The following is a 57,671-nucleotide window of genomic DNA, read 5'->3' on the forward strand; positions in this document are numbered from 1 at the left end:
TCGATTATTAATTTCTCAAATTCTGGATTTTGGGTATTTTCTTTTTTTCCGCTACAAGAACAGAATAAAATTAAAATCAGAATGATAGATGTTATTACTGTTCTCATTTCTCAAATGCACTACAACGTTAGTATATGTAAACTTAGCATTTTTTGTAACTATATACAACTGAATTAAATAGGTTATCTACACTTTTTTTTAACTTGCACTATAACCTCTCAATAAAGAGTTATGTCACACTTAAGTACTTTTAAAACCATTTTAGAGTTAAAAAGATATAGCAAAAATACTATTGCTATTTATCTTTCTGCTGTTAAATCAATAACCGACTTTTTAAATATTGACTCTAGTAAACTTAGAGATTTACATGACAAAGACATTATTTTAACGATTATTAATATTACCAAAAGCAAGCAATATGCTGCGTCTTCACAAAAACAACTTATTGGTGCAATTGCTTTGTACTATAAAGAGTTATATAAACGAGACATTGATTTTTCAGTTATTTACCCAGTGAACAAAGAAGAATTTTTGCCAACTATTTTGTCTAAAACAGAAGTAAAAAATATTTTAAAAAACACTACCAATATTAAACATAAAGCTGTTTTGGCTACTATTTATGGCTTGGGTCTTAGAATAAGTGAGTTAATAAATATAAAAATAATAGATATAGATAGTAATAGGATGTTGGTGCATATACATAATGCTAAAGGTAAAAAAGACAGAATGGTAATGTTGCCCGAAAATTTATTGATAACACTAAGAGCATATTTTAAAATATATAAACCAAAAACTTATTTATTTGAGGGGAGAGATGGTAAAGTTTATAGTGCTAGTAGTATAAGAAAGATCTTTAAAAATGCTTTAGTAAGTACCAAAATTAATAAACCTGCAACCATTCATACTTTAAGGCATAGTTTTGCAACACATTTACTTGAAAACGGAACAGATATAAGGATTATTCAAAAATTATTAGGACATAAAAATATTAAAACTACATTACAATATACTCAAGTGGCAGAATCTACAATTCAAAACGTAAAAAGTCCTTTAGATACATTATAGCACAAAAAAAGAGGGTTTTAAACCCTCTTTTAAAAATTATATTGGTAAAATAGTTACTCGGCTATTTCTTCCATAGTATGGTAAACGTTCTGTACGTCATCGTCTTCTTCAAGCTTTTCTAAAAGTTTTTCAACATCTTCTGCTTGTTCTGGTGTAAGTGCTTTTGTTACCTGCGGAATACGCTCAAAACCAGAGGATATAATTTCAATATTATTAGTTTCTAAATACGATTGTATATTACCAAAACTTTCAAATGGTGCGTAAATCATTACACTTGTTTGTTCGTTGCCATCTTCGTCTTCGTCTGTATCTTCAAAAATTTCTTCTACACCAAAATCTATAAGTTCTAGCTCTAATTCTTCCAAGTCTAAATCATCACCTTTTATTTTAAAATTACAGGTATGATCAAACATAAAAACCACTGAGCCAGAGGTACCTAAGCTGCCATCACATTTATTAAAATAACTACGTACATTGGCTACAGTACGCGTATTGTTATCTGTGGCAGTTTCTATAAGTACAGCAATACCGTGTTGTGCGTAACCTTCAAAAACAACTTCCTTGTAATCTCCCTGGTTTTTGTCGCTAGCACGTTTTATGGCACGCTCAATATTGTCTTTTGGCATGTTTACAGACTTAGCATTCTGTATAACTGCTCTTAATCTTGAGTTACTATCTGGATCTGGACCGCCTTCCTTTACAGCCATAACGATGTCTTTACCTATACGTGTAAAGGCTTTACTCATAGCAGACCATCGTTTCATCTTTCTTGCTTTTCTAAACTCAAAAGCTCTTCCCATAATGTGTGTATTTTAATTGGGTAAATTTAAATAAATAAGTGTTTTTACAAAAGCCTATTCTTCAACTTCTACAATGGCTTCTATGGCTTCTGCTAATTTAAAATCTTTTTCAGTAACACCACCTGCGCTATGTGTTGATAGTGCTATTTTTAGCACGTTGTAAGTATTGCTCCAGTTTGGATGATGGTTTTGAGCTTCGCACTCAAAGGCAATTCTGCTCATAGCGCTAAAACAGTCCTTAAAATTATCGAATTCAAATTCGGCATGAATGGCATTGTCGTAATAATCCCAGTCTGGGAAATGAAGTAATTTTTTTTCAATGGTACCTTCGTCTAGTTTCATATATAATGTTTAGTGGAAAATTAAGAAATAATAAGAATTATGCCAAGCTTATTTTTGAAGTTCTTCTAAAACATTTCTACTTGTTATTTGAAGATGTTTTGGAAGTTTATTGTATTTGGGCAAAACAGCTAAATACCGATCTTCATTTGTAGTAAATACATGTTTTAGTAATACGTTTCCTTCTGTAATTAAACTTATAATATCTTTAATAAATTCATCATGATGCACAAGATCTGTACTACCAAGATGAAATATACCATGTTTATTACGGTTGATAATGTAATGAATTTGCTGGGTTACTTTCTTATCTAACGTAACATTCATTATTAAATTTGGAAAAATCTCAACGGATTCCTTTTCTGAAATAAGATGTTTTATCTCTTGTATTCTAGGACAATTGGCACCAAATACCATTGGTAACCTTATAATTGTAACTTGCTTTTTTGGTAAACGCAAAAGCATGTTTTCTATCTTTATCTTAAAATGCCCATAAATGCTATGGCTCAAGGTTTTGTCTAACTCGTAACTTGGGTATTTACTATAAGCATCAAATGCATTAGCAGAAGACAGGAATATAATTTTTGAACCATACTCTAAAGCATATTCTGCAATGTGCTGATGTGCAATGGTCTGTGCATTAAAATCACCACGAAGCGCAGAGATGATAACCGAAGGTTTACAAGCTTCCAGAATTTCGTACACATCATCTTCCTCAACATTATACTGAAAGAATTGTTTGTTGGTTTCGTACTCTTTTTTTGGAGTTCTATACGTACCGTATGTTCTAAAATAGGGGCCTAATTCTTTATAGATGGCATTGCCAATATAGCCACTAGCTCCAAGTATTAAAACACGATGTTTTTGTACGTCCTTCTTCATTAATCAATCTGTCTTCAATACAGTGTTTACCCTTTGTAGAATGGCAGTTTTATAACTGTAGCAGGAATGGCTTTTTTTCGCACCTGAATATTGATTTTGCTATCGACTTTAGAGAATACTTTTGGCACATAGCCTAAGCCAATACCAATACCCAAACTAGGACTCATAGTGCCAGAGGTGACATTACCTATAGTTTTTCCGCTGCCATCTACAATATCATAGCCTTGTCGTGGAATGCCACGCTCATCGAGCTTAAAGGCTACTAATTTGCGTTCTGGTGTACGCTCTTTTTCTGCTTGTAAAGCTTCGCTGTTAGTAAACTCCTTATTAAATTTGCAAACCCAGCTTAAACCAGCTTCAATAGGTGAGGTGGTATCATCAATGTCATTACCATATAGACAGTAACCCATTTCTAAACGCAATGTATCTCTTGCTGCTAACCCAATAGGTTTTATACCATAATCCGCACCAGCTTCTAGTACTTTATCCCAAATTTGTTTTACTTCAGAATTTTTGCAATAAATTTCAAATCCACCACTACCAGTGTAACCCGTTGCTGAAATGATAACGTGCTCTATGCCTGCAAAATCACCAACTACAAAATTGTAAAAGTTAATTGCTGATAAATCATGACTAGATAAGGACTGCATAGCTTCAACCGCTTTTGGACCTTGAATAGCAAGTAGCGAATAATCTTCACTTAAATCGCGCATTGTGGCACCAACATCATTTTTGGAAGAGATCCAGTTCCAATCCTTTTCAATATTACTGGCATTAACAACGAGTAGGTAAGTTTCGTCTTTTATTTTATAGATGATTAGGTCATCAACAATACCACCATCGTCATTTGGCAAGCAGCTGTATTGGGCTTTTCCTATTTCTAATTTAGAAGCATCATTACTCGATACTTTTTGTATTAAGTCTAAGGCTTTTGGGCCTTCTATTAAAAATTCACCCATATGAGAGACATCAAAAACACCTACAGCTTTTCTAACCGTTTCGTGCTCAATGTTAACGCCTTCGTATTGCACAGGCATATTGTAGCCTGCAAAAGGAACCATTTTGGCACCTAAAGCTATATGTGTTGATGATAGTGCTGTGTCTTTCATGATACGTATTTTTTTTTGATTGAATTTATAAAATTAGCTGTGCAAAACTACATAATTTTTATTGCTAATTTTTAAAAATGCAACAACCAATTATCAACTTCTTTATGATGTGTTTTGCGAATTATAGAAATATATCCAATAGACTTAATTACAACAGCTTTTTATCAATGCGATTGGTTTATTATAGGTCTTATTTAAGATTTATCAACATTTGAAAAACGCTATATGTGTTAGAATATTATGAACACAATTCTAACTACTAAGAACAACAAAACAGGATTATTCTTTTAGCTTTTTTATATAGCCTTTTGCCCAATCTTCTATTCGTTTACCAAAACATTCTGAAATAGCATCTACTCCAAGTACACTGCCTTTGGCTAAGCGTCCTAATACAGCAATAGGAACATTATGGTTTTTAATATTAGATATTACATAGCCATCTTCCGATGTTTCTATGCCTAGCTCAGAATGAACAGGCTGTATAAGGTCGTCCTTTAATAAGTTTTTAATTATAGGGGAATTTATTTTGAGTAATTGAGGTGAATCCAGGACGCTGTTAATCATGCAATGGCATACTATAGTGTTGTTTGACGCATTCTTAAGTTCCCAGCCTTCTTCAATTAAACTTATCTCAGGATCATTGGTGTAACTTAAATCTAGAATTTTAGCATCGACCAAAGCTAATATTTGTTGCATACTTTCAATAGGAGGACCATACGTAAAGCGTTTGCTGTGTTCATCTAAGGCAATAATTTTTTTTATTGTATTAGTATTTAATTGCGCATGAGATATAGTGCTATGGAGTAATGGCTGGCAATGCCTCCAAACTTGCCATATACAATAATCGAGGCTTATTTTGGTGTTTCCTAAAGCCATATCTATATAAGATTGGATGAGTTGATATGTGCTTATGGTAGAATCTTGGATTAACTTGTGGGTATAATCTGAATCGTGTAAATACTTTACCAATATGCTTTCAATGGTTTTTGTGGTTGAGCTATTGGTTATAACTTTGTCTTTTAGGGTTTTAAAAATCCTGGCACCAACTTTTGCTATTGGTGTAGTTAAAAAATGAATATCGTGAGTGTCTTTGTTTGTATTGGTAAAAGATTCTATTGCATCTCTAATAAACTCTATTTCAGATGTTGTTGGTTTGTACCAATCATCAATGGATTTATTTAAAGGTTTTGGTGCTAATGGTAAACCATCTAAAGAGAAGGGAATAAGTTTTAAATGTTGGGTTTCTATCTTATAATAATCAGATTTATAAGTGTTATAATCCGTAATTTTAAAATTACCATATTTGTTTATCACTAAAAACCGCATAACATCAATCATAGCTAGTCCAAATCCTCTAATGCCAACGGTTAAGTTTTCTTTGTTTTTTATGCCTGTTAGTTGAGAAATAGGATAGGGTTCATTAAACAGACGTAATTTGTTATGTTTATTTACATGTTTCTCCCATGCTTTTAATTGATCTGAAAGTTCTGTGGGTTGATGACCTATAGTTAATAATGCGTCGTTGCAAGTCCAAGTATTTTCAGTTGTTTCGACTTTTATTTTGTCTTTATCTAATTTTAAGGAAATTACATCAGATTTAATTAGTTGGAAAAAATCCGTCTTTTTTAATACCTCTGTTATAGAATTAAAGCGTTCGTTTAAGTACACTCCTAATTTTTTTCTTGGAGGAAATGTGTCTGGATCGGTATCTGATTGTGAAAAATTACTCCAATTATGGTAAGACGGAAAGGCATCAATTGTAACGTCGTTAAGTATTATTTTGGGTCTTGAAGAAATCCCTTTTAATCCGCGTTCTGTAATATTTATCCAATTAGAATCTGGCTGACTTATATGCCACACATTACCAGCACCTGGAATTTCCGTAGACTCAAAAACTAAAATCGCGACATTCTGATTGGTATATGATAATTCAACCAACAAGTTTTCTAATGCGTATAGCCCTCTTGGACCCATACCAATAATTGCGAGTTTTTTCATAGATTATAAATTTAACTAAAAAAACCACCTAAAAAGGTGGTTTTTGTTTTATTATAAACGCTAAGGAGATTAAAACTGATATCTAATACCTAAAGCAATATCAAAATCTAAATCATCTCTAAAATCACCAAAGCCTAGTTCTGGTCTAAAATCTAAAGATAGCATTAGTGGAATATTAAAATTATATTCAATACCTATGTCACCAGCAGCAAAGAAAAACGTTTCATTGTCGTCGTTATCAAAGCCAATAGATCCAATACCTCCACCAGCACCTGCATACCAGTTAAAATTGCCATCAAGTTGCCATACCCATTGGTATAGACCAGTTAGTTTAAAAGCATCATAACCTTTTCCGCTTCTCCAGCCTAAATCTAATTCCAACCTGTTATTACCACCTAATGCACGTTGGTAAGATACTTCAGTACCTAAACCATCACTGTCTCCAATTCTTAAACCAATAGCATTTTTAGATATTTCTTGTGCATTAATAAATACTAATCCTGCAAAAATTGCTAAAGTTGTTAAAATTAATTTTTTCATATTGTTACTTTTTTTATTGAATGAATATTCTGTACAAAAATAACGACAAAACTTAAATTATATTAGATTTGTTTATATGTTTATAAACATATTTATTCAATTTAATGAATCTTCAAAAAGCATTAGAACATTTAAAAAACAAACTCAAAGGTGAGCTGTATTTTGATGATTTAATGCTAAAACTCTATGCTACAGATGCTTCTGTGTATAGAATGTTACCACTTGCCGTTGCATTACCAAAAAATAAAAGAGATTTAAGACTACTCATTGATTTTGCAAATACAAATAATACATCTTTAATACCAAGAACTGCTGGTACTTCTTTGGCAGGACAAGTTGTGGGAAAAGGTATTGTTGTTGATGTTTCAAAGTATTTTACACGAATTTTAAATGTTAATGAAGCTCAGCGAACAGTAACGGTTCAACCAGGTGTTGTAAGGGATGAACTCAATAATTATCTTAAGCCATATGGCTTGTTTTTTGGGCCTAATACATCTACCTCAAATCGTTGTATGATTGGCGGAATGGTTGGCAACAACTCATCTGGTTCAACTTCTATTCGTTATGGTGTTACAAGAGATAAGGTTATAAGTCTTAAAACATTATTAAGTGATGGAAGCGAAGTTGAGTTTTCAAATATTTCGAAGGAAGAATTTCTTAAAAAATTAAATCTAGAAACTCTTGAAGGCACTATTTATAAAACTATTTATAAAGAATTAGAGCCTAAAAATGTTCAGAAGCAAATCCGTGATAATTTTCCCAAACCAGAAATTCATCGTAGAAACACAGGCTATGCAATAGACGCACTATTAGATTCTGAAGTGTTTTCGGATTCAAATAATGAATTTAACATGTGTAAGCTGTTGGCTGGTAGTGAAGGTACATTAGCATTTACTACAGAGATTACGCTGCAGTTAGATGAATTGCCTCCTAACGAATGTATAATGGTTGTTGCTCATTTTGGCACCATTAATGCTTGTTTAGAATCGGTTTTAAAAGTAATGACACATAGCTTGCATTCTTGCGAAATGTTGGATAGTACAATTTTAAACCTTACCAAACATAATAAAGAACAGCAAGAGAATAGGCAATTTATAGAGGGTGATCCTGCGGCAATTTTAATGTGCGAAGTAAGAGCTGACTCTATTGATGAAGCAAAACTACAAACCGAAAAACTGGTGCATACCTTAAATAATTCGCAATTGAGCTATGCCAATGTAATTCTACAAAATGCAGACATTTATAAGGCTGTTGAGCTACGAAAAGCTGGACTTGGTTTATTGGGTAACATGATTGGAGACAAAAAAGCTGTGGCATGTATAGAAGATACTGCAGTAGCTTTAACAGATTTAGCACAATACATTACTGAGTTCACGACACTTATGAAATCCTACAGTCAAAATGCTGTGTATTATGCGCATGCTGGTGCTGGTGAGTTGCATTTAAGACCAATTCTAAATCTCAAAGCGTCTGAAGACGTTAAGCTATTTAGAGCAATTGCAACCGATGTTGCCAAACTGGTGAAAAAATATAAAGGGTCTATGTCTGGTGAACATGGTGATGGTATTGTGAGGGCAGAGTTTATTCCGATAATGATAGGCGAAGAAAATTACGGTATTTTAAAGCGTATAAAATATGCTTTTGATGCAAATAACATCTTTAATCCTGGGAAAATTGTGGATGCGTACCCAATGGACAAAGCATTGCGATATGAAGTTGACAGAACCGAGCCAGAAATAGAAACTATTCTAGATTTTTCAAATTCTGAAGGGATTCTTCGAGAAGCTGAAAAATGTAATGGCTCTGGTGATTGTAGAAAGTTACCAGAATTTGGTGGCACCATGTGTCCAAGTTATAGAGCTACGCGAAATGAAAAGGATACTACCAGAGCGCGTGCCAATGCATTACGAGATTATTTAACCAATTCTGAGAAAGCTAATAAGTTTAATCACGACGAGCTTAAAGATGTATTTGATTTGTGTTTAAGCTGCAAGGCATGTTCTAGTGAATGTCCGAGTAGTGTAGATGTGGCGAGTTTAAAGGCTGAATTTCAATACCAGTACCAAAAATCCAACGGCTATAAGTTTAAGGATAAGTTTTTTGCTAACGCCACGAAATATAATACAATGGCTTCACGCGCTCCAGGATTTTATAATGCACTTTTCCAAACCAAATTTGTGTCTGGTTTTATGAAGCTGATTTTAGGGATACATCCAAAACGTAGCTTCCCAGAAATCTCTAAATCTTTTTCTAGCACATTGTTTTATGAAGATAAAGTGATTGATGAAAATACGTTCAAAAAACCCATTAAAAAGGTCTATATTTTTGTAGATGAATTCACTAATTATCTTGAACCTAGTATTGCGGAAGATGCTAAAGTCATACTTGAGAAGTTTAATTATAGAGTAGTTATAATCACTGAATTAGAAAGTGGAAGAAGTTTTATATCTAAAGGCTTTTTAGAAGAAGCTAAAGCTATAGCTAATAAAAATGTAGCGTATTTTAAAGATGCAGTAAATGAGGACTGTTGTTTAATAGGTATTGAGCCTTCTTCTATATTAACTTTTAAAGATGAATACCTAAAATTAGCAGATGATAAAGTAACTGCAAAATCCATTGCAAAACACACCTATTTAATTGAAGAATTCATTCAGAAAGAAATTGAATTGGGTAATATTAAGCAAGAGCAATTCACTAAGGAGGCAAAGACAATTAAGTTTCATGGCCATTGCTATCAAAAAGCATTGTCTAATCAAAAATCAAGTTTCGATGTTTTAAATTTTCCTGAAAATTATAAAGTTACTATAATTCCAAGTGGTTGTTGTGGTATGGCAGGTAGTTTTGGTTATGAAAAGGAGCATTACGACGTGAGTATGCAAATAGGAGAGCAGACCTTATTTCCTGCGGTTAGAAAAGCATCAAACGACACTATAATAGCAGCAAATGGTACCAGTTGCAGACATCAAATAAAGGATGGTACAGGTAAAGTTGCTAAACACCCAATTACCATTTTAAAAGAAGCTTTAATTTGATTTCTTTTTCTTTGGCTGTTCAACAATAGTAATGGCAGCAATTAAATCTTTTACGTCCATTTCCTTTATGTCTTCATCTGCAAAAAAAGGGGAGAGCTTGTCTTTGTTGTAGTTGTAGATTTTCCAGCGTTTAAATTGATATTCTAATGCTGTGAAATTTTCAACCCAATCGCCAGAGTTTAAGTACATTGTTTTTCCATACTTATTTTCCTTAATAAGCATTTTTGGTTGATGGATGTGACCACAAACCACATAATCATAACCATTTTCTATGGCTAAATCTGTGGCAACTTTTTCGAAATCATTTATATATTTAACAGCACCTTTAACACTATTCTTTATCTTTTTTGACAACGAATAACGTTCCTTGCCTAACTTATCTAAGCACCAGTTTACAAAGCGATTGAGTAGAATTAATAAGTCGTAGCCCCAACCACCAAGCTTAGCTAACCATTTTGCATTTTGTATGGATATATCAAAAACATCACCATGAAAAAACCAAGCCTTCTTTCCATCAAGATTTAAAACCACTTTGTTTACAATAGAAATATTACCAATTTCAGTATCGGTAAATTTTCTAAGCATTTCATCATGATTGCCAGTTATGTAAATAACTTCAGTGCCATTAGCAGCAAAATCCATGATTTTTTTTATAACACTTAAGTGTGACTTTGGAAAATAACGCTTCTTAAACTGCCATATATCAACAATGTCACCATTAAGTATAAGTTTCTTCGGTTCTATACTGTTTAAATACGTTAAAAGCTGTTTTGCATGGCAACCAAAGGTTCCTAAGTGAACATCAGATATTACAGCTATTTCTACTTTACGTTTTAAGTTCAAGGTGATTTTTTCAGTACTACAAATAACATGTTTTGTTGTAAACTAAGTGTAAAGAGATAATTAACTAATAATGAGTAAACCGTTATTAAATTGTTATCAGAATATACCCAAATCCATTACTCTAACATAGCAAAAACTCGAATTCCATTTTTGTTTCTGTGATAATACATTTACATTAGCGTAAAATAAATTTTAATGGCAGGAAATACCTTCGGAAAATTATTTAAGCTTACCACTTTTGGAGAATCTCATGGTGCAGCTATAGGTGGTGTAATAGATGGTTGTCCATCTGGTATAAAATTAGATTTTGAAGCAATTCAAAATGAATTAGACCGAAGAAAACCAGGGCAATCCAAAATTGTTACACAACGTAAAGAGCCTGATACCGTAGAATTTTATTCAGGTATTTTTGAAGGTGTCACCACAGGAACACCAATTGGTTTTGTAATTCATAATACCAACCAAAAATCTAAAGACTATTCGCATATAAAAGATGTCTATCGTCCAAGTCATGCCGATTATACTTACGACAAAAAGTATGGTGTAAGAGATTATAGAGGTGGAGGACGTAGTTCTGCACGCGAAACTGCAAGTAGAGTTGTAGCTGGTGCTATTGCTAAGCAATTTCTAAGTGCCATAAAAATCAATGCATTCACCTCTTCGGTAGGTGAAATATTTGTAGAAAAACCATACCAAGAACTCGACTTTAGTAAAATTGAATCGAATGTAATTCGGTGTCCTGATGAAGCTTCAGCAAACAAAATGATTGCGAAAGTACAGGAGATAAAAAAGCAAGGAGATACTATTGGTGGAACAATAACCTGTGTGTTGCAGAATGTAGCTGTTGGACTTGGTGAGCCTGTGTTTGATAAACTACACGCAGAACTCGGTAAAGCTATGTTATCTATAAACGCTGTTAAAGGGTTTGAGTATGGTAGCGGATTTTGCGGAGCTAAAATGAAAGGTAGTGAGCATAACGATTTGTTCAATGAAGATGGTAGCACAAAAACTAATTTATCTGGTGGAGTACAAGGTGGTATTAGCAATGGTATGGATATTTATTTTAGAGTAGCCTTTAAACCTGTGGCAACAGTAATCCAAAAACAAGATGCTTTAAATAGCTCTGGTGAAATCGTAGAAATGCAAGGTAAAGGCAGACACGATCCATGTGTGGTGCCAAGAGCAGTGCCAATTGTTGAGGCTATGGCTGCGTTAGTTTTGGCGGATTATACACTCTTGCGCAGGCAGGAGTCTCAAAATTGGGATTAGAATTGAGATATTGAACCTAGAAGAAGAAAATAAAGAAAAAAGAAAGCATACTCCATTAACTGTTGAAGAATGGTTGACGTTTTTCTTTTTTCCATTTGAATCTAAAAAAGGTCTTGATACTAATACCTTCAACAAGGTAGAAGAACAAAGATTTCAGGACTATGGGTTTGATGAAAAAGCAAAGCAATCAAGTGAAGCTCGCATTTATGGATATGCTTTTTATGCACTTCTATTTGCAATTATTTTTTTAATAGTAATTTGGTAACAGAATAGAATATCAATAAAAAATTACGCCTTCGCGGCAAATAATATGAAAAAACTAGCACTACACTGGAAGATTATAATAGGAATGGTTCTCGGAATCATATGGGCTTTGCTTTCAAGTACCATGGGTTGGAGTGAATTCACAATAAATTGGATAGACCCTTTCGGAACAATATTCATCAATTTATTAAAACTTATAGCAGTTCCTTTAGTGTTGTTTTCCATAATTAGTGGTGTTGCTAATATTGGTGATCCTTCAAGTTTAGGCAGAATGGGAGGAAAGACTCTTGGTATTTACCTTCTAACAACTGTTATGGCCATTTCCTTAGGATTATTGTTGGTTAATGTTGTAAAACCTGGAAAACTAATTGATGAACAAAGTAGAATCGATAACAGAATTAGCTATGAAATCTGGGCAGATGCCGAAGGCTATGAAATTAAGGATGGTATAAACTACCTAAAAGACCCAGCGTTTTTTGAGCGTGCTCAGGAAATTTCAGAATTATCTAAAAGCGAGCTTCAAGAAGCTGCCGTAGCAGATAAGATGCAAACTGTAAAAAGCCGAAAAGAAACTACGCCTTTACAGCCATTAGTGGATATAGTTCCAAGTAATTTCTTTCATTCATTATCCAATAACGGCTTAATGCTTCAGATTATCTTTTTTGCTATCTTTTTTGGTGTTTGTTTGTTGTTTATTCCTTCAGATAAATCAAAACCAGTTCTCAATCTTGTGGATGGTATTAATGAAGTGTTTCTTAAAATGGTAGATATTGTAATGCAAGCTGCACCGTTTTTTGTATTCGCTTTATTGGCAGGAGTGGTGAGCAAAATGGCAGGTGACGATATTGGTAAGGTGGTAGAAATATTTAAAGGATTAAGCTGGTATTCTTTAACAGTTTTAATTGGTTTACTATTGATGATTTTTGTAGTGTACCCAATGATTTTAAAGCTATTCGTTAAAAAAATACCTTATAAAGGCTTTTTTAAAGCGATGAGTCCAGCGCAAACTTTGGCGTTTTCTACATCGAGTAGTGCTGCTACGCTTCCTGTAACGATGGAATGTGTGGAACAAAACTTAGGAGTCAATAAGAAGATTAGCAGTTTTGTATTGCCTATTGGTGCTACGGTAAACATGGATGGTACAAGTCTATACCAAGCCGTTGCCGTTATTTTTTTAGCACAAATGCATATGATTGATTTAACCATAGGACAACAAGTAACGGTAGTATTAACAGCAACTTTGGCTTCTATTGGGTCTGCAGCTGTACCAAGTGCAGGACTGGTAATGTTAATAATTGTATTAAGTTCTGTTGGTTTAAATCCAGCTTGGATAGCAATCATTTTTCCTGTAGATCGTATTTTGGATATGTTTAGAACCGTTGTTAATGTTACAGGTGATGCTACAGTTTGTTCCATTATTGCTGATGGTGAAAATATGTTAGATTATAAGGAAGTGGAGAGTCCAACAGAAACATTCGATTTAGATTCATAATTTTTTACCTTCAATAAAAGTTGCTAACTTTATTGATTAAGATAAACCAATCAAACAAAACAAAACCAGAATGAATATTTGCTTTATAATGTATCCTTGGGAACAAATTGATCCTGAAAACGATACAAGCTTAGCCTTAATAAAAGAATGTGTAAAACGTGATCATGGTGTGGCAACCTGCACTCCTGCAAATCTTACTATAAGAGACAGTGTAACCAATGCGTTTTGTACTGTTGTTGGTAGGATGGATAAGGTGCCATCTAGTTTAAAAGCGTTTTACAACAAAGTAAAACTTAGAGAAGAAATGTTACCTCTAGCTGGTTTTGATGCTATTTTCTTTAGAGCAAATCCACCTTTAGACCCAATAATGCTTAATTTTTTAGATTCTGTAAAAGATGATGTGTTTATAGTCAACTCATTGCAAGGCATGCGAGAAGCTAATAACAAGTTGTACACAGCGGCTTTTGGTGATGCGCATAGTAATATTATTCCTAATACTCATGTGTCTAAGAATAAAAAATATTTAATCAAGCAAATTAAAGAGTCTAAAGCAGATAAAATGATATTAAAACCACTCAATGGTTTTGGTGGTTCTGGTGTTATACTTATTGAAAAATCTGCTATGAGTAATATCAATTCGTTGTTAGATTTTTATATCAGTGCAGGAGAAGGAGAATCTAACTATGTTATTCTTCAGGATTATATAGAAGGTGCAGACCAAGGCGATGTTAGAATTTTGTTGCTGAATGGTGAGCCAGTAGGTGCTATGAAACGTGTACCAGGTTCTGATGACCATCGCTCTAATGTTTCGGCTGGTGGAAGTGTACAAAGGCATTCTTTAACCAAAGTTGAAAAAGCACTTTGTAAACAAATAGGACCTAAACTAGTTAAGGACGGTTTGTACTTTGTTGGTATAGATGTTATTGGTGGCAAACTGGTTGAAGTTAATGTAATGTCTCCAGGTGGTATTACCTACATTAATAAAGTGTATAAAAACAAGACCAAAGTAGAGGAGAAGGTCATTGACTTTTTAGAAAGCAAGGTGTTAGATAAACTTCAAGCTTTTGATAGACGCACGCGTTTGCGAAAAACAGTTGATGAAGCTTAATCAGTATGCAGTGTCTAGTAGCAGTTTACAATAATTACCAAATCAGGCTAAGTGTTTTATAAATGAAACCTATTTCATTATATAATTCATTGGTTTCAGTTGAATGGCTCAATGCACATATAGATACTTCAAGTATAATAGTTTTAGATGCGACTATTAATAAGACTATAGATACTTCAGCCTTAAGAATATCAAAAGCACGTTTTTTCGATATTAAGAAAAAATTCAGTGATATATATGCACCATTCCCAAGCACACTTCCAAGCGTAGAGCAATTTCAGAAAGAAGCTCAAAACCTTGGCATTAACAATGATTCTATTATTATAGTTTACGATGATAAAGGCATTTACTCTAGTGCTAGAGCATGGTGGCTGTTTAAAACCTTTGGATTTAAAAATGTATCTGTATTAGATGGTGGATTGCCAGAATGGTTAGCTAACGATTTTCCGGTGGAAAATTATACAGATGAGACATATCCATTAGGGAATTTTGAGGCAATATTTAACTCAAAATTAATGACAGATTTTGAAGGTGTAAATCAATTTTCAGAAGATAAAAAAACACTTATTATTGATGCACGCTCCAAAGATCGTTTTTTGTGTAAAGTGGATGAGCCAAGAGTAGGATTAAGACGTGGAACGATTCCAAATTCAAAAAACATACCTTACACAGACTTGTTAGATGGCAATAAATTAAAATCTAAAGCGGAACTTTTAATAATCTTTAATAACTTAGTAGAACACAAAGCGCAATTAGTCTTTAGTTGTGGTTCGGGTATTACGGCTTGTATATTGGCTTTGGCGGCAACTATTTGTAATTATAAAAACTTAATAGTCTATGATGGATCATGGACTGAATATGGAACTCTAACAAATTAAAAATGAAAACAATCGATTGGACAAAAGACGAACTCGTCGCCTACATTTTGTTATTTGCAGCTAATGCCGATTTTAAAGAATCTAAGAAAGAACGCGATTTAATTATCTCTAAAGTAGATTTAAAAACCTTCAAAGAAATCCATGAAGAATTTGAAAATGACAACGATTATCAAGGGATAAAAAAGATAATGACGAGTTTAGAACAGCACAATTACAACAGTGAGGATATTGATTTGTTGATGGAAGACATTAAATCACTTTTCTTTGTTGATGACGATTTTGACATTACAGAACGGAATATGCTAAAATGTCTCAACCGCTTATTTAAAACTGTGTAAATGGAAAAACTTTCTGTAGAAGCCATTATTTCTAAAATTGAAGCTGAAGAAACATTTCATGCAGTTTCTAATGACTATTCATTCACATTAAATATAGATAAATACGTGCCTTACGCGTGTGCTGCAGTGCATGATGGTCATCAATTTAGAAAGGATCTTTGGGATAATTGCCTGCATACCGAATACGACAGATGGTACGAAGAAGATCCTGAAACTAAAAACATGGTTATTTCTCATCCTATTTTAATTGCAGGTTGCGACTCGCGTTTTGAATATGACCTAAACCGTACTCCTGAAGAAGCCGTTTTTGAAACTGCTTGGGGAAAACAACTTTGGAAACAACCTTTACCAGAACCAGAAAAAGCAAAAAGCCTAGAAAAACATACCAATTTTTACAAAGTAGTACATGCTTTAATCGCTAAACTCGAAGAAAAGTTTGGCGTATGCATCGTTTACGATATGCACAGCTATAATTGGCAACGTTGGGATAGGGAAGTGCCAACATGGAATTTGGGTACGTCTAATATAGATAATAACCGTTTTGGAGAGCAAGTAGAGTCTTGGAGACAAGCATTGGCTAGCATAGAGTTACCTCATGGTATAAAGCAAACGGCTAAAATTAATGACACGTTTCAAGGCAATGGTTATTTTTTAAAATTTATTACCAATAATTTTAATAATACATTAGTTTTGGCAACCGAAATAGCAAAAGTATATTGCGATGAGTATCAGCAGATTAATTATCCTGAAGTTGTAGCTGCTGTTGAGCAACAACTACGAGTACTTTTACCAAAACATGCTAGTGAATTTTATAACACGTTTAAAAACTAATGTCCCAAATAAAAACTACAAAAGAGTTTCAAGATTTATTTGATATAGATGCTAATCTTAACCGATTGGTAAGAAATATTGAATTGCTTAATTATATCAATCCCTTAAATATAGCTTCAGAAAAGAAGAAGTTTTACGCTGCAAAGTACAATTACGAGCCAGAGTTTAAATATCCAAAAATGAAATTTGATGGGTATAAATTGCATCGTTTGTTTTTTTCGCAACGTTTAGAACGTATTGAAGATACCGACATTCGTCAGTTGTATGAAGATATTATCTATGAATATTCTGGATTAATAGAATGTATAGAAACCATTGGTCAAGGTCGAAAATTCTACTTTAATAGTTTGAAGAGTTTTGGAACACCAACTGAAAAAGATATTGAAAACGCAAAATTCATTCTTCGTTTTGATGATTCGGAATTTGATGAAGAAATGCTTCCATTATATAATGTAGAAGAAGCAAAACAATATTTTGAAGCGTATTCTAAACGTTACGATTTTAGTTACAATATTAAAATCTCCAATAACCTTTCTGCTGCTGCAATGGTGTTGAACAATACACAAACATTAGTATTGCGAAAAAGCCATAAATACAGCTTAAATCAGCTTAAAGTTTTAAGCAATCACGAAGTTGGAGTACACATGGTCACCACCTTTAATGGTCTATCACATCCGTTGAAAGTGTTTTCTAACGGTTTTCCTAATAATGTTGAAACTCAAGAAGGTTTAGCCGTGTATTCTGAGTTTATGAGTGGCTGTTTAACTATTGAGCGTTTAAAAGAACTAGCCTTTAGAGTTATTGCTGTAGATAGTTTAAATAAAGGTTATAGCTTTTCTGACACGTTTCACCTATTGCACAACCAGCATAAATTAAATAGAGATAAAGCTTTTGTAATTACCTTGCGTGTGCATAGAGGTGGAGGTTTCACCAAAGATCATTTGTATTTATCTGGTTTAAGAAACGTTTATAAATATGCTAAAAAAGGTAAGGATTTAGGTGTGTTGTTAACAGGGAAAGTAAGTCAGGATTATATTCCTACAATTAAAAAAATGCAAAAACTTGGTTTAGCATTGTCTCCAAAATACATTACAGATGCTTATGCTACCAATGATAATAAGAACGCTAACTTAGATTTTATTTTACGAAGTTTAAAGTAAAAACCTCAAAGCTAAATAGTTTTGTCTATCCATTTTATGGATACCATAATGAAGTTAGACATGCTTCATTATAGAATTCAACTCGTTCCTAACTAACAGAAGCTAGGGTTAAACCAACATTATTTTACTTTGAGGTTTCATTATCAACTTGAGCTAAAACCATTAACATAAAAAGCTCAGACCTAAGTTAGTGTAGATCTATAAACTAAAAAACCAATACTGAGCGTATTGGTTTTTTTGATGCGTAAAACAGCTGTTTAGATAAGTTAAAGGTTAACACGTTTCCCTTTAGGATACTTTATGGAATAAGAATGTTCTACTTTTTCCATCTCACCTGGCTTTAGGTTGAAATTCCATTTTATGATACCTTTTTCGTCATCGTAGGTTGAAGTACCGGTTTCAATATCATCTAATTTAATCTCTTTATTTTGGGTAATCGGTATTCTATCCACAAGTGTTAATTGAGCGTTGGTTTGTTTATTGTTCTTAACTTCAATTTCAAAACCTTTATAAACGATTTTGTTGCTGCCTATAAACGTTGTTTTCTTAAAATCATTTCGTTGCGTTCTTTTAACTACAATATTAGGGTCAACACCAAGCGAAATGGTTAGGCTATCTGTTGTAGCACCAGGATTAATATTGGTTTTACCAGAATAACTCCCTTCAAAATAAACATTTGCTTCTGCAGGAAGTAGGTTGTATTGTTCCCAATTTCCAATTTTAGCTGTTAAAAAGACATTTTCGTTTAAAACTGGTGCCGCAAAGTAGTTGTATTTGGCTGGCACACTGAAATTATCAATTTCAACAACTGTAACATCACCATCAGATGGTATGGAATACACTTTATCAATTTCGAAGCGTGTGTTTGTTATTCCAGTTTCAATAACAACTCCAAGGTTGTTTACTTTTCTTTGGGAAGTATTTCGAGTATTGATAACAATTACTCCACCTGCAGCTCTATTGCCATAAATTGCGGTTGCTGCATTATCTTTTAGTACTTCAATAGATTCTATACTATTTGGGTCAATTTTACTTGCTGCATTATGTTTTACAGGGACACCATCAACTACATATAATACATTATTCTTGCTTTCAAGAGAACTAGCACCTCTTATAGTTATCCCTGAAGCTTTTCCATATAAACTATTAACTATTTCTTCAGATTTTACGCTACTTGTAGCACCAGTAAATGAATTTCTAGTTGTAGTGCCATAGCCAACCACCACAACTTCATCTAACGAAACATCTGAATCTAAAGTCACATTCATAATACTGGAATGTATAGGTAGCTCTTCAGTTTTCATGCCTACATAGGAATATTGAAGTGTATTACCTGATGTGGTTTTTAATGAATAACGACCATCAAAATCGGTCTGTGCACCATTATTTGTTCCTTTTTCTATAACTGAAGCTCCAGGCAATGGTAAGCCATCATCTGCAGTAGTAACAACACCAGTTACGGTTTTTACCAAAGGGTTGTATTTGTAATTATAACTTCTTGTGGCACGTTGCGATTGGTAATTGCTGTAAGGGTTTATAAAATTTAAGTACTTAGGGTTTAATATAGGTTTTTGATTATTTGTATTTGTATCACTTGTGGACAGCACAAGTTTTACATTATCCCAATTACAACCAGAATTTTGAAATATATGTGCTTTATATTCTAGATTTATAGGACTGTTGATTTCATCTGCTTTAAGATCGTAAATAGGAAACCAGCCTGCGTTTTTAATGTTATATGTTATTTTTAAATCCAATGCTGCAGTGCTTTTGCTGTTGAGTTTTAGCTTTATTTCGCCAGTTTGCACTTTTTCATCAGCATTAAACTCAGTTAATTGATTTTTTACATCGTTTTGTAGCTCTCTATAATCATCAATTTTTTTATTTGATTTATGAATAGCCATTTTTAATTCCGTAATGCGCTTTCTATAATATTCAGCAAAGTTTTTTAGCTGTTCTAGGCTTACAACTTCAGTTTCATTGCCAAGACGTTTATTACTTTGAATGAGGCTTATTTCTTCATTATACCCAGAAATTAAATCATATTCATTTTGAATTTTTTCATCAAAGGTTTTTAGTTCAGTTTTTAGATTGGTAATAGAATCTGTCTGCTTTTGTTTTGATAAATAATTAATACCATAGTTTACAGAAAGAATGGAAGTGCTTTTTAAACCAGAAACTTGAATGCTACTTTCTTCAATATATGGTGATAAGTCGTTGAATATAAATTCTGTAGTACCAGGTTTGAGATTGATTTTTGCTGTTCGGTTTATTTCTGCTCCGTCAAGATAGACTACAACATCTGTTATTTTACTTGATTCTTGAGCACCAATAATTGATACGCAGAATATAAAAATTAAAAATTGAGATAAGGTTTTCATAATAGTTGTGTTTTGTTTCATTCAAAACTATTGCTGATTAATCTCATAGTAAACTAAGAATGAGTAAAGCAAAGTTTAGGGAGAGTATAACACCTATTTGGGTTAGTTGCACGCTAATTATTGTAACGTATCTTATGGAGGTTATTTGCACTTTTGGCTTTTTAAACAAATATAACAGGTCTTATATCGAGTTTTTTATTTGGAGTTTAGATAATGGAATATCTTTACAGTAACAAAATAATGTGCTATTAACTCAATTCATTATTTACCCTCAAATAAAAAGAATTGAAATTAAATTTTTTGTTACATTAAATTAGTTTTAAGTAAGTTGTTAATTTAAAAAAGCCTTTTAGGATGGATACTAAAAGGCTTTTTTTATTCTATAAACTTCGCTTTGAGTTCTGGAGTTGGTATCATGCAAGCATCCTTTTTTCCATACCATTTGTATCTGTTTTTTGCGACATAGTCATAAACCAAATTTCTAATAAATGTTGGTATAATAAAGAATATTACCATAAGATGAGATGGAAACCCAAGATGTTTCGCAATATGAATAGCTGCAGACGATTTGTATTTCATGGAATTAGACTCAGGATTGTAAAGCAATATTGAATCCGTTTTATCAGTATCTATTTTAAATTTTTTAATAAGCGCTTCTCCAATTTCACTCTGCAAAGGAGCAAACAAGAATTTATCCTTTTTATCTCTCTTAATAACATACAGCACACTACTGTTGCAAAGGTTGCAAACACCATCGAATAGTATAAGTTGTTTGTTTTTTGGAATCTGAGCTATCACAATACAAAGATAAAGCCTAAATAATTAATATGGTACTTGTAATTATCTCTTTTTAGCCTCAACCAATTCTAATAAATCTAAGCTAACGTTGGTTGTAAACATACCATAGTTAACGTTAGCTTTTCCTTTTTCAATAGAATCTATACTACCAACGGCTCTACCATCATGCATGCGTACACGATCACCAACTTTTAAAACAGGCTTTGGCTTTTCTACTTTAACTTCTTTCTGTTTAGCTGCTTTTTTCTTTTTTCGGATAACTTCAACTTTCTTTTCAGCTTCCTGTTTAATCTGCTTTTCTTTTGCTTTTTTAGCACGTTTTTGTTTGGCAGATACTTTTTTGCGCTTAGAGTTTTCTATTTGGACGAGTCTGAACAATTCAGCCATTAACTCACGTTTTTTCTTGTCCTCAAAATATTTCTCTGAAATATCATTGACTTTTTGACCTAAGTAAATTAAACGTTGATTAGAATCGTATAATTCTTGGAAGCTTTCTAATTTCTTTTGAACCTTGGCGTTGATTTCTTCCAACTTATCTGCTTCAGATAGTTTCTTTTTTTCGTTCTCTTTTAGTGAGCGTTCCGTGCGTTCTAGTTTACTTCGCTCTTTTTGAAGTTTAGCAATGGTCGCATCAAACCGAACTTTACCACGTTCAATCTTTTTCTTCGATTTATTTATTAAACTGTATGGAATACCATTTTTCTGAGCAACTTCAAAGGTGAACGAACTTCCTGCCTGACCAATAGCTAACTTATACATTGGCTCAAGAGTTTTTTCATTGAAAAGCATATTAGCATTTTCCATATAGGGCAGTTCGTTGGCTAATAACTTTAAGTTGGAGTAGTGGGTCGTAATAATTCCGAAAGCTTCACGCTCATAGAAAACTTCGAGAAACGTTTCAGCCAATGCTCCACCTAATTCTGGATCGCTACCAGTGCCAAACTCATCTATTAAAAACAAGGTTTTATGATTTACTTTACGTAAAAAATAATTCATTTGCTTTAAACGATAACTGTAGGTACTTAAATGATTTTCAATAGATTGATTATCTCCAATGTCGCTCAAAATTCTATCAAACAGACATATTTTACTACGTTCATGAACAGGAATTAGCATACCACTTTGTATCATGGTTTGTAATAATCCCACTGTTTTAAGGGTTATACTTTTACCTCCAGCATTAGGCCCAGAGATAACGATAATTCTACTTTCCTTTTCTAAACCTATGGTTTGCGGAAAAGTTTTTTCACCCTTTTCTTTATTATTCAAATAGAGTAGAGGATGGTATGCATCACGTAAATACATACTGCGTTCCTTGGTGATTTCTGGCAGAATAGCATTCATGCTTTTGGCATATTTTGCCTTAGCAGAAATGACATCCATTTTTATTAAAAACGCTTGGTATTCCTTAAGAAGTGGTAAAAACAAACGAACATAATCAGTAAGTTCTTTTAAGATTTTAATAATCTCTTCCTTTTCTTCGTATTCTAAATTGTTAAGCTCTCTGGTATATTGAAGTGTAGTTTCAGGCTCTATATAGACGATGCTACCCGTTTTACTACCTCCCATAATAGCACCTTTAACCTTACGACGATACATCGCTTTTACAGCAAGCACGCGTTTGTTATCTACAACAGATTCTCTAATATCGTCGAGATATTCTAAGTTATGATAAGTGTTTAGAGCAGAACTAAAACTACTATTTATTTTGCCTTTTAACTGATTTATGGATTTTCTTAATTCAGAAAGTAGAGGGGAGGCTTCGTCTTTTATATCACCAAAACGGTCAACGACAGCATCAACTTGTTCTATTATTACTTTTGTAATCTCAATGTCTTTGCTATTCTGATAGAGCTTTGGATAATAGTCTTCAAACTTTTTTAGAAAAGTTAGAATAGAGTTTACAGTAATTGACATGCTGACAATTTTCTGTAAGCTTGGCACTTCCAAATAAGTGTTTTCTATTTTTAGAAGTTTTAATTCTTTGGCAATAGTTTCAAATCCATGATTTGGTATGCGGTTATCATTATCAAATGATGAAAGGTATTCATTGGTAAAATCTAGTTCTAATAGCAGTTGCTCCTCATTAGGCAATGGGAGCAAAGCTAACACTGCATCTTTACCTAAAGCGGTAATGGCGTGTTCACTAACTTGATTTAGAACCGTAAAAAACTCAAGGTCTTTTAAGGTTTTTTCATGAATGTCTATCATGGATTAAACTTAATTTGAAAGTTGCAAATTTATGGTAATTGTATAGATATGCCTAATACCATAGTTTACTTTTGTTATTCTTATTTTTGAAGAAAATAGAAATTAATGAATGTTGATATACATAACAGCTGGAAGCCTTATTTAGATGAGGAGTTTAAAAAACCTTATTTTAAGGATTTGGCAGAATTTGTTAAGCACGAATATAAACATCATCAGTGTTTTCCGAAGGGTTCCGAAATATTTAATGCTTTTAACCATTGTCATTTTAATGACTTAAAAGTGGTGATTATTGGGCAAGACCCTTATCATGGAGTTGGCCAGGCAAATGGCTTGTGCTTTTCGGTTAACGATGGTATTCCGCATCCACCTTCGTTAATAAATATTTTTAAAGAAATAGAAAAGGATTTAAACATTTCTTACCCTAAAAGTGGCAACTTAATGCCTTGGGCAGATCAAGGTGTGCTTCTTCTAAATGCAACTTTAACCGTACGAGCACATCAAGCTGGTAGCCACCAGAACAAAGGTTGGGAACAATTTACGGACGCGGTAATTAAAACTATAAGTAGTGAAAAAAGTAATGTTGTATTTCTACTTTGGGGAGGATTTGCAAAAAAGAAGAATAAACTAATAGATACTGAGAAACACTCAGTTTTAGAAACTGGTCATCCTTCGCCTTTAAGTGCAAATAGAGGTTATTGGTTTGGTAACAAGCATTTTAGTAAAACTAACTCCCTGTTGCAGCAAGTTGGCGAGTCTGTAATTGATTGGAAACTAGAGTAGTTGTAGGTCTTTGAGTTCTTATAATACGAGGTTTTTTAGTCTTAATTTCAGTTGATGTTTTGTTGCAACTAAAGATCAATAATAAAAAGTTAATAGCAACTAAAAAAGAAAGAATCAGAGTAATCGTCAAAATCATATTAGTCTTTTTTGAAATGTTAATAGCTTGATTTGGTTAAAACAAATGTAACTAAAAATTTGAAATACTGAAAGTTATGAACAAAAACAGTAAGATTTCTCACAATTTTATTTAACATGATTTAACGTTTTTTGTCTTTATTTACAAGTGTTTTGGCGATTTTAGATATGTTAAATTTATTAAAAAAAAATCAGTCGAATTGTTAAAAAACCACAAGATTTTAGGCTTAAACCTTGTGAATTAGATCTTTGTAATCTACTTTTTTGGGTATAATATCTAGATTAAAAAGTTGATTTTGCACATTGTTAATTGTCTTTTTATCAATCAATTCCTGTGACCATTCTGTTAGCGAAAGCCACTCTTGCACATCTTCTAATTGTTGTTCATAGCGATTTGCAATTGTCTTATCTATACTAGGAATAGATTTAAATTCTGATGTGGTTTGATTAATAATATCTAAAATAGTCGTTAAATCATCTACATTATTTTCAATGAATTCATTTCTAACCGCTATTACAAAACATGGCCAAGGGGAAGGACAGTTACCAATTTTTCTAAACGTACCATCATCTACTAATGGTTTTGTTGTAAATTTTTCCCACATAAAGTAGTCAGCGTCACCTTCTGTAAGCCCTTTAACCGCACCATCGAGGTTTTTTATAACTTCAAAATTTAAATCCTTATCTAAGTCCCAATCCTGATTTTTGGCGTTAATATAAGCCATAAGATGTGAGCCAGAACCATATCTGCTTATAGCTGCTCTAGTGCCTTTTATATCATCAATAGTTTTGAAGTTAGAACTTGCTGCTACATGAATTCCCCAAATTAAAGGTGATTGAACAAAAGTTTGTACAATCCGAGATGGATTACCATCAATGATATCTTTTATAATTCCTTCAGTGAGTATTACTGCAATATCAATATCTCCAGAGCGTAATCCTTTGCACATGGCTCCTGTACCACCATAATAATCATGCCACCTAAGGTTTATACCTTTCTCTTTATACTCGCCATTTTTCAGTGTTAAATACCAAGCCAAATTAAAATGCTCTGGAACACCACCAATATTTACTTTTTTCATTTACGCTGAACTTGTTTCAGTATTTTTTTAAATATTCACAATACGCTCTAAGGCATATAGAATTAATTTTTCAACCGTTTTTTTAGGGTCTTTACTAAAGTCTCCTGTAGCTCTATTGGCAATAATAGCATTGAGCGATAAGGCTTCGTGTCCTAGGAGTTTTGATAATCCATAAATTACAGATGTTTCCATTTCAAAGTTTGTGATTCTAAAGTCTTTATAGCTAAAAGAATCTAGCTTAGAGTTAAGCTTTGCATCATGTAATGGTAGTCTTAAAACACGTCCTTGAGGACCGTAAAAACCACCTGCAGTACCTGTCATACCTTTAAAAATTATATCACTTTCAAAATACTTTTCAAGATACTTACTGTTGTTAATAATAATTGGTCGTGCTTTATTTTTATCCCAATCTGTATGTTTTATAAAGGCATCTTCAATTTCTGGATTACTAATACCGTTAATTTGATAAAAGTGCAGCATACCGTTTACGTCTAAGGCATGAGTGCTTACTAAAAAAGCGTCCACAGGAATATCGGCTTGTAAGGAACCAGATGTGCCAATTCTTATAATATTGAGGCTTGTGAACTCTGTTTTTGGCTTTCGTGTTTTTAAATCAATATTGACCAGTGCATCTAACTCATTTAAAACAATATCTATATTATCTGGTCCAATACCGGTTGAAAGTACCGTGATTCTTCTGTCTTTATAGTAGCCAGTTTGGGTTTTAAATTCTCGTTTTTGAGTGCTAAACTCAATACTGTCAAAATGCTTTGTAATTTTTTCAACTCTGTCCTGGTCGCCAACAAAAATGATGGTATCTGAAATGTCTTCAGGCTTTAGGTTTAAATGGTAAACACTTCCATCTGGATTTAATATTAATTCTGAATCTTTAATTGGCATGCAATATTGTTTTTACAAGTTTATTCTGTTCTATATTAAATTGATAACCAAGACGTTCAACGCCTCCATAAATCATTTTGTTGTTGAGTTCTGAAGCAAAATTATGTTGCCTCAATAATGCCTCGTGTCCTTTTCTATTCAACTTTAAGCTAGTTTCTGTTTCTTCAAAAAAGATGCTTAATTTTTCTATGAGTCGATTGTGTTGTGTATCGCCAAAGCCATAGTAACCTTGGTAGTTTAAGCTATAGCCTAATAAATGATGTTTGGATTTTATGTCGTTATCCCTTACAATCCTAAGTATATTATCTTCAAGAACACTCAATCCACTTTTTTGGTGCGGAAAGCGTTTAAGATGTGCTTTGAGGCAATTACTCATATATTTAAAGTTGGATTTTGTAACAATATAGGGCTTAAGTATATTGTGATCTTTACCACAATACGTTCTCCATAATGTTATTGCTAACTCTTTATCCTCTTTGGTAAGTAAAACTCTTTCTTTGTAATGTTTCGTTAATTGGCTAGGTGAGAGTTCGCTTAATCCTTTTAGATTCTTTTCACCTTCAACACGACCACTACAAATAAGGTATAGTGGTAAATTAATTTCCTTTTGATGCAATAGGTTAATTACTCCTAAGAGGTTTATATGACAAAACAAATCATACTCAAACCAAAGATTGATTTCAGAATATTTATCAATATTCTCTAGTTTGGATAACTCGTGTTGTAGCTCATTACTATTTACTTCTATTTCATAGAACTCTTTAAGAAATTCAGCACGAAGAGTGTAAAACTCCTTTGAAGCAATCGCGGGTATTGTAGGACCTTCACATAACATTTCTTGCCATGTTAAGATATCTTCAGTAAAATCTAGCTCCCTTAAATAGTTTGTTAGGACGCTTCCATTTGTTATATGCAGACAATTTTTAGACATAGTTTAGCCACCAACACGTTTTACATTAAATCCTTTTTCCTTTAAAATCTCCATGATTTTATCGCGATAATCACCTTGAATGATAATTTTATCATCTTTAAAACTACCACCAACACTGAGTTTTGTTTTTAGTTCTTTGGCTAATTTTTTAAAATCTTCAGTAGCGCCTGTATAACCATCTAGAATAGTGATGGGTTTACCTTTTCGTTTTTCATATTTGCATAATATTGGTTCGTCTTGATGCCAAATATCATTTTCAGAATCGTCAGAAGCGTCCTGTGGTTCTGATACATGTTCAGGAAATAGGTTTTTTAATTGATCTTGTAAATCCATTTTCTCAAGTGTCGAGTGTGGAGTAATTAGTGCAAAGCTTTTCTAAATACTTTACACTTCATACTTAATTACTTTTTAATAAGTCCAAGTTCTACAAGTCGCTGGTTTAAAAATTCTCCAGCAGTAATGTCTTCAAATTGTTTTGGATTGTCTTCGTCAATACAACTATCTAAAACATCTAATTTCATTTCACTTATAGGATGCATAAAAAATGGAATAGAATAACGTGATGTTCCCCAAAGTTCTCTAGGCGGATTTACAACTCTGTGTATTGTGGATTTTAGTTTATTATTGGTGTGGCGAGATAACATATCACCAACATTAATCATTAACTCATCAGGTTCTGCAATAGCATCTAACCATTCGCCATCATGACGCTGTACTTGCAATCCACGACCTTGAGCTCCCATAAGTAATGTTATTAAATTAATATCACCATGTGCAGCTGCTCTTACAGCATTTTTTGGTTCTTGGGTAATTGGTGGATAATGTATAGGTCTTAAAATGGAGTTACCATTGTGTATGTAATTATCAAAATAAGTTTCTTCTAAATCTAGATGTAAAGCTAGGGCACGTAGTACGTATTTAGCCGTTTTTTCAAGCATTTGGTATGCTTCTTTACCGACTTTGTTAAATTCAGGAAGTTCTTTTACTTCTACATTTTCAGGATATTCTTTTCTTCGTTTCTCGTCATCTTCTACATATTGCCCAAAATGCCAAAATTCCTTTAAATCTCCTTCTTTTTTTCCTTTAGCACTTTCTTTTCCAAAAGACACATAACCACGTTGGCCACCTATACCTGGAATTTCATAACTTTCTTTAACCTCTAAAGGGAGATCGAAAAAATTCTTTACTTCTCCATACAGTTTGTCAACTAACTCATCGTCCAAAAAATGTCCTTTTAAAGCTACAAAGCCTATATCTTGATATGCTTTGCCAATCTCATCAATAAATTTTTGCTTTCTTTTTGGGTCGCCTGAAATGAAGTCTTTCAAATCTACGCTAGGTATTCTATCCATTGGAATTTTGTTTAAAAATTAAGTCAATATACAAATGTAACTAAAATAGTCCTAAAAAAGCTAACGTATATAATTCACAATTTATATGTCAATACTACAATATTGATGCATTTTAATTACTTTTGAAACTATTACTGAAAGAAGAACTTATGCCTACCATAACGAAAAGCAATATAGACTACGATAAGCGTAATTTGAGTGATAAAGCATTATTGAAGCTTTATTACAATATGTTAAAACCTCGACTCATAGAGGAAAAAATGTTGATTTTACTTCGTCAAGGAAAAATCTCTAAATGGTTTTCTGGCATCGGTCAAGAAGCAATTTCTGTTGGCGTTACTATGGCATTAAAGCCAAGTGAATACATTCTGCCAATGCACAGAAACTTAGGTGTTTTTACAACACGCGAGATTCCGCTTCACCGCTTATTTTGTCAATGGCAAGGTAAAGCCAGTGGTTTTACAAAAGGTAGAGATCGTTCGTTTCATTTTGGAACTCAAGAGTATAATATCGTTGGAATGATTTCTCACTTAGGGCCACAATTGGGTGTTGCTGATGGTATTGCTTTAGCAAATCTGTTGAAGAAAAATTCGCAAGTTACAGCAGTATTTACAGGTGAAGGCGGTACAAGTGAAGGTGATTTTCATGAAGCTTTAAATGTTGCATCTGTTTGGCAATTACCTGTTATTTTTTGTATTGAAAATAATGGCTATGGGCTTTCTACACCGACAAATGAGCAATACCATTGTAAGCACTTAGCAGATAGAGGCAAGGGTTATGGTATAGAGTCATTTATTTTAGATGGGAATAATGTAATAGAAACCTATACTAAGGTCAAAAAATTAGCTGAAAGTATTAGAAAACGTCCAAGACCAATTTTAATTGAGTTTAAAACTTTTAGACGTCGTGGACACGAAGAGGCAAGTGGAACAAAGTATGTGCCTAAAGCTTTAATGGACGAGTGGGAAGCCAAAGACCCAATTGAAAATTTTAGAAGTTACCTTTTTAGTAAAAAGATTTTATCTGCAGAAATAGATGAACAATATGTTTCTGAAATTAAGGCAGAAATAGATACAGCATTGGACTCTGCTTATGCTGAAGAAGATATTGTTCCAAATAAAAGTAATGAATTAAATGATGTGTATAAATCATTTGATTATGAGCAAATTAATCCTAATAAGGAAACAAAAGAATTACGCTTGATTGATGCTATTTCAGAAGGTTTAAAACAATCTATGGAAAAGCACAAAGATTTAGTGATTATGGGACAGGACATTGCTGAATATGGTGGTGTTTTTAAAATAACTGAAGGCTTTGTGCAACAGTTTGGAAAAGATAGAGTACGCAACACACCAATATGTGAATCTGCTATAGTTGAAACAGGAATGGGATTATCTATTGCTGGAATGAAAGCTGTTGTAGAAATGCAATTTTCAGACTTTGTGACTTCTGGATTTAATCCTATTGTTAATTATTTAGCTAAGTCGCATTACCGTTGGCAGCAACAAGCCGATGTTGTAGTAAGAATGCCTTGTGGAGCAGGTGTGGCTGCTGGTCCTTTTCATTCGCAAACCAATGAGGCGTGGTTTACAAAAACACCTGGTTTAAAAGTGGTGTATCCAGCATTTCCGTACGATGCAAAGGGTTTGTTGGCAACAGCTATCAATGACCCAAATCCCGTATTATACTTTGAACATAAAGCTTTATACAGAAGTATAAGACAAGATGTACCTACAGATTATTTCACTTTGCCTTTTGGTGAAGCTGCACTTTTAAAAGAAGGAGATACTGTTACAATTATTACTTACGGAGCAGGAGTGCATTGGGCTTTGGAAACATTAGAAAACAACCCAAGCATTTCTGCGGATTTAATTGATTTAAGAACACTTCAGCCTTTAGATAAAGAAACAGTTGTAAGTTCTGTAAAAAAGACAGGAAGAGCCATAATTCTTCAAGAAGATTCTATGTTTGGAGGTATTGCAAGTGATATTTCTGCAATGCTTATGGAAGAGTGTTTTGAGTACTTGGATGCACCAGTAAAGCGTGTTGCTAGTATGGAAACACCTATACCTTTTATTGGACAGCTGGAAGACCAGTATTTAGCTAAGAGTAAGTTTGAGGAAGCTCTCATGGAATTGCTTAACTATTAGGCTTTTGCATTTGTCTAATTTTCTTGCCTACTGTATTTCAGAGTATTTTAAGTTAGGTTGTTTCGTAGTTAAGGTCTTTGACTATAAAAAACTTTATTAACACAATTTTAATACTTAAATTTGTTATAACTAAAATTTTCTAACTATGAAACACTATTTACTTTTTGCATTATTCATTTTTTCCATATTAAGCTTTGCGCAAAACATACCAGACGAGGTTAAACCACCAAGTTGGGGAATGGATGAGTTAACTACTGTAACTCCTCACAGATTAGCCTCTTTTGATTTAAAAAAATTACAAGATGAGGACATGATTAATGATAAAGATAAATCTAAGCCTTGGAGATTTGGTTACGATATATATGTAGATCATGATTTTAATGAAGTAGGTGAATGGACAACACTAGACAATGGAGATAGAATTTGGAGAATGTCTTACAAATCAAAAAATGCAGTATCATTAAACTTTATGTTTGATGTGTTTAAGCTTCCAGAAGGTGCAAAACTATTTGTTTATAATGATGAAAAAAGTGATTTATTAAGACCATATACACATCACAATAACAACCCAGAAGAAGTTTTAGGAACATGGTTGGTTAAAGGAGACCAAGCTTGGATTGAGTATTACGAACCAGCAAATGTTGTTGGTGAGGCAAAAATTACAATTGGTTCTGTAATACACGGTTATAGAAGTGGTGAAACTTACCAAAAAGCCTTAAATGATTCAGGCGCTTGTAACCATGATGTTGATTGTGATATTACGCCTGCTAGTGACCCTTATGGACTGGATACTGTAAAAGAAAACGTAAAAAAATCTGTAGGAATGATTACTGTCAATGGAGGAACTGGTATTTGTACAGGGACTTTGGTGAATAACACCAATAACGATGGCACTCCTTATTTTATCACAGCTAATCACTGTCTTGGAGGAAGTGTAAATTCATGGGCTTTTAGATTTAACTGGAGAAGCCCTAATCCTTCATGTGGAACTTTTACCAATAGTACTAACGGTACATTTAATCAAACGGTTAGTGGAGCAACGTTGAGAGCAAGTAGTTCTCAATCCGACATGGCTTTAGTAGAAATTACCGATCCAACCTTTTTTAATGGTAATCCAGATGTTGTTTGGGCAGGTTGGAATAGATCTACTACACAAAACCCAAATGTAAATTTTGGTATACACCATCCAAGTGGTGATATTCAAAAAGTATGTAGAGAAGATGATGGTGCCTATAGAACAGCTGTTAATTTTAATGGTAACCCAACCACACAAATGTGGTTTATAGATCAATGGGAACTTGGGGTTACAGAACCTGGATCATCTGGATCTGCATTATTTAATGAAACAGGTCATCTTATTGGTATGCTTTCAGGTGGTTCTGCAGCATGTAGCGGAACTTCTAATAATGGAGGTGTTGATTTTTATGGAAGATTTGGTGTCGCTTGGAATTTTGGCGCTAATTCATCTCAAAGAGTTATGGAGTGGTTAGATCCAGCAGGTACTGGAGATATAATATTAGACCAATATCCTGCTATAGAAACTTTTGATAATGATGCAAGAGTTTCTGAATCTTCTGGCGGTGGTTCTCTAATTTGCGGTGATTTTACTCCGGAAGTAACACTTATAAATGCAGGTGCTTTAAATTTAACTTCTGCTGATGTTACTTATTATGTAGATTCTAATGCAGGCACAACTGTAAACTGGACTGGGAATTTAGCAAACAATGCTTCAGAAGTAGTTGCTAGCCCAACATTTAGTGGCTTAACAGTAGGATCTCATACATTTACAATTACAGTTTCTAATCCAAACGGTACTGCTGATGAGAACACTGCAAACGATAGTTTTATATTGAATTTTGAAGTTCCTGAATCCTATTCTACAGCTACTGTCGTATTTAACATTACTACTGATGATTACGGTAATGAAACTACTTATGAATTAGCTAATAGTTCAGGTACCGTTGTAGCTAGTGGCCCTGTCTTTGATTATAACGATAATACTACTTACTCAGAGACATTAACAATTCCTGGTTATGATGAGTGCTATACGTTTACAATATTCGATTCTTATGGTGATGGAATATGCTGTGGGTTTGGAAATGGTTCTTACAACTTAGAAGACGAAAACGGAAATGTAATTATCTCTGGTGGTCAATTTGATTCTGCGGAAGCTGTAACATTTAATGCAATGGATCCATTAGGTTTAGATGAATATACTTTGGAAGATTATATTAACATCTATCCAAATCCAGCTAAAAGTGTATTAAACATAAACATATCTGGTGTAAACGAAGATTTAGATTATCAAATTTATAATACTGTAGGACAGATTATCTTAAAAGGTAGTTTTAAAACTCAATATAATAAGATAGACTTATCACAATACCAAAGTGGTGTTTATTTTGTAAAATTATCTAGCAATAGACAATCTATTACAAGAAAGGTTGTAAAAGAATAAATGTTATATACGCACAAATAAAAAAAGTCAGTTAATTTATTTTAACTGACTTTTTAGTTTAAATAGGTAATGAGTTGATAATTCATTGCTCTAAACTTTAATAGTTTCTAAGTCATCATCTAAACTGTTAGATGTATTGACAATTTTAGACAAAGTTTTCATAATTGATTGTTTTTTTGAAGCTAAGGAATACTTCAACTGCGTTCAGTATGACAGCTTAGCTATGATTGATGAATTACGCTATTATCTATAACGTCTTTTACTGTTCCAAGTATAACTTTTTGTTACTGTTGTTGTACCTGTTAATTGATTGCTGTTTAATGTTCTCATGATGTATTGTTTTTTAATTGATTTATACTTAATAGACGACACATAAATAAAAATGTTACAGTACTATGCATAACAAAGTAATGATTTAACAATTTTTAACTTTTAAGCGTATATTTATAATCATGAAGCCTAAACTATATATAAAAATGTTGCTGATTGCTTTTCTTTATTCTTGCAAAGGCAAAGTAGAGAAGGAGTGCGATTTTAAAAGTTTTAAGGTTATTGCTTCTGCTTATAACTCTTTGGCTTATCAAACCAATTCAAATCCTCATATAACAGCCTTTGGAGATAGTCTAAAACCTGGATTGAGGTATATAGCGGTTTCAAGAGACCTTATAGATTCTGGTTTAGTACATAATACACAAGTAAAGATTGAAGGCTTTGATAGTGTATTTATTGTAAAAGATAAAATGAACAGACGTTGGCGCAAACGTATAGACATCTATATGGGTATGGACATAAAAAAAGCAAGAAATTGGGGCAAAAGAAAGGTTAACATTGAATATTGCATTCCTATAAAGGATTCAATTAATTAATTAGGCTTCACCATTACTTCAGAAACTATAAAAGGATATGCTTTTTTTACTATTTCTAATTCTTCGTTAGAGACTTCATGTGGAGACTTTTTAAATTTCTGCTGTATATAGCGCTTTCTTAAATCGTAATAAGCTTTCGTGATTTCATCTTGCACTTTTATAAACAATTCGTATTTAGTTAATGCATCATGACTTAAAGAAATTACAGCATTTTTGGGGTGTTCTGAAGATTCTAATAGTTGTAAACCTTCACAATAATCACAATTAGCACTGCCATTATTATCTACAAAATCTTTCACAAGTTGTTCAACCTCTTCTAGTTTTACAACGTTATTTTCAACCATAATCTCTTGATTACTGTTTAAATTAATGTGCAATAGATTTCGTTCCTTAATGTTTTTTGTGCAATCTTCATTTGGCGGACAATCGCCAGGTAGTTGTCTTAAAATGCCTTTGTCGGCAGAGATGGTCGTAGTTACTAAAAAGAAAATGAGTAACAAAAAGGCAATGTCTGCCATAGATCCTGCGTTGACCGTCGCAGAATGTCTTCTAAATGATTTCATAATATAAATATTTAAAATGTTAATATTTTCTTAAGCACAATAACAGTACCAATCTTGTTAAAGGTTATTAACAATTAATTCCAAAAACCCTTACAATATGCTATTTTTGCAAAATTAACCTTCGAGGGAAAAACTATATGTCAACAGAAACGCTTAAGGAAACTGTAACAGAGAAAAGACTTTACGATTACCAAATCAAAGATCTCAATCGTATTTTTGATGTAATGGAAGAGGAGTCTGATGATTTTAATCTTCTCTATCAATTACCAACAGGTGGTGGTAAGACCGTTATTTTTTCTGAAATCGTAAGACGTTATATTGAAAAACATAATAAGAAAGTCGTTATCCTTACACATCGTATTGAACTTTGCAAACAAACATCTAATGTGCTTTCTGGTTTTAATGTAAAGAACAAAGTCATTAACAGTAAGGTTAAGACCTTACCAGACCAAGACGATTATCAGTGTTTCGTCGCAATGGTTGAGACATTAAACAATCGTCTTTCTGATAAAGATTTTGAGCTTAAAAATGTTGGACTTGTTATAATTGATGAAGCTCATTATAATTCTTTTAGAAAGCTTTTTAAGTTTTTTGAGAACTGTTTTATCCTTGGAGTCACCGCAACACCATTGAGTAGTAATATAAAACTACCTATGAAAGATAATTACGACAAGCTCATTGTTGGTGACGATATTTCTACTTTGATTAAAAATGGATTTCTGGCAAACGCAGATGTTTACCATTACGATGTTGGTTTAACTACGTTGAAAATTGGTATAAATGGTGATTACACAGTAAAATCTTCTGAAGCACTATATACTAACACCTTAATGCAATCTAAGCTTTTAACAGCTTATGAAGAATTAGCGAAAGGAAAGAAAACACTTATCTTTAATAATGGTATATACACTTCTAAGGAGGTTTATTACACATTTAAAAAAGCAGGTTATGATGTTCGTCATTTAGACAATACATCGAGTAAACAAGAACGAAAAGATATTTTAAAATGGTTTAAAAACACATCAGATGCTGTGTTAACTTCTGTAAGTATCTTAACAACAGGATTTGATGAGCCATCGGTTGAATCCATTATATTAAATAGGGCAACACGTTCATTAACGTTATACTTTCAAATGATTGGTCGTGGTAGTCGAATTTATAAGGATAGAACTACGTTTCAAGTCATAGATTTAGGTAATAACATTGCGCGTTTTGGACCTTGGAACCAGCCTGTGGACTGGAACCATATTTTTAAATACCCAGATTTATATTTAGAAAACATCGTTGATGATGAGTCACTGGAACGCGATTTTGTTTACATAATGCCAGATGATTTAAAAGAAAAATTCAAAAAATCGGAATCATTGGAATTTGATGTAAAGGAAGAATATAAAGATGTTATAGGTTCTGGTAAAAAATCCTTTACTGTAATTGAGCGTTCTATAGAACAACATTCTAAGATTTGCATTGAAAATAGCGAAGATGTTTATGAAGCGCGAGATTTAATTAAGTTGCTTCAAGATGAAATTGCTTATAGAATAAAACAATACTGCTATTGCATTATGAATAGCACTCAGAACTATAAAGATTGGTTATTTGAGGAATACAACAGGAAGTTACGAATTAGTTTCAACGGTAAGTTTTAACTTTTTTTTGTAAGGAATTCCATTTTTATCCGTTTATTTTGAACTAGGTATGGTTTTTGCACCGCAAGTAATTAAACAAAAACTAGTCTAAATATAAAATGAAGCCATTAAAACTCATATTGATTTTATTTGCCATGTTATTTGGCACAGTGAGTTATGCTCAAAAAGTAAAAGACAAGGAGGATAAATCTATTCGTATACCTGCAGAGCCTTCTAAAATTAAAAAGGACACCATACCTGCTAAGGTTAAAGTTGCTCCAAAACTTGATAAAAAAGAAGATAGCATTGGCGGTAAATCTTCAATAGAAGAGAAGAAATTTGTATTTAAGGAATCTGATAAGCCTTTTTCAATGACAGAAAGTGATGGTTTAAAAAGCCCTAGCGAAATTTTTGAAAAGCGTTGGAATAAAGAACTGGAGAAAGGTGGAGTTATAAGAACCATGTCTGATCAGTATCTTGGTGAACATAGTGTTGATACTAAGTTTGTAAATATTGTATGTAGAGATCACGAATATCCAGATGGTGATCGTGTAAGAATTTATGTAAATGACTTTGTAGTGGAGCCCAACTTATTACTAAAGAGTTCTTACAGACGTGTTGAAGTTAATTTAGCGGAAGGTAAAAACAAAATTGAAATAGAGGCTTTAAATCAAGGTGAATCTGGACCTAACACAGCTGAATTTTTGGTTTATGATGATAAAGGAAATCTTATTTCTTCAAAGGAATGGAACTTACTCACAGGTGTAAAAGCGATTATTGTTTTTAATAACGAGAAAGTAGTTATAAAAGAAAAATCATCCGAAGACGATAAAAAAGAAGAGGCGTCTAATAATTAATTTCTACAACATCACCAGGTTGCATATCCTGTAAACTATAATTTCCAATACGTACTCTTACTAATCTTAATGTTGGAAATCCAAGTTTTGCTGTCATCTTTCTAACTTGTCTAAATTTCCCTTCTCTAATTGTTATAGAAAGCCAAGACGTTATACCATGCTTTTCGTCTCTAACAAAGCGTTCTACGATATGATTTGTATCACTAAGTAAGTTTGCTTTGCAAGGCAAAGTGATATAAGGCTTTCCATTGATAGAAATTTCCACACCCTTTTTTAATAAGTTTATAGTTTCTTCTGTAATACTACCATCTACCATTACATGGTACTCTTTTTCTATTTTAGAGCTCGTAATATGGTTGCTAAACTTTCCGTCAGTAGTTAATAACAATAAACCTTCAGATTTCTCATCCAATCTACCAACAGCCATTGTACCTTCAGGGAAATCATAGAATTCATTCAAAAGCTTTTTATTCTTTCGTTTGGTTTGATTATTTATAAATTGACTTAAATAACCGTAAGGTTTATATATTTTGAAGTACTTGTGATTCACTATGTAAAATTACAAATCATTTCTTTTTATACCAGCTATGTGGCTTTGTTATTCAAATGCAAAAAGCGCATACTTCAAATAAGTATGCGCTTTAAAAATCGTTCTGATTTTTGCTTTATTTTATAACTAATTTTTTAATTCGTTTTGCTTTGTTTGAATCTAACAATTCTAAAATATAAACACCAGCACTTAAATGCTCTACACTAATTATATGTTTAGTTTTAGAGTTATCTAAACGATCACTAATCACTTCTTTTCCATTGATATTATAGAGTTTTAATGACATGTCATTTTCTAACAAGCCTTTAATAACAATAGTTTTTTCAGCATAATCAGAATAAATACTTAAATCATCTAAAATAGTTTCTGAAATAGATAGTGCTTCATTTTCATATCTTAAATAAAAACGACCCACACCAGAAATATCGGTAAGTGCTGTAAAGTTATAGTTGCCTGTATTCAATAATGTAAATGAATTATTTAAAGTGTCTTCTAAATAGACATTTATAGACGAAGGTAAATCAGTTTCAGAAATGCTTATAGATACATTTTGTCCCTGGCTAGCATGTACACCTAAAGGAATTGTAACATTATTAATAGCATTACCATCTAAAGCTTGAATAGCAAAAGGAGTATCAATATTGCCTTCAACTAAATAAGAGTAAATTGAAAAATCCGGTATATTTCCATTAAAAAGTGAGGCATCATATCCTGGATCTAATCCAAGTGAGGCATTGTCATTAAAATAGAAATCTGTGCTAAAGTTAGAACTTCCCGAACTTACCAATAATTTTAAATAGCCATAGTGAGCAGATGAAGTTCTACCTTGAATAAAATCGTCTGTACTACCTTGAACTCTCATTGCAGGTGTGAATTGTATATTTCCACCACCTACTTTACTTTTAACAAAAAACGCTTGTCCTGGCGCAATTAAATTGCCTGTAGTAACGTTGTTCCATATTGTCCATCCATCAGAAGCATTACCATCATAACCATATACAGCCTGAAAAGCTCCACTTTCCAATGTAGTAGCGTTATGTTGGAAAAACGCATCAAAATCAATATAAGAAGGGTAAGGGTTTCCTACTAAATTCCATCCATCATAAGGCGGACCAGTTCTGGTGATAGCAATATCTACATTAGTAGTTTCAATTTCACCAGTAAAGGTTAGGGTAGTGCCATTGGCAATATCTTCAGAGCTATCTCGTGCCGCTCTGTATCCTTTACCTTTTATTATTTCAGTAGTAGCGTTACTTACTGTTGAATAAATTTCATAAGCTCCTGTGGCTTCATTAAATGGTCCAAATAGTTTTTGTTGGGTATTACTAGGATTTTCAAATAGATTAGGATTGTCTGATGCAAAATCACCAAATAATTCACTACTTACAGGCGATGATATTAAATCATTGCCTGTAGTTCCATTAAATGCATTTACATGTCTTTTATAAACAACATTACCTGTACTGGTTCCGTTGACAATTAAACTCGAATATTTATTAGATATTGAGGTTAATGTAACTTGTCCATTATTAATTAAATTACCATTTATTGTTAGGCTTCCACCTTCTAGAATATCAATGCTTCCACTTGCAGAAACCTCTACATCACCTTCAATAACCAGATTCTCATCAACACCTACAACTAAATGGGTGCAATCTGAAGGAGCTGTGAATAATGCTCCATTACTCCTATATAAAGTTTCATAACCATCCGTAAATTCCGCAGTAACTTCCACATCTAGACCATCAGAATCCAATCCTGTTAGCGTTACAGTTTGAGGACTTCCTGTTATAGGAAATGATTGCTCATTTATTACCAATGATCCTGTTGCAGGAGGATTGGTATATGTTACAATTAAATCTTGTGAATAGGTGTTGTCAGTAAAATTACAACTTGATTGTGTGCTAGTTACGATGTTGTCAATCGACGTAAGTTCACCGTGAGGTAAAAATTGTACAAGTGAAGCTTTGGTTTCTTCATCAGCATCACTGCCACCACCAGAGGTGTATCCACCTCTACCTCTTAAATGAATACTCACTAAATCTCCAGAACCACTGGTATATAATTGTACTCTTACGGCTTCAGCAAAAAGAGGAGGTTCGTCAGAGCCATCCCATTCATAAATACCATTATCAATCCAGCCACCAGCTCCTTCTTCAATAGTATTCCATATACCGTTTCTTAAATAACTAACTCGCCAAAGTGTATTTGGTTGTGGTTGATTTGGATATGCTCCACCAAAAGTGATGTAATTAACAAACTTTGGCTGTGGCCAATCTACTCTCCAATAAAATCCATTTTCTGCATTAACAGGTCCTAAGTTGTGTTGATAGGGAACACCATATTCTGCAAAAGGAGATGTAACTCTATAATCTGCTTTAGATGGGTCATAGAGTATATGTAATGGTGTGCCTCGACCTTGGCCTTGGGCTACTGAGCCACTTAGCTGTGCGGAAGGCAATAATGCTAAATTAATTAATGGGTTAGGAGTGTTGCAATCTTCTGTACTAGTTTCATCAAGTTGATTAATCCATTGCTCAATAAGATCTACAGCTGGCTGATCTATTATTGATTTGGATATCGGTGGCATCATAATAGACATATCTACACTATTCATGCGATGGTATAATATGGATTTTGATGCATCACCAGGAAATAGTATTTTTTCATCTGGCGCAATACCTAGAGGTGTCAATACACCACTTGTTAATAATTCTGTAGCTTCAAGGTTATTGTAAACTCTCAGGTCATAACTTGTTCTTATACTATTATCTCTTCTGTGGCAATAGGCACAGTTTAAATCTAAATAAGACCTTGCTTTTTCATCTAAACTAGCATTAGGGTCCTGTAATGATTTATTTGTGTAAATATCTTCAGTATCAGCATCAGTAATAGATTTATTTAAAATACCTAAATGACTTAGAGTTACTAATTGATTTGCAGTAATACTTGTTTCTTCATAAGTATAATCTGTATTTAAGTATCTAGATTTTAAACCAAGAGCGCCTTTGTTTGCATGGTTATGGCAATTAATACAATCAGAATTTGATGGAAAATGCCAAACTTGGGTACGCGTTCCATTTGATGTCGTAGTAATATCTACAGGCTCATTTAATGCAGAAGCCTGAAGATAGGCTTCGGTTTCCTCATCGTTCCAATTATAAGTTAAAAAGTACATTTCACCAAACTCATCAACAACGGAAACCCTTGTTTCTACTTTTTTTGTTACGGATGGATCATTATCATCTACTTGTAATTCAAAATGCTTAACTATTACTGTACCAGATGGGAATTCCCAATCTCCAAATTCTGAATATTGTACTTGTTCACTTGGCCCACTATGTACACCATCATTGTTTGGTACGGCAACCCAACGTTTTTTTAGAGCACCATCAGACCAAAAAGACTCATAGAGCTCATAGGGTACGTAGCCATCAATAACTTCTAACGTTGATAGGTTGGTAAAAATACCTGTTTGAGATAATGTTTGTGGAGGTGGTCCATGATCTAAATCATTATCTATTAACTTATATATATTTGTGTCATGTCCTAAGCTTAAAATGAAAAGTTCTTTCTCATTATCTTCTCCAAAAGAAATAATATCTTCTGGTAAAAATGTTGCAATTTGCTCGTAATCACCGTTACCAACATCAACAGAGAAAATTTCATCACCGCCACCATAATCTGCACATATATATTTGCCGTAAAGTTCAGGGATGCCAGTACCTCTGTAAACAAAGCCTCCGGTAATTGAGTTCATTATATCATGTCCAAAATCAACTAAAGGCTCTACATGCTCCATATCGTTAAAAAGATCTGAGTAACAACCAGGTCCCTCGAGAAAACCTTCGTATAATGGCCAACCATAATTAGAACCATACTCAAGAATATTGATTTCTTCTCGAGTACTTAAACCCACATCTCCTATATACATAGTACCTGTTTGACTGTCTTTTGTCATTCTAAAAGGGTTTCTCAGTCCAATACTGTAATATTCTTCAAAGAAATCACCAGGTGCATAAACATCATTTGGATTTTGAGTTGTTAAATTTGGCTGTCCATATAAACTTGTAGTTGAGCCAGGAGTTGTATCAGAAAAAGGGTTGTCATTTGGTATCCAGTATTCAACACCAGTTATTTCATTAGAATAACCAGCATCATTTGGTTTTTTTCTAACAGGTGGGTGACTTTTAGTAGGGTCTTTGTCTACATCTATTCTCAAAACACCACCATCTAAATTATTAACAATATCCTGAGCCCTTTGCCAAGAAGCTTGCTCACCTGTAGTTAAATATAAAAAGCCGTCATCTCCAAACTCTAAACCACCACCATAATGTGTGGTGCCGTATAATCTGTTTTTAAGTATTATCGTTCTAGAATTATTTACATAGGTCATTGTGTTAGGATTAACCTCAAATCGTTCTAATATTAAGAAATTGCCCTCATGTTCGTTTTCACTAAAAGAACAACCTTGTCCAGTATATTCGCCAAAAGCTGGTTCATTTTCGCCATTCCAGTTTTTTGTAGCATAGTATACATAAAAGTAATTTTTAGGATTTACAGGCGCATCAAAATCTGGGTGTATGGTTAAGCCAAAGAAACCGCCATCAGAAATCAAACCAACTTCATTAGATAAATCTAGTATAAGATTCTTAACGGTTGTACTTTCATCATTATCAAACCAGTAAATAACTCCATCGAGCTGTCCTAAAACAATTTTATTTTGGTTTGGAACCATCCTAAAAGTTATGGGGTAAAAAAATGTTAAATTAGGGAATGCGACCCTATATGTAGCATCTAAATCTGTGTCAATCGATGGAGGAAAAACTCCATTAGAATATGGCCCAATAGTTTTTGCAGTTGTTAACCCTGGTCCAGAAAAATAAGGAAATGCGGCTAATAAAAAAATTGAGGCTAATAGTGCAATTGATAAAACTCTAAACGAGTAAGATTTGGGTTTATTACAAGTCATAAGGCTTCCAATAGGTTTTTTGGAAATAAAAGATTTCATTAGTAAATTGAATAAATTAATAGCTACGATAAAAGTAGGTATTACTCTAATAGGTACGTAATAAATTCGATGATGTCGTATTATATCCGACAAATGCAACTAGCAGAAATTTAGGACTTTGCGTAGTTTTTTTAAAATAGTGTTGTATTGGTTGCTACTACTATGTTTTTTGTTGAATTGGTAAGTGTATATTCTTGAAGGTAAATAATTTAGCATATAGACAGCTTATACGTAAACAGCTACAGAATTTGTGTTTTAGGCGCTTTATTATGCTTGCGTTAGCCGCAAAATGTATCGGTAATTAATTAAATATTATAATAAACAGTCGTTTCTTTAAGTGATGTGATTACGTATATTTTTTAAATATATAATCAATAAAAAAACATTGTTTTAAATGCTTTTAATAAGTAGGCTTAGACCTAAAAATACTGCTTCACTTTGCCCCATAAAGTTTTAGGCTTAATCATAAACTCTTCTTCGAGCTCTTCCATGGTTTTATCAGTATAATTGATTTTATCAAACATCTTGGCCCTTATTAAATAGATTGATGGAACAACTATAATTAAAATAGGCATCAAAACAACAAATGTTCCTTCATCTAGATATCCAGCTTCAGAATTCCAACTGTTTACAGCTTGGAATGCAAACATTACAATAGGAACGAGTATTGCATGATACCACCAATGACGGCAAGTAAAAAACCAAATTACAAGTAATAAGAAAGGGATAAATTTACTAGTATATACCCACATTGCATACTGCGCTTCTTCCCACACACCACTTTCGTAAGTAAACAAAAAAGTGTCCCAAACCTTTGTGGTTGGAACACTTTCGTGTAATGAATATAAAAGAGGTGTAGATGCAATAATAGTTGCAATAATAGACCCTACCATTGCGCTTCTACTTAACGTCTTTTTATTATCCGTTTTTGATGAGCTCTCTTTTTTTCTTTTCGATTTTTGTAGTAGTCTGTCCATCTAAGTCAATGATGTTAGTTGCTTGTACAGTAAATAACACTCCACCGAAGATTGCGATTGCAAGAATTAGTTTTTTTGAATTCATAATTTAAGGGATTTAATTAATTAATTACTTCAAAAGTACTATGCATACATGGTTTGAAAAAATCAATTAGTGTTAAAATCCAAGAAATTTAGAACTTATAGTTACGGTTTTTCCGTAACACGAACACTTTTTCGGTAGAATGTTGGTGAAATTTTATTTAAAATTTCGGTTCTGTCATAGCTTTATTTTCGGTTAAAAGTTTTGATTCTATAGTTAATTTGAGGGATCTTATATCGTCACTTATCTTAGTGATATCAAGTGATTGCGCTTCATCTATTAATTCATCAATTCTATCAGGCCATTCAATAAATAACCAGTTGTTACTTTCTAAATAATCTTCTATGCCAAAATTGTAAGCTTCATCTATAGATTCTATCCTGTAAAAATCGAAATGATATACTTTATCACCAGGAATATTGTATTCATTTACAATTGAAAAGGTTGGGCTAGTAGCTACATCTTCACTATGCATAGCTCTTAAAAGAGCATTTATAAATGTTGTTTTCCCAGATCCCATATCGCCGTTAAACAATATAGTTTTAGATTCAAAATGTTCTAAAACACTTGCTGCAATGGCGTCAATATCCTTAAGATGATATGTTAACTCAATAGTTTTCAAAAAACAATTATAATAATTTGAGCCACAATGTTAATGAAAAATATTCGAAAAACCTAGAAAAAAGTGTATTTCGTCGGATATTTTTGCTTTTTATGGATTTATTTAGGGTCTAAAACTACAAATGGAATAATCATTTCTTCCAGAGAAACACCTCCATGTTGATAGGTGTTTCTATAGTAACTAACATAATGATTAAAGTTATTTGGATACGCTAAAAACAAATCTCCTTTGGCAAAAATAAAAGAGCTACTCATGCTTAAAGACGGCAAATAAACCGATTTGGGATCTTTAATTACCAACACATCTTTGTCTTGATAGGTTAGGCTTCTGCCTGTTTTATAACGTAAATTAAGACTTGTATCTCTATCTCCAATTACTTTAGAAGGTGCTTTAACATTGATAGTGCCGTGATCTGTTGTAAGTATTAATTTAAAACCAAGTTGTTGCGATAATTGAATCATCTCCAATAATGGTGAATTTTTAAACCAACTTACCGTTAAGGAACGATACGCCTTATCATTTGAAGCGAGTTCTTTAACAACCTCCATTTCCGTTTTGGAGTGAGAAAGCATATCTACAAAATTGTAAACTATAACACTTAAATCATTATTTTTTAGTGTTCTAAAATTCTCAACGAGTTTTTTACCAGATTTTAGATTGGTTATTTTATGATATTCATATTTTATATGATTTAAACCTAACCGTTTTAATTGCTCACGCAAAAAGTCGTCCTCGTGCAGGTTCTTACCACCTTCATCTGTGTCATTTTTCCAATAGTTAGGATGGAGTTTTTCCATATCTGCAGGCATTAATCCAGAAAATATGGCATTACGTGCATACTGTGTAGCTGTTGGAAGAATACTATAAAACGAAAGTTCTGATGTTTTCTTGTAGTAGTTATTTACAATAGGCTCAAATGCTTTCCATTGGTCGTATCGTAGGTTGTCAATAACAACTAAAAGTGTTGGTTGTTTATCACTTAATTCTGGGACAACTTTATCCTTAAACAATGTATGAGACATTGTAGGCGCATCTGCATTACGCTCAAACCAATTTTCATAATTTTTCTCAATAAACTTACCAAATTGAAGATTTGCTTCGTTTTTTTGAGATTCTAAGATATCCGTCATACCAACATCTTCAATGTCTTCAAGCTGTAATTCCCAATAAATCAATTTTTGATATAAATCAACCCATTCTTCATAAGAATTTACCATAGATAAATCCATGGCTATCTTCCTAAACTCTTGTTGATAGTTAGAGGTTGTTTTTTCAGAAATCAATCTAGAATGGTCTAAATTTTTCTTTAAGCTCAACAAAATTTGATTAGGATTAACAGGTTTTATTAAGTAATCGGCAATTTTACTGCCTATGGCTTCCTCCATAATATATTCCTCTTCACTTTTGGTAATCATAACCACAGGTAAGTTGGCACGACGCTCCTTTATTTCGTTCAAAGTTTCAAGACCGGTAAGGCCTGGCATATTTTCGTCTAAGAACACAATATCAAAGTTAGTATCATCAATTATTTCTAATGCCTCTGTACCGCTTTTGCATGTTGTTACCTTATATTGTTTTTGCTCTAAAAAGAGAATATGTGGTTTTAATAAATCAATTTCGTCGTCAACCCAGAGAATATTTATGTTGTTCATGTATATTTGTTTTCTAAATGAATTTTAAAGCTTTGTCGTCTAATAATAAACTAAAAATATTTAACGATCCAATTTACGGATTTATTACTATTCCAAATTCGTTAATTTTCGATCTTATTCAACATAAATACTTCCAGAGACTTCGACGTATTAGTCAAATGGGATTGTCTTATTTGGTATATCCTGGAGCGCATCATACACGTTTTCATCATGCTTTGGGTAGTATGCATTTAATGCAGAAAGCAATCAATGTGCTTCGTTTTAAGGGAGTTACAATTTCTGAGGACGAAGAAAACGGATTATTAATTGCAATTCTTCTTCACGATATTGGTCATGGTCCATTTTCTCATGCTATGGAACATAGTATTGTAAATGATATTTCGCACGAGGAAATTTCGCTTCGTTTTATGCAAGAACTCAATAAAGAGTTTAACGGAAGTTTAACGTTAGCCATTTCAATTTTTCAAAAGAAATATCCTCGAAAATTTATGTGTCAGTTGATTTCAAGTCAATTAGACATGGATAGGGCAGATTATTTAAAACGTGATAGTTTTTATACAGGAGTGGCGGAAGGCAACATTAATAGCGAACGTTTAATTACCATGCTTAATGTTGTTGAAGATGAATTAGTTGTTGAGGAAAAAGGTATTTATAGTGTAGAGAAATTTTTGGTTGCAAGACGTTTTATGTACTGGCAAGTCTATCTACACAAAACAGGTGTTGTTGCAGAACAATTATTAATGCGAATTCTTAAACGCGCAAAAGAATTAGTTGGTGCTGGTGAAGAATTAAGATGTAGCGACGCCTTAATGTATTTTATGCAGTCAGTAATTAACACAGAAAGTTTTAATTCTGAAACTTTGTCGGTTTTTTCAAAACTAGATGATTACGATATTGTAGCTGCGATGAAAGATTGGCAATCTCATAAAGATTTTGTGCTAAGCAATTTGTGCAAAATGATTATCGATAGAGACTTATTGAAGATTAAGATGAAGAATAAAAGTATTAAAACTTCAGAGCTTATGATACATACTAAAGCATTGATGGCTAAATACAATATTTCTAAAGCAGAAGCAGATTATTTTGTGTTTTATGGCGAAATTACAAATCTAGCATACCAGAATAAAAAGCAGCATATTAACATTCTTTTAAAATCCGGAAAAATTAAAGATATAACCAAAGCATCGGATCAATTAAACCTAAAAGCGTTGAGCAAACCTGTGACCAAATATTATATGTGCTATCCTAAAAAGAAAATGTGATACATTTTTTCTATTTTTGCGGAGACCAACCCATTTTTTAAAATCAGTTAATTGAAATTTACAGCAAAACAAATCGCAGGTATTTTAGAAGGTAATATCGTTGGTGATCCAGATATTGAAGTTTCCAAGCTTTCAAAAATTGAAGAAGGAACTCAAGGCTCATTAACATTTTTAGCCAATCCTAAATATAAACCGTACATCTATAAAACTAAGGCTTCAATAACAATTGTCAATTCAGACTTTGTGCCAGATGAAGCGTTAACCACTACTTTAATAAAGGTAGATGATGCTTATGGTGCATTTACTAAATTGCTTGAATATTACAATCAAATAAAATTAAATAAATCCGGAATTGAGCAACCTAGCTTTGTTTCAGAGTCTGCAAAAGTTGGTACTGATATCTATTTAGGAGCCTTTTCTTATATAGGAGATAATGTAAAAATTGGTGATAATGTTAAGATTTTTCCTAATGCTTACATAGGAGATAATGTCACTATAGATAACAATAGTATTGTGTTTTCTGGTGCCAAAATCTATTCAGACTGTGTGATTGGAAAAGGTTGTGTTATTAATTCAGGATCTATTATAGGTGCAGACGGCTTTGGTTTTGCGCCAAATGAAAAAGGAGAATATTCTAAAGTACCACAAATAGGAAATGTTATTTTAGAAGACTTTGTAGATGTAGGGGCAGGTACAACTATTGATAGAGCAACACTAGGCTCAACCATTATAAGAAGAGGAGTAAAGTTAGACAATCAAATACAAATTGCACATAATGTTGAAATAGGTAAAAATACCGTAATAGCTGCACAGACAGGTATTGCAGGTTCTACCAAAATTGGTGAAGGTTGTCAAATAGGTGGCCAAGTTGGAATAGCTGGCCATTTAACTATTGGAAATAATGTAAAAGTACAAGCACAATCTGGCATAGGTAGAAATGTTAAGGACAATGAAATCTTACAAGGCTCTCCTTCATTTGGCTATTCAGATTGGAATAAATCTTATGTTTATTTTAAAAATTTACCAAAGCTTGTTAAAACTATAAACGAATTAGAAAAGAAAGTAGATGGCAATAATTAAAACAGAAACAAAGCAAAAGACCATTGAAAAGGAAGTAACATTAAAAGGTGTTGGGCTTCATACCGGTGCAGATGTAACTTTGGTGTTTAAACCAGGTGCAGAAAATTCTGGATTTTTATTTGAGCGTGTTGACTTAGAAGGACACCCAAAAATAGAAGCCGATGTAAACTACGTTACAAACACACAACGTGGTACTTGCTTAGAAAAAAACGGAGTTACAATACAAACTTGCGAGCACGTTTTGGCTGCATTAGTTGGTTTAGACATAGATAATGCAATTGTAGAATTAAATGCTTCTGAACCACCAATAATGGATGGCTCTTCTAAGTTTTTTGTTGAAGCTTTAGAGAAAGCAGGTATTGTAGAACAAGATGCTGTTAGGGAAGAATATATTGTAAAAGATGTTGTTTCTTATACAGACGAAACATCCGGAAGCGAAATTATTTTAATGCCTTCAAATTCGTACCAAGTTACTACAATGGTAGATTTTGGTACTAAGGTTTTAGGTACTCAAAATGCCACTATGAATGCCATTTCAGAATTCAAAACTGAAATAGCAGATGCCAGAACATTTAGCTTTTTACACGAAATAGAAATGCTTCTTGAAAATGGCTTAATTAAAGGTGGTGATCTTAATAATGCCATTGTATATGTAGATAAAGAATTGTCGCCAGATACTATGGATAAACTTAGAGTTGCTTTTAACAAAGACAACATTGCTGTTAAACCAAATGGTATTTTAGATAACTTAACATTGCATCATCCTAATGAAGCTGCACGTCATAAGCTATTAGATGTTGTTGGCGATTTAGCACTTATCGGTACACGTATTAGAGGTAAGGTTATAGCAAATAAACCAGGACATTTTATTAATACGCAGTTTGCAAAGAAAATGTCTAAAATCATAAAAAACGAAAGACGCAATAATGTACCAAACATAGATTTGAATGCAGCTCCTTTAATGGACGTGAATCAAATTATGGATATGCTTCCGCACAGGCAACCTTTTCTATTACTAGATAAAGTTTTTGAATTAACTAATAATCATGTAATAGGGATGAAGAATGTTACGATGAACGAAGAATTTTTCAAAGGACATTTTCCTGGAGCACCAGTTATGCCAGGTGTTTTAATTGTTGAAGCCATGGCGCAAACAGGTGGTATATTAGTTTTAAGTACAGTTCCTGATCCAGAAAATTATTTGACATTTTTCATGAAAATGGATAACGTTAAGTTTAAACAAAAAGTAGTTCCTGGTGATACCTTAATATTTAAATGCTCATTAATAACACCAATTAGGCGTGGTATATGCCACATGCAAGGTTATGCTTATGCGAATGGTAAATTATGCGCAGAAGCTGAATTAATGGCTCAAATCTCAAAAGTAAAATAGCATGAACCAACCATTAGCTTACGTACATCCTGGAGCAAAAATTGCTAAGAATGTCGTTATAGAACCATTTACTACTATTCACAATAACGTGAAAATCGGAGAAGGTACTTGGATAGGAAGTAATGTTACCATTATGGAAGGTGCTCGCATCGGAAAGAACTGTAATATTTTCCCAGGATCTGTAATTTCAGCAGTACCACAAGATCTTAAGTACAACGATGAAGATACTACTGTAGAAATTGGAGATAATGTAACCATTAGAGAATGTGTTACCATTAACAGAGGTACGACGGACAAAATGAAAACGGTTATTGGTAATAACTGTTTAATTATGGCGTATTGCCACATTGCACACGACTGTATTGTTGGTGATAATTGTATTTTTTCTAACAACAGTACTCTTGCTGGTCATATTACCGTAGGTGATTATGTTGTGCTTGCAGGAATGACAGCTGTTCATCAATTTTGTTCAATTGGCAACCATGCTTTTGTAACAGGTGGTTCTTTAGTGCGTAAAGATGTACCTCCTTTTGTAAAAGCTGCTCGTGAGCCATTGTCTTATGTAGGTATAAATTCTGTAGGATTAAGACGAAGAGGTTTTACAACAGAAAAAATAAGAGAAATTCAAGATATTTTCAGAATACTATATCAAAAGAACTATAATAATACTCAGGCTTCAGAAATTATTGAAGCCGAAATGGAAGCTACTCCAGAGCGTGATGAGATTCTTCAGTTTATTAAAAATTCTCATCGTGGTATTATGAAAGGTTACTTTAAATCGAATTAAAAAATTAATAATTAAATAAATCCACATTTGTGGAGACAACAACTTTATGGCAACAACATCAGATATTAGAAATGGTTTATGTATAAGATATAATAATGATATTTATAAAATTATTGAGTTTTTGCATGTAAAACCAGGGAAAGGACCTGCGTTTGTAAGAACAAAAATGAAGAGCGTAACAACTGGTAAAGTATTAGACAACACCTTTTCTGCTGGACACAAAATTGAAGATGTACGTGTAGAAACACACAAATTTCAGTATTTGTATAATGATGGTGAGTTTTATCATTTTATGAATGAAGCAGACTATACGCAAATAAGATTATTAGAGTCAGCTTTAGACAGACCAGATTTAATGAAGGAAGGCGAAATTGTTACGATTCAAATTAATACTGAAGATAACATGCCGCTTTCAGTAGACATGCCAGCCACTGTTATATTAGAAGTTACACATACAGAGCCTGGTGTTAAAGGAAATACAGCGACTAACGCAACAAAACCAGCAACTGTAGAAACAGGAGCAGAGGTTAATGTGCCATTATTTATTAACGAAGGTGATAAAATTAAAGTAGAAACTGAAAAAGGAACTTATAAAGAGCGTATTAAAGAATAGTTACATGAAGAAGCTTAACATTGCCTTAGTTTTTTTAATGATATGCCTAACTAGCTGCATTCACATGCTAGATAAAGCAGCTGAGGCTGTTAGCGAATCTGCTGAGCAAAGTCAGGAATCAGTATCTCAACATAATTTTAATACTGTAGCTGTGGATAGCATGTATCGTTTGGACGTTCCAAAATATATGAAGAAATTAGAAAATCTTCATCCAGAAGCGTCATTGCAATATGCTAACATTTATAAAGAAGCTTATACGGTTGTAATTCATGAAAGTAAGGATGAATTTGTAGAAATTTTCACAGAACTTGATGAATATAATAGCGAACTCTCTCCTGTTGAGAATTATGTGATTGTTCAGAAAAAAATGTTTGAGGAAACTATAAGTTCACTCAGAATACAAGATTATGGACTTGTTGAAATCAATAATTTACCTGCTAGACAAATTAAAGTTTTTGGTGTTATAGATAATATAAATTTTGCGTATCTCGTTGCATTTATTGAAGGAGATGATAATATTTATATGATAATGAACTGGACTACTGATGATCGGTTTAAGCGATTTGAAAATACATTCGAGTACATTAACGGAACATTTAAATTACTATAATTACATGAAATTTCCTAGGAAGTACACTTTAGATGAAATTGCAAAACTTATCAATTGCTCTTATGTAGGTGCTTCTGATTTTCCTATACTAGGCATGAATGAAATCCACGTTGTAGAACCTGGAGATATTGTTTTTGTGGATCATCCTAAATATTACAATAAAGCTTTAGAGTCTGCAGCAACCATAGTTTTAATAAATAAAGATGTGGATTGTCCAGAAGGCAAAGCGTTGCTAATTTCTGATGACCCCTTTAGAGATTTTAATAAATTAACGGATCATTTTAAGCCATTTAAGTCTTCAAATGTTGCCATAGCAACAGATGTTGAAATAGGAGAAAATACCATAATACAACCCAATTGCTTTATTGGCAATAATGTTTCAATCGGAAAAAACTGTGTTATTCATGCCAACGTGAGTATCTATGACGATACTATAATAGGTGATAATGTTACTATTCACGCTGGTTCTGTGTTAGGTGCTAGTGCCTTTTACTATAAAAATAGACCAGAAGGTTATGACCAATTAAAATCTGGTGGACGTGTTATTATTGAAGACAATGTTGATATCGGAGCACTGTGTACTATTGATAGAGGTGTTACAGGTGATACAACCATAGGAACTGGCTCTAAATTAGATAACCACATTCAAATTGGGCATGATACCATTTTAGGAAAAAAATGTTTAGTTGCATCACATACTGCTATTGCGGGCTGTGTGGTAGTTGAAGATAATGTAACCATTTGGGGGCAAGTTGGTGTTAAAAGCGGCATTACGATTACCAAAGGTACTGTGTTATACGCGCAGTCTGGTTTAGGTCACACAACAGATGAAGGTAAAACCTATTTTGGTTCACCTGCAATAGAGGCAAGAACATTTTTTAAAGAAAGAGCTTACGTTAAAAAAATACCTGAAATATTAGAAAAATTAAAAAATCTATAATGACATCAGGACAAATTGTTAAGGCTTTTTATGATTCAGATTTAGCAAATGACCCTAAAGTTGTTTCAAAATTCTTTCATAAAGAATGCGAGTTGCATTGGACTAGTAGTCAGGGTTTTATTCTGCTAAAGTTTAATGATATCAATGCGTTTTTTAAGGAAACTCGCGAGTCTTACAACAACTTAAGATTTGAATTTACACATTTTATAGAAGCAGGCAATTTTGTTACAACAAGACATACGTTATTCTGTAATACTATAGAAAACCCAGACCATGAATTGGTTTTAGCACATTTCTCTGCAATATGGGAGGTTAAAGATGTTAAGCTCTATAGATGTTATGAAATTAGTCATCTTGCAGATGAGAATAATGAATTGAGTATGAAATCTTATTCAAAATAAAAATGTAAAAAGAGGTCGCATTTGCGTATCAAAAAACTTATTTTTGCACAACAGAAAATCAACTTAAAAACAGAAATTTTAAAATGAGCGTTTTAGTTAATAAAAATTCAAAAATAATAGTACAAGGTTTTACAGGTAGTGAAGGTACATTTCACGCTAGCCAAATGATAGAATATGGTACTAATGTTGTTGGTGGTGTTACTCCAGGTAAAGGAGGACAAACCCATTTAGACAAACCGGTTTTTAATACAGTTTCAGAAGCTGTTGAAAAAGTAGGAGCTGATACAACTATTATTTTTGTACCACCAGCTTTTGCTGCAGATGCTATTATGGAAGCTGCAGATGCTGGAATTAAAGTTATCATTACCATTACAGAAGGTATTCCTGTTGCAGATATGATAAAAGCAGCAGATTATATAAAATCTAAAGATTGCCGCTTAGTTGGTCCTAACTGTCCTGGCGTTATTACTCCAGGTGAAGCTAAAGTAGGTATTATGCCAGGTTTTGTTTTTAAATCTGGAAAAGTAGGAATCGTTTCTAAATCAGGAACATTGACTTACGAAGCAGCAGACCAAGTTGTAAAACAAGGTTTAGGTATAACAACGGCTATTGGTATTGGTGGTGACCCAATTATTGGTACAACGACTAAAGAAGCTGTAGAGTTATTAATTAATGACCCAGAAACTGAAGCTGTCGTTATGATAGGTGAGATAGGTGGTCAATTAGAAGCTGATGCTGCAAATTGGTACAAAGAAAGCGGAAGTAAAAAACCTGTAGTTGGTTTTATTGCTGGAGAAACTGCACCTGCTGGACGTACAATGGGACATGCTGGAGCCATTGTTGGTGGAAGTGATGATACAGCACAAGCAAAAAAGAAAATTATGAGAGCATGTGGTATTCACGTTGTGGATTCTCCTGCTGAGATTGGTAAAAAAGTAGCTGAAGTATTAGGCTAAAAATTTTTGTAAAATGTTGTCACTCTGAACTAGTTTCAGAGTCTATTTACCTTTAGATACCAAATGCTGAAATTAATTCAGCTAAAACTGTTAAAAACCTTACAATTTTTTGTAAGGTTTCTTTCTTTCTTGCAATTTGCAATTGCTATATTTGATTATATAACTATACTAACTAACGACTTATATAGATATGAAATTATTAGAAGGAAAAACGGCAATCATAACGGGAGCTAGCCGTGGAATTGGAAAAGGTATTGCAGAAATTTTTGCGCAACACGGAGCTAATGTAGCATTTACATATAGTTCTTCTGTAGAAGCTGCAAACCAATTAGAAAAAGAGCTAAATGCTCAAGGCATAAAAGCAAAAGGCTATCAAAGTAATGCCGCAAATTTTGACGAAGCGCAAAAATTAGCTGAAGATGTTTTAGCAGAATTTGGTGCTATAGATATTTTGGTGAATAATGCTGGAATTACAAAAGACAACCTCTTAATGCGTATGGGAGAAGAAGACTTTGATAAAGTTATTGAAGTTAACCTAAAGTCGGTATTTAATATGACAAAGGCTGTACAACGCACAATGCTAAAACAACGTAAAGGCTCAATTATTAATATGAGTTCTGTTGTTGGTGTTAAGGGTAATGCTGGTCAAACCAACTATGCTGCATCAAAAGCTGGAATCATTGGGTTTTCTAAATCTGTAGCTTTAGAGTTAGGTTCTCGTAATATTAGAAGTAACGTTATTGCACCAGGTTTTATTGAAACCGAAATGACCGCAAAATTAGACGAAGAAACTGTAAAAGGGTGGAGAAATGCTATTCCGTTAAAACGTGGAGGTTCTCCAGAAGATATCGCAAATGCTTGTGTGTTTTTAGCAAGTGATCTAAGTGCTTATGTTACTGGCCAAACACTTAACGTTGATGGTGGAATGCTTACTTAATTTACGATTTTAGATTTTTGATTATCGAATAAAAATAAATCGTAAATCATAAATCGTAAATCTAAAATCAATTAATGCAAACAGAAACAATTGTATATATCATTATTGCTGGAATAACAGCGCTTTTATTAGCGCTGTTTCAGTATATATATAAATCTAAGATTAAATCTAATTTAAAGTATTTACTAACTGCGCTTAGGACCATTTCCATATTTGGAATATTACTTTTACTAATCAATCCAAAGTTCGAATCGTTTACTTACTTTGATGAAAAACCAACATTAGTTGTTGCCGTAGACAATTCTGAATCCATTTCTTATTTAGAACAAGATAATAACGCAAAGCAGATTGTAGATAAAATTAAAACCAATGCTGATTTAAATGAGCGTTTCAATGTAGCGTCTTACAGCTTTGGTAAAACAGTTAATAATTCCGATAGTCTAAGCTTTAACGAACGTCAATCTAACTTATCTAAAGCTTTAAAACAATTTGGTGAGGTATATAGTAATCTTACTGCGCCAATTGTTATGGTTACTGATGGTAATCAAACGTATGGTTCAGATTATAGCTTTATGGCAAATGGTATTAAGCAACCGATTTACCCAATAATTCTTGGTGATTCTACTTTGCATTCAGATTTAAGTATTAAGCAACTTAATGTCAATCGGTATGTATATCTAAAGAATGGGTTTCCTGTTGAAATTATTACCAATTACAATGGCACAACTTCTATTACTACCGAACTTAAGATTTGGTCTGGTAATACTGTAGTGTTTAGAAAACAATTACAATTTGATGCTTCTAAAACTTCAGAAATTGTTTCTACCACATTATTAGCCAATAGTGTTGGTGTAAAAACCTATCGTGTAGAACTTACACCACTAAGCAATGAAAAGAATACTGTAAATAATTCAAAGAATTTTGGAGTAGAAGTCATTGATCAAAAAACAAATATTGCTTTAGTTTATACGCGCTTGCACCCAGATTTGGGTGCTTTAAAAAAGTCTATTGAAAGTAATGAGCAACGTAGTGTTACGCTTATAAAACCAAAAGATTATTTATTAAAACCAAATGATTTTCAGTTAGTTGTACTGTATCAGCCTAACCATGAGTTTAATGCTGTTTTAGAAGCTGTTAAAACCCAAAAACTCAATACATTTACTATTGCAGGTACTACTACTAATTTTAATATTCTAAATAATTCTCAAGGGTATTTCAAACAAACCGTAACAAATCAGACCGAGAATTTTCAACCAACATTAAATAGAAATTACAACACATTTATTGTAAATAATCTAGACTTTAATAATTATCCTCCATTACAATCAGAATTTGGTGAGCTACAATTTATGGTACCTCATGATGTTATACTATACAAAACTATAAATGGCATTTCTACAGAAGAAGCACTTCTTTCTACTTTCGAAATTGATAATACAAAGCATGCCTTATTGAATGGCGAAGATATTTGGAGATGGAGAGCTCAGGCATTTTTGGATACTGAAAGCTTCACTGATTTTGATAATTTCATTGGTAAACTCGTACAATATCTTAGTTCCAATAAAAAGCGAAACCGCATTAATATAGATTATAAATCATTTTACAATGGTAATGATGATGTTATCATAACAGCACAATATTTCAATAAGAATTTTGAGTTTGATGCTGAAGCATCACTAACTATTATTCTAAAAAATAAAGAAACGGAGACCACTAGAGAAGTACCATTATTGCTTAACAACACTAATTACACTGTTGATTTAAGCGGTATTGAACCTGGTTTATACGATTTCACAGTAAAACATAATTCGGAAGCTGTTTCGGCTTCTGGAAGTTTTCAGGTTATAGACTACAATGTTGAACAACAATTTTTAAACGCAGATATCACAAAGTTAAAATCTGTAGCAGAGAATAGTAATGGTACTGCTTATTTTAATAACCAAACTGACAATTTAATTGATGCTTTACTTGCAGATAATAGATTTGCAACTATTCAGAAGAGCACTAAAAATATCGTACCTTTGATAGATTGGAAATATCTGCTCGGCTTAATAGTTTTAAGCCTTTTTGTAGAGTGGTTTATTAGAAAATATAACGGATTAATTTAAAGAAGATAAAATGGATAAGTTACCAAAGATTGGATTACCGATTTTAATCGGAGTAATAATACTAGTAATACTAATTGCTAAATCAGCAGTGACTATTGGTCCTGGTGAAGGAGGTGTTTTGTTTGAGCCTTTTGGTGATGGTATTAACACAGAAAGAACTTATGGTGAAGGGTTTCATATCGTAGCACCTTGGAACGATATGATTGTTCAAAAAGTGCGTCAACAATCTATTTCAGATAATATGAATGTACTTTCTGTAAATGGTTTGGATATTACAGTTAGTGGTACAATTTGGTTTGAACCGGAGTATAAAAACTTAGGTAAATTAATTCAGACTAAAGGAGAAGATTATATTAGAGAATTACTGAGTCCAGCGATAAACGCAGCAGCTAAAAGTGTTGTTGGTCGTTATACGCCAGAACAGTTATACTCAAGTAAAAGAGACATTATTGAATTAGAAATTCTTGAAGAAGTAAGAAAGGAATTAGACGGACAGTTTGTAAATGTAAAACGTGTTTTGGTAGAAAACGTTAAACTACCTACTACAATTAAGGATGCAATTGAGCGTAAACTTAAACAAGAACAAGAGTCTTTAGAGTATGAATTTAGACTTGTTACAGCTAAGAAAGAAGCAGAAAAAGTAATTATTGAAG

The 57,671-nt window shown here is 33.0% G+C and carries 49 protein-coding genes (1 of these 49 running past the window's edge); 28 read left to right on the top strand and 21 right to left on the bottom strand.

Annotated elements, in window-relative coordinates; all coding sequences use genetic code 11:
- Positions 1-231 precede the first annotated feature (231 nt).
- Positions 232-1,065: a tyrosine-type recombinase/integrase gene (locus ACFFGA_RS13600; RefSeq protein WP_386064875.1), complete on the top strand. Its 834-nt coding sequence runs from the start codon at positions 232-234 to the stop codon at positions 1,063-1,065.
- A 53-nt stretch (positions 1,066-1,118) separates the two neighbouring features.
- Here ACFFGA_RS13600 and ACFFGA_RS13605 read toward each other — a convergent pair whose 3' ends face one another.
- The 6 genes from ACFFGA_RS13605 to ACFFGA_RS13630 form a co-directional block, all read right to left on the bottom strand.
- Positions 1,119-1,865 carry a YebC/PmpR family DNA-binding transcriptional regulator gene (locus ACFFGA_RS13605; protein WP_386064876.1) on the bottom strand — a complete coding sequence of 249 codons (747 nt, stop codon included), beginning with the start codon at positions 1,863-1,865 and terminating at the stop codon, positions 1,119-1,121.
- A gap of 54 nt (positions 1,866-1,919) precedes the next feature.
- Positions 1,920-2,207: a 4a-hydroxytetrahydrobiopterin dehydratase gene (locus ACFFGA_RS13610; RefSeq protein ID WP_386064877.1), complete on the bottom strand. Its 288-nt coding sequence runs from the start codon at positions 2,205-2,207 to the stop codon at positions 1,920-1,922.
- Between the two features lie 48 nt (positions 2,208-2,255).
- Positions 2,256-3,086 carry a sugar nucleotide-binding protein gene (locus ACFFGA_RS13615; RefSeq protein ID WP_386064878.1) on the bottom strand — a complete coding sequence of 277 codons (831 nt, stop codon included), beginning with the start codon at positions 3,084-3,086 and terminating at the stop codon, positions 2,256-2,258.
- A gap of 26 nt (positions 3,087-3,112) precedes the next feature.
- The gene (gene gcvT / locus ACFFGA_RS13620; RefSeq protein WP_386064879.1) at positions 3,113-4,195 is read right to left on the bottom strand and encodes a glycine cleavage system aminomethyltransferase GcvT; all 1,083 of its coding nucleotides are present in this window, start codon (positions 4,193-4,195) and stop codon (positions 3,113-3,115) included.
- Positions 4,196-4,474: 279 nt separating this feature from the next.
- Complete coding sequence (locus tag ACFFGA_RS13625) at positions 4,475-6,193, bottom strand: FAD/NAD(P)-binding protein (protein WP_386064880.1); 1,719 nt, start codon at positions 6,191-6,193, stop codon at positions 4,475-4,477.
- 69 nt (positions 6,194-6,262) lie between these two features.
- The gene (locus tag ACFFGA_RS13630) at positions 6,263-6,733 is read right to left on the bottom strand and encodes a hypothetical protein (RefSeq protein WP_386064881.1); all 471 of its coding nucleotides are present in this window, start codon (positions 6,731-6,733) and stop codon (positions 6,263-6,265) included.
- A gap of 104 nt (positions 6,734-6,837) precedes the next feature.
- Between ACFFGA_RS13630 and ACFFGA_RS13635 the strand changes: the two genes are divergently transcribed.
- On the top strand, positions 6,838-9,765 hold the full coding sequence (locus ACFFGA_RS13635; protein ID WP_386064882.1) for an FAD-binding and (Fe-S)-binding domain-containing protein: 2,928 nt from the start codon (positions 6,838-6,840) through the stop codon (positions 9,763-9,765).
- On the opposite strand, the gene ACFFGA_RS13640 is transcribed toward ACFFGA_RS13635, so the two are convergent.
- The gene (locus ACFFGA_RS13640; RefSeq protein ID WP_386064883.1) at positions 9,757-10,608 is read right to left on the bottom strand and encodes a UDP-2,3-diacylglucosamine diphosphatase; all 852 of its coding nucleotides are present in this window, start codon (positions 10,606-10,608) and stop codon (positions 9,757-9,759) included. The genes ACFFGA_RS13635 and ACFFGA_RS13640 overlap by 9 nt on opposite strands.
- A gap of 195 nt (positions 10,609-10,803) precedes the next feature.
- Here ACFFGA_RS13640 and aroC point away from each other — a divergent pair, with 195 nt between their 5' ends.
- The 8 genes from aroC to ACFFGA_RS13680 all read left to right on the top strand — a co-directional run bounded on the left by aroC (position 10,804) and on the right by ACFFGA_RS13680 (position 17,948).
- Positions 10,804-11,877 carry a chorismate synthase gene (gene aroC / locus ACFFGA_RS13645; protein WP_386064884.1) on the top strand — a complete coding sequence of 358 codons (1,074 nt, stop codon included), beginning with the start codon at positions 10,804-10,806 and terminating at the stop codon, positions 11,875-11,877.
- Positions 11,878-11,887: 10 nt separating this feature from the next.
- Positions 11,888-12,142 (top strand): hypothetical protein, encoded by a 255-nt coding sequence (locus tag ACFFGA_RS13650; RefSeq protein WP_386064885.1) that lies wholly within the window; start codon positions 11,888-11,890, stop codon positions 12,140-12,142.
- Positions 12,143-12,187: 45 nt separating this feature from the next.
- A complete protein-coding gene (locus tag ACFFGA_RS13655; protein WP_386064886.1) occupies positions 12,188-13,633 on the top strand; it encodes a dicarboxylate/amino acid:cation symporter in 1,446 nt (481 codons plus the stop codon).
- Between the two features lie 70 nt (positions 13,634-13,703).
- A complete protein-coding gene (gene gshB / locus ACFFGA_RS13660; RefSeq protein WP_386064887.1) occupies positions 13,704-14,741 on the top strand; it encodes a glutathione synthase in 1,038 nt (345 codons plus the stop codon).
- Between the two features lie 62 nt (positions 14,742-14,803).
- On the top strand, positions 14,804-15,619 hold the full coding sequence (locus tag ACFFGA_RS13665; RefSeq protein WP_386064888.1) for a sulfurtransferase: 816 nt from the start codon (positions 14,804-14,806) through the stop codon (positions 15,617-15,619).
- Between the two features lie 2 nt (positions 15,620-15,621).
- Positions 15,622-15,957, top strand: a complete 336-nt coding sequence (locus tag ACFFGA_RS13670) for a hypothetical protein (RefSeq protein WP_386064889.1) — start codon at positions 15,622-15,624, stop codon at positions 15,955-15,957.
- The gene (locus ACFFGA_RS13675; protein ID WP_386064890.1) at positions 15,958-16,788 is read left to right on the top strand and encodes an N-formylglutamate amidohydrolase; all 831 of its coding nucleotides are present in this window, start codon (positions 15,958-15,960) and stop codon (positions 16,786-16,788) included.
- Entirely contained in the window at positions 16,788-17,948 is a 1,161-nt protein-coding gene (locus tag ACFFGA_RS13680) for a peptidase MATCAP family protein (protein WP_386064891.1), read from the top strand. The genes ACFFGA_RS13675 and ACFFGA_RS13680 overlap by 1 nt, the downstream gene beginning before the upstream one ends.
- Positions 17,949-18,214: 266 nt before the next feature.
- On the opposite strand, the gene ACFFGA_RS13685 is transcribed toward ACFFGA_RS13680, so the two are convergent.
- The 3 genes from ACFFGA_RS13685 to ACFFGA_RS13695 all read right to left on the bottom strand — a co-directional run bounded on the left by ACFFGA_RS13685 (position 18,215) and on the right by ACFFGA_RS13695 (position 23,338).
- A complete protein-coding gene (locus ACFFGA_RS13685; RefSeq protein WP_386064892.1) occupies positions 18,215-20,329 on the bottom strand; it encodes a DUF4139 domain-containing protein in 2,115 nt (704 codons plus the stop codon).
- Positions 20,330-20,704: 375 nt separating this feature from the next.
- Positions 20,705-21,127, bottom strand: a complete 423-nt coding sequence (locus ACFFGA_RS13690) for a thiol-disulfide oxidoreductase DCC family protein (protein WP_386064893.1) — start codon at positions 21,125-21,127, stop codon at positions 20,705-20,707.
- A 42-nt stretch (positions 21,128-21,169) separates the two neighbouring features.
- Positions 21,170-23,338, bottom strand: coding sequence for an endonuclease MutS2 (locus ACFFGA_RS13695; protein WP_386064894.1), 2,169 nt, complete (start codon positions 23,336-23,338; stop codon positions 21,170-21,172).
- 105 nt (positions 23,339-23,443) lie between these two features.
- On the opposite strand from ACFFGA_RS13695, the gene ACFFGA_RS13700 reads away from it, so the two are divergent.
- Entirely contained in the window at positions 23,444-24,118 is a 675-nt protein-coding gene (locus ACFFGA_RS13700; RefSeq protein WP_386064895.1) for a uracil-DNA glycosylase, read from the top strand.
- Between the two features lie 362 nt (positions 24,119-24,480).
- On the opposite strand, the gene ACFFGA_RS13705 is transcribed toward ACFFGA_RS13700, so the two are convergent.
- The 5 genes from ACFFGA_RS13705 to ACFFGA_RS13725 form a co-directional block, all read right to left on the bottom strand.
- Positions 24,481-25,335 (bottom strand): substrate-binding domain-containing protein, encoded by an 855-nt coding sequence (locus tag ACFFGA_RS13705; RefSeq protein ID WP_386064896.1) that lies wholly within the window; start codon positions 25,333-25,335, stop codon positions 24,481-24,483.
- A 27-nt stretch (positions 25,336-25,362) separates the two neighbouring features.
- Positions 25,363-26,235, bottom strand: a complete 873-nt coding sequence (locus ACFFGA_RS13710) for a nucleoside phosphorylase (protein ID WP_386064897.1) — start codon at positions 26,233-26,235, stop codon at positions 25,363-25,365.
- Positions 26,225-27,166, bottom strand: a complete 942-nt coding sequence (locus ACFFGA_RS13715) for a DUF1835 domain-containing protein (RefSeq protein ID WP_386064898.1) — start codon at positions 27,164-27,166, stop codon at positions 26,225-26,227. Before ACFFGA_RS13715 ends, ACFFGA_RS13710 begins: the two co-directional genes overlap by 11 nt.
- Positions 27,167-27,169: 3 nt before the next feature.
- Positions 27,170-27,499, bottom strand: coding sequence for a translation initiation factor (locus tag ACFFGA_RS13720; protein ID WP_386064899.1), 330 nt, complete (start codon positions 27,497-27,499; stop codon positions 27,170-27,172).
- A 68-nt stretch (positions 27,500-27,567) separates the two neighbouring features.
- Positions 27,568-28,518 (bottom strand): isopenicillin N synthase family dioxygenase, encoded by a 951-nt coding sequence (locus tag ACFFGA_RS13725; RefSeq protein ID WP_386064900.1) that lies wholly within the window; start codon positions 28,516-28,518, stop codon positions 27,568-27,570.
- A gap of 149 nt (positions 28,519-28,667) precedes the next feature.
- Here ACFFGA_RS13725 and ACFFGA_RS13730 point away from each other — a divergent pair, with 149 nt between their 5' ends.
- The 3 genes from ACFFGA_RS13730 to ACFFGA_RS13740 all read left to right on the top strand — a co-directional run bounded on the left by ACFFGA_RS13730 (position 28,668) and on the right by ACFFGA_RS13740 (position 33,992).
- A complete protein-coding gene (locus tag ACFFGA_RS13730) occupies positions 28,668-30,668 on the top strand; it encodes an alpha-ketoacid dehydrogenase subunit alpha/beta (RefSeq protein WP_386065178.1) in 2,001 nt (666 codons plus the stop codon).
- Between the two features lie 145 nt (positions 30,669-30,813).
- Complete coding sequence (locus tag ACFFGA_RS13735; RefSeq protein ID WP_386064901.1) at positions 30,814-33,126, top strand: T9SS type A sorting domain-containing protein; 2,313 nt, start codon at positions 30,814-30,816, stop codon at positions 33,124-33,126.
- 452 nt (positions 33,127-33,578) lie between these two features.
- Positions 33,579-33,992, top strand: a complete 414-nt coding sequence (locus tag ACFFGA_RS13740; RefSeq protein ID WP_386064902.1) for a 3D domain-containing protein — start codon at positions 33,579-33,581, stop codon at positions 33,990-33,992.
- Here the strand turns inward: ACFFGA_RS13740 and ACFFGA_RS13745 are convergent.
- Positions 33,989-34,555, bottom strand: coding sequence for an ExbD/TolR family protein (locus ACFFGA_RS13745; protein WP_386064903.1), 567 nt, complete (start codon positions 34,553-34,555; stop codon positions 33,989-33,991). The genes ACFFGA_RS13740 and ACFFGA_RS13745 overlap by 4 nt on opposite strands.
- 137 nt (positions 34,556-34,692) lie before the next feature.
- Between ACFFGA_RS13745 and ACFFGA_RS13750 the strand changes: the two genes are divergently transcribed.
- Both ACFFGA_RS13750 and ACFFGA_RS13755 read left to right on the top strand, forming a co-directional pair.
- Positions 34,693-36,201: a DEAD/DEAH box helicase gene (locus ACFFGA_RS13750; protein WP_386064904.1), complete on the top strand. Its 1,509-nt coding sequence runs from the start codon at positions 34,693-34,695 to the stop codon at positions 36,199-36,201.
- 98 nt (positions 36,202-36,299) lie between these two features.
- Complete coding sequence (locus ACFFGA_RS13755; RefSeq protein ID WP_386064905.1) at positions 36,300-37,037, top strand: hypothetical protein; 738 nt, start codon at positions 36,300-36,302, stop codon at positions 37,035-37,037.
- Here ACFFGA_RS13755 and ACFFGA_RS13760 read toward each other — a convergent pair.
- The 5 genes from ACFFGA_RS13760 to porX form a co-directional block, all read right to left on the bottom strand.
- Positions 37,027-37,587 (bottom strand): pseudouridine synthase, encoded by a 561-nt coding sequence (locus ACFFGA_RS13760; protein WP_386064906.1) that lies wholly within the window; start codon positions 37,585-37,587, stop codon positions 37,027-37,029. The genes ACFFGA_RS13755 and ACFFGA_RS13760 overlap by 11 nt on opposite strands.
- Before the next feature lie 115 nt (positions 37,588-37,702).
- Positions 37,703-42,598: a DUF8693 domain-containing protein gene (locus ACFFGA_RS13765; RefSeq protein WP_386064907.1), complete on the bottom strand. Its 4,896-nt coding sequence runs from the start codon at positions 42,596-42,598 to the stop codon at positions 37,703-37,705.
- 419 nt (positions 42,599-43,017) lie between these two features.
- Complete coding sequence (locus ACFFGA_RS13770) at positions 43,018-43,575, bottom strand: hypothetical protein (RefSeq protein ID WP_386064908.1); 558 nt, start codon at positions 43,573-43,575, stop codon at positions 43,018-43,020.
- Between the two features lie 242 nt (positions 43,576-43,817).
- Positions 43,818-44,279: a tRNA (adenosine(37)-N6)-threonylcarbamoyltransferase complex ATPase subunit type 1 TsaE gene (tsaE, locus tag ACFFGA_RS13775; RefSeq protein WP_386064909.1), complete on the bottom strand. Its 462-nt coding sequence runs from the start codon at positions 44,277-44,279 to the stop codon at positions 43,818-43,820.
- Between the two features lie 98 nt (positions 44,280-44,377).
- Positions 44,378-45,931, bottom strand: a complete 1,554-nt coding sequence (gene porX, locus ACFFGA_RS13780; protein ID WP_386064910.1) for a T9SS response regulator signal transducer PorX — start codon at positions 45,929-45,931, stop codon at positions 44,378-44,380.
- Positions 45,932-45,963: 32 nt separating this feature from the next.
- Between porX and ACFFGA_RS13785 the strand changes: the two genes are divergently transcribed.
- The 12 genes from ACFFGA_RS13785 to ACFFGA_RS13840 all read left to right on the top strand — a co-directional run.
- Entirely contained in the window at positions 45,964-47,193 is a 1,230-nt protein-coding gene (locus ACFFGA_RS13785) for an HD domain-containing protein (RefSeq protein WP_386065180.1), read from the top strand.
- 51 nt (positions 47,194-47,244) lie between these two features.
- Complete coding sequence (gene lpxD, locus ACFFGA_RS13790; protein WP_386064911.1) at positions 47,245-48,273, top strand: UDP-3-O-(3-hydroxymyristoyl)glucosamine N-acyltransferase; 1,029 nt, start codon at positions 47,245-47,247, stop codon at positions 48,271-48,273.
- Positions 48,260-49,666, top strand: a complete 1,407-nt coding sequence (locus ACFFGA_RS13795; RefSeq protein WP_386064912.1) for a bifunctional UDP-3-O-[3-hydroxymyristoyl] N-acetylglucosamine deacetylase/3-hydroxyacyl-ACP dehydratase — start codon at positions 48,260-48,262, stop codon at positions 49,664-49,666. The genes lpxD and ACFFGA_RS13795 overlap by 14 nt, the downstream gene beginning before the upstream one ends.
- A 1-nt stretch (position 49,667) precedes the next feature.
- Positions 49,668-50,453 (top strand): acyl-ACP--UDP-N-acetylglucosamine O-acyltransferase, encoded by a 786-nt coding sequence (lpxA, locus tag ACFFGA_RS13800; RefSeq protein WP_386064913.1) that lies wholly within the window; start codon positions 49,668-49,670, stop codon positions 50,451-50,453.
- 46 nt (positions 50,454-50,499) lie between these two features.
- On the top strand, positions 50,500-51,066 hold the full coding sequence (efp, locus tag ACFFGA_RS13805; RefSeq protein WP_386064914.1) for an elongation factor P: 567 nt from the start codon (positions 50,500-50,502) through the stop codon (positions 51,064-51,066).
- Positions 51,067-51,130: 64 nt separating this feature from the next.
- Positions 51,131-51,676 carry a hypothetical protein gene (locus ACFFGA_RS13810; protein ID WP_386064915.1) on the top strand — a complete coding sequence of 182 codons (546 nt, stop codon included), beginning with the start codon at positions 51,131-51,133 and terminating at the stop codon, positions 51,674-51,676.
- A 4-nt stretch (positions 51,677-51,680) separates the two neighbouring features.
- On the top strand, positions 51,681-52,616 hold the full coding sequence (locus ACFFGA_RS13815; RefSeq protein WP_386064916.1) for a UDP-3-O-(3-hydroxymyristoyl)glucosamine N-acyltransferase: 936 nt from the start codon (positions 51,681-51,683) through the stop codon (positions 52,614-52,616).
- Positions 52,616-53,017: a nuclear transport factor 2 family protein gene (locus tag ACFFGA_RS13820; RefSeq protein WP_386064917.1), complete on the top strand. Its 402-nt coding sequence runs from the start codon at positions 52,616-52,618 to the stop codon at positions 53,015-53,017. The genes ACFFGA_RS13815 and ACFFGA_RS13820 overlap by 1 nt, the downstream gene beginning before the upstream one ends.
- 83 nt (positions 53,018-53,100) lie before the next feature.
- Complete coding sequence (gene sucD, locus ACFFGA_RS13825) at positions 53,101-53,973, top strand: succinate--CoA ligase subunit alpha (protein WP_386064918.1); 873 nt, start codon at positions 53,101-53,103, stop codon at positions 53,971-53,973.
- 190 nt (positions 53,974-54,163) lie between these two features.
- Positions 54,164-54,910 (top strand): 3-oxoacyl-[acyl-carrier-protein] reductase, encoded by a 747-nt coding sequence (fabG, locus tag ACFFGA_RS13830; RefSeq protein WP_386064919.1) that lies wholly within the window; start codon positions 54,164-54,166, stop codon positions 54,908-54,910.
- Between the two features lie 74 nt (positions 54,911-54,984).
- On the top strand, positions 54,985-57,018 hold the full coding sequence (locus ACFFGA_RS13835) for a VWA domain-containing protein (RefSeq protein ID WP_386064920.1): 2,034 nt from the start codon (positions 54,985-54,987) through the stop codon (positions 57,016-57,018).
- Positions 57,019-57,028: 10 nt separating this feature from the next.
- Positions 57,029-57,671, top strand: the 5' portion of a protein-coding gene (locus tag ACFFGA_RS13840; protein ID WP_386064921.1) for a prohibitin family protein. 170 nt of this gene lie beyond the right edge of the window; the window shows 643 of its 813 coding nt (coding positions 1-643); its start codon is at positions 57,029-57,031; its stop codon lies beyond the right edge, outside the window.

Origin of the sequence: Winogradskyella pulchriflava (genome assembly GCF_042434315.1) — a bacterium.
Taxonomy (GTDB): domain Bacteria; phylum Bacteroidota; class Bacteroidia; order Flavobacteriales; family Flavobacteriaceae; genus Winogradskyella; species Winogradskyella pulchriflava.

Coding starts and splice junctions, on each gene's coding strand:
- gcvT (WP_386064879.1), bottom strand. CDS start 4,195: ATGAAAGACACAGCACTATCATCAACACATATAGCTTTAGGTGCCAAA.
- ACFFGA_RS13630 (WP_386064881.1), bottom strand. CDS start 6,733: ATGAAAAAATTAATTTTAACAACTTTAGCAATTTTTGCAGGATTAGTA.
- sucD (WP_386064918.1), top strand. CDS start 53,101: ATGAGCGTTTTAGTTAATAAAAATTCAAAAATAATAGTACAAGGTTTT.
- aroC (WP_386064884.1), top strand. CDS start 10,804: ATGGCAGGAAATACCTTCGGAAAATTATTTAAGCTTACCACTTTTGGA.
- ACFFGA_RS13610 (WP_386064877.1), bottom strand. CDS start 2,207: ATGAAACTAGACGAAGGTACCATTGAAAAAAAATTACTTCATTTCCCA.
- efp (WP_386064914.1), top strand. CDS start 50,500: ATGGCAACAACATCAGATATTAGAAATGGTTTATGTATAAGATATAAT.
- ACFFGA_RS13765 (WP_386064907.1), bottom strand. CDS start 42,598: ATGAAATCTTTTATTTCCAAAAAACCTATTGGAAGCCTTATGACTTGT.
- ACFFGA_RS13735 (WP_386064901.1), top strand. CDS start 30,814: ATGAAACACTATTTACTTTTTGCATTATTCATTTTTTCCATATTAAGC.
- ACFFGA_RS13675 (WP_386064890.1), top strand. CDS start 15,958: ATGGAAAAACTTTCTGTAGAAGCCATTATTTCTAAAATTGAAGCTGAA.
- ACFFGA_RS13755 (WP_386064905.1), top strand. CDS start 36,300: ATGAAGCCATTAAAACTCATATTGATTTTATTTGCCATGTTATTTGGC.
- ACFFGA_RS13770 (WP_386064908.1), bottom strand. CDS start 43,575: ATGGACAGACTACTACAAAAATCGAAAAGAAAAAAAGAGAGCTCATCA.
- ACFFGA_RS13705 (WP_386064896.1), bottom strand. CDS start 25,335: ATGAAAAAAGTAAATATTGGTGGTGTTCCAGAGCATTTTAATTTGGCT.
- fabG (WP_386064919.1), top strand. CDS start 54,164: ATGAAATTATTAGAAGGAAAAACGGCAATCATAACGGGAGCTAGCCGT.
- ACFFGA_RS13745 (WP_386064903.1), bottom strand. CDS start 34,555: ATGAAATCATTTAGAAGACATTCTGCGACGGTCAACGCAGGATCTATG.
- ACFFGA_RS13665 (WP_386064888.1), top strand. CDS start 14,804: ATGAAACCTATTTCATTATATAATTCATTGGTTTCAGTTGAATGGCTC.
- ACFFGA_RS13730 (WP_386065178.1), top strand. CDS start 28,668: ATGCCTACCATAACGAAAAGCAATATAGACTACGATAAGCGTAATTTG.
- ACFFGA_RS13685 (WP_386064892.1), bottom strand. CDS start 20,329: ATGAAAACCTTATCTCAATTTTTAATTTTTATATTCTGCGTATCAATT.
- ACFFGA_RS13720 (WP_386064899.1), bottom strand. CDS start 27,499: ATGGATTTACAAGATCAATTAAAAAACCTATTTCCTGAACATGTATCA.
- ACFFGA_RS13625 (WP_386064880.1), bottom strand. CDS start 6,193: ATGAAAAAACTCGCAATTATTGGTATGGGTCCAAGAGGGCTATACGCA.
- porX (WP_386064910.1), bottom strand. CDS start 45,931: ATGAACAACATAAATATTCTCTGGGTTGACGACGAAATTGATTTATTA.
- ACFFGA_RS13810 (WP_386064915.1), top strand. CDS start 51,131: ATGCTAGATAAAGCAGCTGAGGCTGTTAGCGAATCTGCTGAGCAAAGT.
- ACFFGA_RS13600 (WP_386064875.1), top strand. CDS start 232: ATGTCACACTTAAGTACTTTTAAAACCATTTTAGAGTTAAAAAGATAT.
- ACFFGA_RS13815 (WP_386064916.1), top strand. CDS start 51,681: ATGAAATTTCCTAGGAAGTACACTTTAGATGAAATTGCAAAACTTATC.
- ACFFGA_RS13695 (WP_386064894.1), bottom strand. CDS start 23,338: ATGATAGACATTCATGAAAAAACCTTAAAAGACCTTGAGTTTTTTACG.
- ACFFGA_RS13605 (WP_386064876.1), bottom strand. CDS start 1,865: ATGGGAAGAGCTTTTGAGTTTAGAAAAGCAAGAAAGATGAAACGATGG.
- ACFFGA_RS13750 (WP_386064904.1), top strand. CDS start 34,693: ATGTCAACAGAAACGCTTAAGGAAACTGTAACAGAGAAAAGACTTTAC.
- ACFFGA_RS13715 (WP_386064898.1), bottom strand. CDS start 27,166: ATGTCTAAAAATTGTCTGCATATAACAAATGGAAGCGTCCTAACAAAC.
- lpxA (WP_386064913.1), top strand. CDS start 49,668: ATGAACCAACCATTAGCTTACGTACATCCTGGAGCAAAAATTGCTAAG.
- ACFFGA_RS13635 (WP_386064882.1), top strand. CDS start 6,838: ATGAATCTTCAAAAAGCATTAGAACATTTAAAAAACAAACTCAAAGGT.
- ACFFGA_RS13835 (WP_386064920.1), top strand. CDS start 54,985: ATGCAAACAGAAACAATTGTATATATCATTATTGCTGGAATAACAGCG.
- ACFFGA_RS13795 (WP_386064912.1), top strand. CDS start 48,260: ATGGCAATAATTAAAACAGAAACAAAGCAAAAGACCATTGAAAAGGAA.
- ACFFGA_RS13655 (WP_386064886.1), top strand. CDS start 12,188: ATGAAAAAACTAGCACTACACTGGAAGATTATAATAGGAATGGTTCTC.
- gshB (WP_386064887.1), top strand. CDS start 13,704: ATGAATATTTGCTTTATAATGTATCCTTGGGAACAAATTGATCCTGAA.
- ACFFGA_RS13820 (WP_386064917.1), top strand. CDS start 52,616: ATGACATCAGGACAAATTGTTAAGGCTTTTTATGATTCAGATTTAGCA.
- ACFFGA_RS13680 (WP_386064891.1), top strand. CDS start 16,788: ATGTCCCAAATAAAAACTACAAAAGAGTTTCAAGATTTATTTGATATA.
- ACFFGA_RS13700 (WP_386064895.1), top strand. CDS start 23,444: ATGAATGTTGATATACATAACAGCTGGAAGCCTTATTTAGATGAGGAG.
- ACFFGA_RS13725 (WP_386064900.1), bottom strand. CDS start 28,518: ATGGATAGAATACCTAGCGTAGATTTGAAAGACTTCATTTCAGGCGAC.
- ACFFGA_RS13710 (WP_386064897.1), bottom strand. CDS start 26,235: ATGCCAATTAAAGATTCAGAATTAATATTAAATCCAGATGGAAGTGTT.
- ACFFGA_RS13615 (WP_386064878.1), bottom strand. CDS start 3,086: ATGAAGAAGGACGTACAAAAACATCGTGTTTTAATACTTGGAGCTAGT.
- ACFFGA_RS13740 (WP_386064902.1), top strand. CDS start 33,579: ATGAAGCCTAAACTATATATAAAAATGTTGCTGATTGCTTTTCTTTAT.
- ACFFGA_RS13670 (WP_386064889.1), top strand. CDS start 15,622: ATGAAAACAATCGATTGGACAAAAGACGAACTCGTCGCCTACATTTTG.